The sequence below is a fragment of the Halomonas ventosae genome (assembly GCF_004363555.1).
GTDB lineage: Bacteria > Pseudomonadota > Gammaproteobacteria > Pseudomonadales > Halomonadaceae > Halomonas > Halomonas ventosae.
Map to the genome: position 1 here is coordinate 1 of NZ_SNZJ01000011.1, position 55,504 is coordinate 55,504.

General features: G+C 69.9%; 50 protein-coding genes (1 of these 50 cut by a window edge). 27 read left to right on the forward strand and 23 right to left on the reverse strand.

Annotated elements, in window-relative coordinates; genetic code table 11:
• Nucleotides 1-109 precede the first annotated feature (109 nt).
• The 3 genes from recO to acpS all read left to right on the forward strand — a co-directional run bounded on the left by recO (nt 110) and on the right by acpS (nt 2,111).
• Nucleotides 110-826, forward strand: coding sequence for a DNA repair protein RecO (gene recO / locus DFP85_RS10580; protein WP_133636254.1), 717 nt, complete (start codon nt 110-112; stop codon nt 824-826).
• A gap of 110 nt (nt 827-936) precedes the next feature.
• Nucleotides 937-1,737, forward strand: coding sequence for a pyridoxine 5'-phosphate synthase (gene pdxJ / locus DFP85_RS10585; RefSeq protein ID WP_133636255.1), 801 nt, complete (start codon nt 937-939; stop codon nt 1,735-1,737).
• Nucleotides 1,734-2,111 (forward strand): holo-ACP synthase, encoded by a 378-nt coding sequence (gene acpS / locus DFP85_RS10590; RefSeq protein ID WP_133636256.1) that lies wholly within the window; start codon nt 1,734-1,736, stop codon nt 2,109-2,111. Before pdxJ ends, acpS begins: the two co-directional genes overlap by 4 nt.
• Here acpS and DFP85_RS10595 read toward each other — a convergent pair.
• Nucleotides 2,051-4,786, reverse strand: coding sequence for an ATP-binding protein (locus tag DFP85_RS10595; protein ID WP_133636257.1), 2,736 nt, complete (start codon nt 4,784-4,786; stop codon nt 2,051-2,053). The genes acpS and DFP85_RS10595 overlap by 61 nt on opposite strands.
• A gap of 118 nt (nt 4,787-4,904) precedes the next feature.
• Here DFP85_RS10595 and cysM point away from each other — a divergent pair, with 118 nt between their 5' ends.
• From cysM to ppc, 5 genes are read left to right on the forward strand one after another with little or no spacing between them, the layout of a single operon-like run.
• A complete protein-coding gene (gene cysM, locus DFP85_RS10600; RefSeq protein WP_133636258.1) occupies nt 4,905-5,801 on the forward strand; it encodes a cysteine synthase CysM in 897 nt (298 codons plus the stop codon).
• Between the two features lie 2 nt (nt 5,802-5,803).
• Nucleotides 5,804-7,243: a TRAM domain-containing protein gene (locus DFP85_RS10605; RefSeq protein ID WP_133636259.1), complete on the forward strand. Its 1,440-nt coding sequence runs from the start codon at nt 5,804-5,806 to the stop codon at nt 7,241-7,243.
• Complete coding sequence (relA, locus tag DFP85_RS10610; protein WP_133636260.1) at nt 7,236-9,521, forward strand: GTP diphosphokinase; 2,286 nt, start codon at nt 7,236-7,238, stop codon at nt 9,519-9,521. The genes DFP85_RS10605 and relA overlap by 8 nt, the downstream gene beginning before the upstream one ends.
• On the forward strand, nt 9,518-10,417 hold the full coding sequence (gene mazG, locus DFP85_RS10615) for a nucleoside triphosphate pyrophosphohydrolase (RefSeq protein WP_133636261.1): 900 nt from the start codon (nt 9,518-9,520) through the stop codon (nt 10,415-10,417). The genes relA and mazG overlap by 4 nt, the downstream gene beginning before the upstream one ends.
• The gene (ppc, locus tag DFP85_RS10620; protein ID WP_133636262.1) at nt 10,414-13,062 is read left to right on the forward strand and encodes a phosphoenolpyruvate carboxylase; all 2,649 of its coding nucleotides are present in this window, start codon (nt 10,414-10,416) and stop codon (nt 13,060-13,062) included. The genes mazG and ppc overlap by 4 nt, the downstream gene beginning before the upstream one ends.
• A 100-nt stretch (nt 13,063-13,162) precedes the next feature.
• Here ppc and DFP85_RS10625 read toward each other — a convergent pair whose 3' ends face one another.
• From DFP85_RS10625 to DFP85_RS10635, 3 genes are all read right to left on the reverse strand, one after another.
• A complete protein-coding gene (locus DFP85_RS10625) occupies nt 13,163-13,735 on the reverse strand; it encodes a hypothetical protein (RefSeq protein WP_133636263.1) in 573 nt (190 codons plus the stop codon).
• Between the two features lie 62 nt (nt 13,736-13,797).
• The gene (locus DFP85_RS10630) at nt 13,798-14,733 is read right to left on the reverse strand and encodes a ketopantoate reductase family protein (RefSeq protein ID WP_133636264.1); all 936 of its coding nucleotides are present in this window, start codon (nt 14,731-14,733) and stop codon (nt 13,798-13,800) included.
• A 16-nt stretch (nt 14,734-14,749) separates the two neighbouring features.
• Nucleotides 14,750-16,669, reverse strand: coding sequence for a DNA topoisomerase III (locus DFP85_RS10635; protein WP_133636265.1), 1,920 nt, complete (start codon nt 16,667-16,669; stop codon nt 14,750-14,752).
• 119 nt (nt 16,670-16,788) lie between these two features.
• On the opposite strand from DFP85_RS10635, the gene DFP85_RS10640 reads away from it, so the two are divergent.
• Both DFP85_RS10640 and DFP85_RS10645 read left to right on the forward strand, forming a co-directional pair.
• Nucleotides 16,789-18,033: an ABC1 kinase family protein gene (locus DFP85_RS10640; RefSeq protein WP_133636266.1), complete on the forward strand. Its 1,245-nt coding sequence runs from the start codon at nt 16,789-16,791 to the stop codon at nt 18,031-18,033.
• Between the two features lie 85 nt (nt 18,034-18,118).
• Nucleotides 18,119-19,945: an SEC-C domain-containing protein gene (locus tag DFP85_RS10645; protein ID WP_133636267.1), complete on the forward strand. Its 1,827-nt coding sequence runs from the start codon at nt 18,119-18,121 to the stop codon at nt 19,943-19,945.
• 7 nt (nt 19,946-19,952) lie between these two features.
• Here DFP85_RS10645 and DFP85_RS10650 read toward each other — a convergent pair whose 3' ends face one another.
• On the reverse strand, nt 19,953-21,314 hold the full coding sequence (locus tag DFP85_RS10650) for an AmpG family muropeptide MFS transporter (RefSeq protein ID WP_133636268.1): 1,362 nt from the start codon (nt 21,312-21,314) through the stop codon (nt 19,953-19,955).
• A 361-nt stretch (nt 21,315-21,675) separates the two neighbouring features.
• Here DFP85_RS10650 and rfaH point away from each other — a divergent pair, with 361 nt between their 5' ends.
• The 5 genes from rfaH to DFP85_RS10675 all read left to right on the forward strand — a co-directional run bounded on the left by rfaH (nt 21,676) and on the right by DFP85_RS10675 (nt 24,717).
• Nucleotides 21,676-22,218 carry a transcription/translation regulatory transformer protein RfaH gene (gene rfaH / locus DFP85_RS10655; RefSeq protein ID WP_133636269.1) on the forward strand — a complete coding sequence of 181 codons (543 nt, stop codon included), beginning with the start codon at nt 21,676-21,678 and terminating at the stop codon, nt 22,216-22,218.
• Between the two features lie 42 nt (nt 22,219-22,260).
• Nucleotides 22,261-22,767 (forward strand): FKBP-type peptidyl-prolyl cis-trans isomerase, encoded by a 507-nt coding sequence (locus DFP85_RS10660; RefSeq protein WP_133636270.1) that lies wholly within the window; start codon nt 22,261-22,263, stop codon nt 22,765-22,767.
• Nucleotides 22,764-23,012 (forward strand): cytochrome c oxidase subunit CcoM, encoded by a 249-nt coding sequence (gene ccoM / locus DFP85_RS10665; RefSeq protein WP_133636271.1) that lies wholly within the window; start codon nt 22,764-22,766, stop codon nt 23,010-23,012. The genes DFP85_RS10660 and ccoM overlap by 4 nt, the downstream gene beginning before the upstream one ends.
• Nucleotides 23,013-23,212: 200 nt before the next feature.
• Complete coding sequence (locus DFP85_RS10670) at nt 23,213-23,527, forward strand: hypothetical protein (RefSeq protein ID WP_133636272.1); 315 nt, start codon at nt 23,213-23,215, stop codon at nt 23,525-23,527.
• A gap of 95 nt (nt 23,528-23,622) precedes the next feature.
• Nucleotides 23,623-24,717: a PqqD family protein gene (locus DFP85_RS10675; RefSeq protein WP_166644634.1), complete on the forward strand. Its 1,095-nt coding sequence runs from the start codon at nt 23,623-23,625 to the stop codon at nt 24,715-24,717.
• Nucleotides 24,718-24,719: 2 nt separating this feature from the next.
• On the opposite strand, the gene DFP85_RS10680 is transcribed toward DFP85_RS10675, so the two are convergent.
• The 8 genes from DFP85_RS10680 to DFP85_RS10715 form a co-directional block, all read right to left on the reverse strand.
• Complete coding sequence (locus DFP85_RS10680; RefSeq protein ID WP_424955091.1) at nt 24,720-25,457, reverse strand: lytic transglycosylase domain-containing protein; 738 nt, start codon at nt 25,455-25,457, stop codon at nt 24,720-24,722.
• Nucleotides 25,393-27,114 (reverse strand): proline--tRNA ligase, encoded by a 1,722-nt coding sequence (locus DFP85_RS10685; RefSeq protein ID WP_133636274.1) that lies wholly within the window; start codon nt 27,112-27,114, stop codon nt 25,393-25,395. Before DFP85_RS10685 ends, DFP85_RS10680 begins: the two co-directional genes overlap by 65 nt.
• Before the next feature lie 150 nt (nt 27,115-27,264).
• On the reverse strand, nt 27,265-28,020 hold the full coding sequence (locus DFP85_RS10690; protein WP_133636275.1) for a DUF3307 domain-containing protein: 756 nt from the start codon (nt 28,018-28,020) through the stop codon (nt 27,265-27,267).
• Nucleotides 28,017-28,652, reverse strand: a complete 636-nt coding sequence (locus tag DFP85_RS10695; RefSeq protein WP_133636276.1) for a hypothetical protein — start codon at nt 28,650-28,652, stop codon at nt 28,017-28,019. Before DFP85_RS10695 ends, DFP85_RS10690 begins: the two co-directional genes overlap by 4 nt.
• A gap of 117 nt (nt 28,653-28,769) precedes the next feature.
• Nucleotides 28,770-29,960 carry a vWA domain-containing protein gene (locus DFP85_RS10700; RefSeq protein ID WP_133636277.1) on the reverse strand — a complete coding sequence of 397 codons (1,191 nt, stop codon included), beginning with the start codon at nt 29,958-29,960 and terminating at the stop codon, nt 28,770-28,772.
• 3 nt (nt 29,961-29,963) lie between these two features.
• The gene (locus DFP85_RS10705) at nt 29,964-30,818 is read right to left on the reverse strand and encodes an AAA family ATPase (RefSeq protein WP_133636278.1); all 855 of its coding nucleotides are present in this window, start codon (nt 30,816-30,818) and stop codon (nt 29,964-29,966) included.
• An 84-nt stretch (nt 30,819-30,902) separates the two neighbouring features.
• Complete coding sequence (locus DFP85_RS10710) at nt 30,903-31,667, reverse strand: SDR family oxidoreductase (protein WP_133636279.1); 765 nt, start codon at nt 31,665-31,667, stop codon at nt 30,903-30,905.
• Nucleotides 31,664-32,560, reverse strand: a complete 897-nt coding sequence (locus DFP85_RS10715) for an NAD(P)-dependent oxidoreductase (RefSeq protein WP_133636280.1) — start codon at nt 32,558-32,560, stop codon at nt 31,664-31,666. Before DFP85_RS10715 ends, DFP85_RS10710 begins: the two co-directional genes overlap by 4 nt.
• A 226-nt stretch (nt 32,561-32,786) precedes the next feature.
• Here DFP85_RS10715 and DFP85_RS10720 point away from each other — a divergent pair, with 226 nt between their 5' ends.
• The 6 genes from DFP85_RS10720 to DFP85_RS10745 all read left to right on the forward strand — a co-directional run bounded on the left by DFP85_RS10720 (nt 32,787) and on the right by DFP85_RS10745 (nt 41,600).
• The gene (locus DFP85_RS10720; protein WP_133636281.1) at nt 32,787-35,504 is read left to right on the forward strand and encodes a cation-transporting P-type ATPase; all 2,718 of its coding nucleotides are present in this window, start codon (nt 32,787-32,789) and stop codon (nt 35,502-35,504) included.
• A gap of 311 nt (nt 35,505-35,815) precedes the next feature.
• Nucleotides 35,816-37,192 carry a metal-dependent hydrolase family protein gene (locus DFP85_RS10725; protein WP_243737274.1) on the forward strand — a complete coding sequence of 459 codons (1,377 nt, stop codon included), beginning with the start codon at nt 35,816-35,818 and terminating at the stop codon, nt 37,190-37,192.
• A 468-nt stretch (nt 37,193-37,660) separates the two neighbouring features.
• Complete coding sequence (locus DFP85_RS10730) at nt 37,661-37,975, forward strand: cupin domain-containing protein (RefSeq protein WP_133636283.1); 315 nt, start codon at nt 37,661-37,663, stop codon at nt 37,973-37,975.
• Between the two features lie 144 nt (nt 37,976-38,119).
• Nucleotides 38,120-38,890 carry a metallophosphoesterase gene (locus DFP85_RS10735; RefSeq protein ID WP_133636284.1) on the forward strand — a complete coding sequence of 257 codons (771 nt, stop codon included), beginning with the start codon at nt 38,120-38,122 and terminating at the stop codon, nt 38,888-38,890.
• Nucleotides 38,887-39,189, forward strand: a complete 303-nt coding sequence (locus DFP85_RS10740) for a DUF1294 domain-containing protein (RefSeq protein WP_133636285.1) — start codon at nt 38,887-38,889, stop codon at nt 39,187-39,189. The genes DFP85_RS10735 and DFP85_RS10740 overlap by 4 nt, the downstream gene beginning before the upstream one ends.
• Nucleotides 39,190-39,194: 5 nt before the next feature.
• Nucleotides 39,195-41,600 carry a DNA polymerase II gene (locus tag DFP85_RS10745; RefSeq protein WP_133636286.1) on the forward strand — a complete coding sequence of 802 codons (2,406 nt, stop codon included), beginning with the start codon at nt 39,195-39,197 and terminating at the stop codon, nt 41,598-41,600.
• A 14-nt stretch (nt 41,601-41,614) separates the two neighbouring features.
• Here the strand turns inward: DFP85_RS10745 and DFP85_RS10750 are convergent, their stop codons facing one another.
• On the reverse strand, nt 41,615-43,414 hold the full coding sequence (locus DFP85_RS10750; RefSeq protein ID WP_133636287.1) for an ABC transporter transmembrane domain-containing protein: 1,800 nt from the start codon (nt 43,412-43,414) through the stop codon (nt 41,615-41,617).
• 158 nt (nt 43,415-43,572) lie between these two features.
• On the opposite strand from DFP85_RS10750, the gene trxC reads away from it, so the two are divergent.
• On the forward strand, nt 43,573-44,010 hold the full coding sequence (trxC, locus tag DFP85_RS10755; protein WP_133636288.1) for a thioredoxin TrxC: 438 nt from the start codon (nt 43,573-43,575) through the stop codon (nt 44,008-44,010).
• Here trxC and DFP85_RS10760 read toward each other — a convergent pair.
• The 3 genes from DFP85_RS10760 to yejK form a co-directional block, all read right to left on the reverse strand.
• Complete coding sequence (locus DFP85_RS10760) at nt 43,925-45,238, reverse strand: GGDEF domain-containing protein (protein WP_133636289.1); 1,314 nt, start codon at nt 45,236-45,238, stop codon at nt 43,925-43,927. The two genes, trxC and DFP85_RS10760, sit on opposite strands and share 86 nt — an antisense overlap.
• A gap of 243 nt (nt 45,239-45,481) precedes the next feature.
• Nucleotides 45,482-46,066, reverse strand: a complete 585-nt coding sequence (locus DFP85_RS10765) for an NAD(P)H-dependent oxidoreductase (RefSeq protein ID WP_133636290.1) — start codon at nt 46,064-46,066, stop codon at nt 45,482-45,484.
• A gap of 94 nt (nt 46,067-46,160) precedes the next feature.
• On the reverse strand, nt 46,161-47,168 hold the full coding sequence (gene yejK, locus DFP85_RS10770; protein WP_133636291.1) for a nucleoid-associated protein YejK: 1,008 nt from the start codon (nt 47,166-47,168) through the stop codon (nt 46,161-46,163).
• A 217-nt stretch (nt 47,169-47,385) separates the two neighbouring features.
• Between yejK and DFP85_RS10775 the strand changes: the two genes are divergently transcribed.
• Nucleotides 47,386-48,294 (forward strand): carbamate kinase, encoded by a 909-nt coding sequence (locus tag DFP85_RS10775; RefSeq protein ID WP_133636292.1) that lies wholly within the window; start codon nt 47,386-47,388, stop codon nt 48,292-48,294.
• A gap of 4 nt (nt 48,295-48,298) precedes the next feature.
• On the opposite strand, the gene DFP85_RS10780 is transcribed toward DFP85_RS10775, so the two are convergent.
• The 4 genes from DFP85_RS10780 to DFP85_RS10795 all read right to left on the reverse strand — a co-directional run bounded on the left by DFP85_RS10780 (nt 48,299) and on the right by DFP85_RS10795 (nt 50,618).
• On the reverse strand, nt 48,299-49,069 hold the full coding sequence (locus DFP85_RS10780) for an ABC transporter permease (RefSeq protein ID WP_106229282.1): 771 nt from the start codon (nt 49,067-49,069) through the stop codon (nt 48,299-48,301).
• A 2-nt stretch (nt 49,070-49,071) separates the two neighbouring features.
• Nucleotides 49,072-49,995 carry an ABC transporter ATP-binding protein gene (locus DFP85_RS10785; RefSeq protein WP_133636357.1) on the reverse strand — a complete coding sequence of 308 codons (924 nt, stop codon included), beginning with the start codon at nt 49,993-49,995 and terminating at the stop codon, nt 49,072-49,074.
• 7 nt (nt 49,996-50,002) lie between these two features.
• Nucleotides 50,003-50,209: a DUF6494 family protein gene (locus DFP85_RS10790; RefSeq protein WP_106229284.1), complete on the reverse strand. Its 207-nt coding sequence runs from the start codon at nt 50,207-50,209 to the stop codon at nt 50,003-50,005.
• A gap of 130 nt (nt 50,210-50,339) precedes the next feature.
• Nucleotides 50,340-50,618, reverse strand: coding sequence for a peptidylprolyl isomerase (locus tag DFP85_RS10795; RefSeq protein WP_106229285.1), 279 nt, complete (start codon nt 50,616-50,618; stop codon nt 50,340-50,342).
• 471 nt (nt 50,619-51,089) lie between these two features.
• On the opposite strand from DFP85_RS10795, the gene DFP85_RS10805 reads away from it, so the two are divergent.
• The 4 genes from DFP85_RS10805 (at nt 51,090) to DFP85_RS10820 (ending at nt 53,955) form a co-directional block, all read left to right on the forward strand.
• On the forward strand, nt 51,090-51,656 hold the full coding sequence (locus DFP85_RS10805) for a virulence RhuM family protein (protein ID WP_133636293.1): 567 nt from the start codon (nt 51,090-51,092) through the stop codon (nt 51,654-51,656).
• Nucleotides 51,657-51,689: 33 nt separating this feature from the next.
• Entirely contained in the window at nt 51,690-52,043 is a 354-nt protein-coding gene (locus DFP85_RS10810; protein ID WP_133636294.1) for a hypothetical protein, read from the forward strand.
• A gap of 12 nt (nt 52,044-52,055) precedes the next feature.
• Nucleotides 52,056-52,520, forward strand: a complete 465-nt coding sequence (locus DFP85_RS10815; protein WP_133636295.1) for a hypothetical protein — start codon at nt 52,056-52,058, stop codon at nt 52,518-52,520.
• Nucleotides 52,521-52,641: 121 nt separating this feature from the next.
• On the forward strand, nt 52,642-53,955 hold the full coding sequence (locus tag DFP85_RS10820) for a hypothetical protein (RefSeq protein ID WP_133636296.1): 1,314 nt from the start codon (nt 52,642-52,644) through the stop codon (nt 53,953-53,955).
• Here DFP85_RS10820 and DFP85_RS10825 read toward each other — a convergent pair.
• Nucleotides 53,929-55,209, reverse strand: coding sequence for a sensor domain-containing diguanylate cyclase (locus tag DFP85_RS10825; protein WP_133636297.1), 1,281 nt, complete (start codon nt 55,207-55,209; stop codon nt 53,929-53,931). The genes DFP85_RS10820 and DFP85_RS10825 overlap by 27 nt on opposite strands.
• A 57-nt stretch (nt 55,210-55,266) precedes the next feature.
• Nucleotides 55,267-55,504, reverse strand: the 3' portion of a protein-coding gene (locus tag DFP85_RS10830; protein ID WP_133636298.1) for a hypothetical protein. 86 nt of this gene lie beyond the right edge of the window; the window shows 238 of its 324 coding nt (coding positions 87-324); the start codon falls outside the window, past its right edge; it ends in the stop codon at nt 55,267-55,269.

Consider the following 55,504-nt stretch of genomic DNA (forward strand, 5'->3'; position numbering starts at 1 on the left):
CGCTTGGCCGCTTGGCCGCTTGGCCGCTTGGCCGCTTGGCCGCTTGGCCGCTTGGCCGCTTGGCCGCTTGGCCGCTTGGCCGCTTGGCCGCTTGGCAGAAGGATCGATCATGCAACCCCAGCCAGCTTACCTGTTGCACAAGCGCCCCTACCGCGAGACCAGCGCCCTGGTCGACCTGCTGACCCTGCACCACGGGCGCGTCAGGGCCGTGGCCCAGGGCGTCCAGCGCCCCGGGTCGCGTTCGCGAGGCCGGCTGCAGCCCTTCGCCCCGCTGCATGTCACCTGGGTCGGCGAGGGCGAGCTCAAGCGCCTGCGGCTGATGGAGGGGCGCGGCAGTGCGGCGCTGCTCGCCGGCGAGGGACTCCTCTGTGGCCTCTATGCCAACGAGCTGCTGGCGCGGGTACTGCCGGTGGAGTTGCCGGTCCCCGAGGTCTTCGCCTTCTACACCGCCATGCTCGAGGTGCTGCCGAGGCCCGAGGGGCGCGCCGGTGCGCTGCGTCGGCTCGAGGCGGCGGTACTCGAGGCGCTGGACGCCTGGCCGCGCTTCACCGACCCCGAGGGGGGGGAGCTCGACCCCCAGCGTCGCTACGTGCTCGATCCGGCCTCACGGGCCTTCGTGGCCGGCGAGGGCGGCATCGACGGGCGCACCCTGCGCCTGCTGGCCAGCGGTGACTGGGCCGAGCCGGGGCTCGCCGGTCCCGCCAAGGCGGTCACCCGGGCGGCGCTGGCCCCGCTGCTCGGCAGCCGTCCGCTGCGCTCCCGCGAGCTGATGCGCCAGCTTGCCCAGCGCCGCCGAGACCACACGGAAGCCAGGCAGCAGCCCTGAGAGCCTGACGTGGCGTTTGGCCGCTTGGCTGCTTGGCGCTTACCCTTCTTCCTTGATTCCTTGATTCCTTGATTCCTTGGTTCCTTGACCCTCGACTCCCGGAGACCCCCATGCACCCCCCGCGTATCCTGCTCGGCGTCAACATCGACCATATCGCCACCCTGCGCCAGGCCCGTGGTACCCGCTACCCGGACCCGGTCCAGGCAGCCCTGCTTGCCGAGGAGGCCGGCGCCGACGGCATCACCGTGCATCTGCGCGAGGACCGTCGCCATATCCAGGATCGCGACGTGCGCCTGCTGGTTGATGTGCTCAATACTCGCATGAACCTGGAGATGGCGGTCACCGAGGAGATGATCGCCCTGGCCGAGGAGCTGCGCCCGGCCCATGTCTGTCTGGTGCCCGAGAAGCGTGAGGAGCTGACCACCGAGGGCGGCCTCGACGTGGTGGGGGGCTTCGCGGCCATCGCCGCGGCCTGCCGGCGCCTCGCCGCGGCCGGTTGCGAGGTCTCGCTGTTCATCGATCCCGAGCCTGCCCAGATCGAGGCCGCCGCCAGGGCCGGCGCGCCGGTGATCGAATTGCATACCGGTGCCTATGCCGAGGTCTCGGGCGAGGCCGCCCGCCGTGAGCATGCCCGGCTCGCCGCCGCTGCCGAGATGGCCCATGAGCTGGGCCTCACCGTGAACGCGGGCCACGGCCTCAACTACCACAACGTCGAGGCGATCGCCGCGCTGCCCGGGCTCCACGAGCTCAACATCGGCCATGCGATCATCGCCCGGGCGCTCTTCGTCGGCTTCAAGGAGGCCGTGGCCGAGATGAAGCGGCTGGCCATCGCCGGCCAGGAGGCGGGCTTCGTGGCCGCCCTCGAGGCGCACGACCACGATCATGACGAGGAGGCGGACGGCTTCCGATGATCATCGGGATCGGTACCGACATCGCCCGGGTGGCCCGTTTCGAGCGGGCCATGGCGCGGCATGGCGAGCGCTTCGCGCAGCGCCTGCTCGGTGAGCGGGAGCGAGAGCGGTTCCGTGACCATCTGCTGCCCGCGGCCTTCCTGGCCAAGCGGTTCGCTGCCAAGGAGGCCTTCGTCAAGGCGCTGGGCACCGGCCTGCGCCGAGGCATGTGCTGGACCGAGATCCAGGTGGTCAACGATGCACTGGGGCGCCCGTCACTGGTGCTTTCCGGCAAGGCCCATGAGCTGGCCGAGGCGGCCGGAGTCCGGTCGCTTCACCTGTCGCTCTCCGACGAGGAGGCGCTGGCGATGGCCTTCGTGGTGCTCGAGGGCTGAGCCGCCTGCCAGGCCCGCAACTCGCCCATGGCGGCATAGAGGTCGGGCAGCAGCGGCACCACGGCGGTCAGGCCCCGTGAGCGCAGGCGGGTCTCCAGGGTCTCCGCCAGCAGCCCCAGGCGAGGCGTGCCGCAATAGCGGCAGGCGCCGTTGAGCGCATGCAGGGCGTCGAGCAGGCCCACCTCGTCGTCGCGGGCGACGGCGTCGCGGATGGCCTGCTCGCTGTGCGCCAGGGAGTCGACCAGCGTCTCCAGCAGTTCCCGGGCGAGGCGCTCGCGTCCCCCGGCCAGGCGGGCGCCCAGCTCCAGGTCTACCACCGCCAGCTCCTGGTCTTCTTCTCCCTCCGCCAGGGTGGGGGCGTGTGCCGATGACCCACTCTCCGCCTGCGGCGGCGGCATCACGATGCCCAGGTGCTCCTCCAGCAGGCGGGCGAGGCGCTGCGGCTGCAGCGGCTTGATCAGCACGTCATCGAGCCCGCCCTCGCGAAGCACCCGGTGTTGCTCACTCTGCACATGGGCAGTGACGGCGATGATCGGTACCCGCCGCCAGGCGCCGCCGAGTCGCCTCAGGGCCCGGGTCGTCTCCACGCCGTCCATGCCCGCCATGCGGATGTCCATCAACACCATGTCGAAGTCCCGGTCATGCGCCAGGGCCAGGGCTTCCTCCCCACTTGCCGCCTGGGTCACCGTGAGGCCGGGGCCGGCCAGCAGCTCGCTCAGCAGCAGCCGGTTGGACTCGGTATCATCGACGACCAGCAGCCGGATCGGCGACGCCGACGGCCGGCGCGGCGCGGGGACGGGCAGGGCCGGCGGCCTTCCCGCCAGCTGTCGGATCACCGCATCGGCCAGGGCCGTGCGGGAGACCGGCTTGCCCAGCACCTCGCCGCCATGTGGCAGGGGCAGGGCCGGCAGGTCGGGGGGGCTGGCATTGACCAGCAGCAGGGCGGGGCAACCCAGCCCATCCAGCCGGCGCCGCCAACCCGCCAGGCGTGCCTCGTCGAGGTCCTCGTGGCCCAGCCCCGCCACGACCAGCGAGGCTGCGGGGCCACTCCCGGCGGTTGCCGGTGAGGTGACCCGGGCCCCCCAGCGCGCCAGCAGGTGCGCGAGGGCACGGTGCGTGGGCGGGTGGGGCTCCTCGATGACGATGACTTCCCCGTCCAGGCTGAGCTCCGGGGCGCGCTCGCTCTCCGAGCTGCCCAAGAGTGGCAGGGTGAAGGAGAAGGTCGAGCCCTTGCCGGGCAGGCTCTCGGCGTTGATCTCCCCGCCCATCTGCTCGACCAGCTGCCGGCAGATGGCCAGCCCCAGGCCGGTGCCGCCGAATTGCCTCGGGTGGCTGATGTCGGCCTGGTGGAAGGCCTGGAACAGGCGTCGGCGGGCCTCGTCGGTCAGGCCCATGCCGGTGTCGCAGACGCTGACGCGCAGGACCACCTGGCTCGCCTCGGCTTGCTCCAGCATGACCCGCACGATCACCTCACCCTGGTCGGTGAACTTGAGGGCGTTGTTGACCAGGTTGGTGAGCACCTGGCGAATCCTCAGCGGGTCGCCCTCGAGGCCGGCCGGCACGTCATCGTAGACCAGCCCGAGCAGCTGCAATCCCTTCTGCTGGGCCAGCGGGGCCTGCAGGCCGAGCACCTCGTCGACCAGGCCAACCATGTCCAGCGGCAGCGTCTCGAGCTCCACCCGGCCGGCCTCCAGCTTGGAGAAATCCAGGACATCATTGACCAGCATCAGCAGGTTGTCGCAGGCCCGCTGCACGTGGTCCAGCCATTCCCGCTGGCGCGGTTCCAGCCGCGAGCGGCCCAGCAGCCGACAGAAGCCGACGATGCCGTTGAGGGGGGTGCGGATCTCGTGGCTCATGTTGGCCAGGAACTCCGACTTGACGCGGTTGGCCTCCAGGGCCCGGCGGTGGGCGAAATCGAGCTCGATGTTCTGGACCTCGATGGTTTCCATGGATTCCTGGAGCTCACCGGTGGCCTGCTCGATCTGGGCCTGCATCTCCTCTCGGGCCGTCTCGAGGTGGTCGGCCAGGTCGTTGACGCGTCGGGCCAGCTCGGCCAGTTCCGGTGCCGGGGGAATGACCAGCTGCTCGGGCACCACCCCGAGGGCCAGCCGGTCCAGGGCGCGGCCGGCATCCTCCAGCGGCTGGCTCAGCCGTCGCGTGGTGGCATAGGCCGCCAGGAACAGCAGCAGGCCAGCGAGCATCAGGGCCAGGCCGGCGCTGGCCAGGTGGCGATAGTGGGTCAGCAGCAGGGGAGTGGTGTCGATGTCCAGCACCAGCCAGGCCGGCATCGGCGAGCCGTCGGGCAGGGGGGCCTGCAGCAGCCAGCGGCGGTCGCGTTCCAGCAGGCGCGAGGCGTCGAGATCGGTCGGCGCCGGCAGGTCGCGGAGCCTGCCGCGCTCCAGCAGGCGGGCGCCCTGGCCATCCCACAGGCTCAGCCCCTGAACGTGGGGCAGCGCCAGCAGTCCGTCGGTCAGGCGCGTCAGCGCCTGCTCGTCCTCTCTCGCCAGGGCCTCGCCCAGGGCCGGCGCGACCAGCTCGGCGCCGTGGGTCAGCTGGTCACGCAGCGCCGCGTGGCGCTGGCGATCCTCCAGGGCCAGGGCCGCACCGACCACCAGGGCCAGCAGCAGCAGGGGGAGGCCGAGGATCATCAGCATCAGTCGGGTCTTGAGGGACATCGGCAGGCTCGTCGGGCGGTGAATCGGCATCCAGTATGCCACAGGCCGGGCAGATGCCTGTCCAGTGTGCAGCCGCAGGGATATAATGCCGAAAAGGCGTTTCCATCAGGAAGGTTACATGCATTTCCCCACTCTCGAGGAGACCGTCGGCCACACGCCGCTGGTCCGTCTCAAGCGCATCACCGCCGGGCGCGGCAATACCCTGCTGGCCAAGCTGGAGGGCAACAATCCCGCCGGGTCGGTCAAGGACCGGCCGGCCCTTTCCATGCTCCAGGAGGCCGAGGCGCGTGGCGAGATCTCGCCCGGCGACACCCTGGTCGAGGCGACCTCCGGCAACACCGGGATCGCCCTGGCCATGGCGGCCGCCATCATGGGCTATCGCATGGTGCTGATCATGCCCGAGAGTGCTTCCGCCGAGCGCAAGCAGGCGATGGCCGCCTACGGCGCCGAGCTGATCGAGGTCAGCAAGGCAGGGGGCATGGAGGAGGCCCGCGACCTGGCCGAGGCGATGGTCGCCCGTGGGGAGGGCAAGCCGCTGAACCAGTTCGCCAACCCGGACAACCCCCTGGCGCACTACCGCACCACCGGCCCGGAACTCTGGGAGCAGACCGGCGGCACCATCACCCACTTCATCAGCTCCATGGGCACCACCGGCACCATCATGGGCGTGTCGCGCTACCTCAAGGAGCGCAACCCCGAGGTGCAGATCATCGGCCTGCAGCCCGAGGATGGTGCCAGCATCGCCGGCATCCGCCGCTGGCCGCCGGAGTACCTGCCGAGCATCTTCGATGCCAGCCGCGTCGACCGGGTGCTGGATATCGGCCAGCAGGAGGCCGAGGAGCACATGCGTCGCCTGGCCCGTGAGGAGGGCATCCTGTCCGGCGTGTCGTCCGGCGGGGCGCTCGCCGGGGCACTGCGGGTCGCTGCCGAGGTCGAGAACGCGGTGATCGTCTTCATCGTCTGCGATCGCGGCGACCGCTATCTCTCCACCGGCCTGTTCGCCCCGGAGCGCTGAGCATGGCCATGCTGGGCAAGCGTCGCCCCGGGCGTGCCTCGTCGGGGGGCTCGGGGCTTGAGGGTCGCCAGGCAGAGCCGCGCGAGGCCACCGGGGCGCAGGACGCCCTGGAGATCCGTGGACTGGCCCATGACGGGCGCGGGGTGGCGCGCACCGCGCGAGGCAAGACGGTGTTCGTCGAGGGCGCCCTCCCGGGCGAGCGGGTGAGGGTCGCCGTCCATCGTACCCGCAAGCGCTTCGACGAGGCTCATGTGCGGGAACTGCTGGTGGCCTCGGCGGAGCGCGTCGCGCCCCCCTGTCCCCACTTCGGGCGCTGCGGCGGCTGCGACCTGCAGCACCTCGCCCTGCCGGCGCAGCGCCGCCACAAGCAGGCGGTACTGGAGGAGTTGCTGGGGCGCCAGGGCATCGCCCTGGCCGCGTCGCCCGAGCTGCTTGCCGGCGCGGGGGAGGGCTACCGGCGCCGCGCCCGCCTGGGCGTCAAGGTGGATGCCGACGGCGGCGTCCATCTGGGCTTTCGCGCCCGCCATAGCCACCGCCTGGTCGACATCGACGCCTGCACCGTGCTGGTGCCAGCCCTGGACGCCCTGCTGGTGCCGCTGCACCAGTTGCTGGCAGACCTCGAGGCACCGCGCCAGGTGGGACACCTCGAGCTGCTCGAGAGCGACCAGGGCGCAGTGGTGGTCGTGCGCCAGCTGCGTGACCATCCCGGGGACGCCCGGCGCTGGCAGGCCTTCGCCAGGGCCCATGGCGTTCACCTGGCCCGCTGGCTGGGTCGCGAGGCGACCGAGCTCGACTGGCTGACCCCCGTACCGGCGCTCAGCTGCCCGGTGCCGGGGCCTGACGGGGCGCTCACCCTGGGCATCGCCCCCGGAGACTTCCTGCAGGCCAATGCCGAGGTCAATGACCTGATGGTGAGCACGGCGCTCTCCTGGCTCTCCCCGTTGGCCGCCGGCGAGCGGGTGCTGGACCTGTTCGCCGGCGTGGGCAACTTCAGCCTGCCGCTGGCCACCGCCGGTGCTCGGGTGACGGCGGTGGAGGGCAGCCCGGCGATGGTCGCGCGGCTCGGCGACAATGCCCGCGCCAATTCCCCGGGGCGTAGCCTGGTCCTCGAGGCGCGCCAGGCGGACCTCGCCGAACCGACGGCCGTGCGCGAGCTGCTCCAGGAGGTCGGCCCCGAGGTGGTGGTGCTGGACCCGCCCCGAGAAGGGGCCGAGGCGGCGAGCCGGGTACTGATGGAACATCCGGTGCCGCGGCTGCTCTACATCTCCTGTGACCCGGCCACCCTGGCCCGGGATGCGGCACACCTTGTGCATGGTGGCTATCGCATCCGGCATGCGGCCGTGGCCGACATGTTCGTGCACACCTCACACCTGGAATCCATGCTGCTGTTCGAGTATCCCGGCTCGGGGCGGCAGGCCCAAGGAGCGACAAGCGATGGTTAAAGTGCGTGAAGAGCAGCCGCTGACCCGGGACGGGAGGGTCGATATCGACCAGTGGCTCACGCGCCTGCAGGATGACGTCAAGCTGCGTGACGTCGACGAGATGCGCCGTACCTGTGAGCTGGCCCAGCAGCTGGAGCTGGCCTCCGACCGCCCCCACAAGGCCTGGCTGAAGGATGGCTCGAGCTTTCGCATGGGCCTGGAGATGGCCGATATCCTGGGCGAGCTCAAGCTCGACCAGCCGGCGCTGGAGGCCGCGGTGCTCTATCGGGCCGTCCGCGAGAAGCTGATCGGCCTCGAGGAGGTCGACAAGCGCTTCGGCCACGAGGTCGCCGGCCTTATCGACGGCGTGCTGCAGATGGCCGCCATCAGCACCTTCCAGGCCCCCAGCCAGGGCCTGAGCCAGCATGACCAGCAGGACAACCTGCGCAAGATGCTGGTCAACCTGATCGACGACGTCCGCGTCGCCCTGATCAAGATCGCTGAGCGCACCTGCGCCCTGCGCCAGGTGCGCGATGCCCCGCGCGAGAAGCGCCTGCAGGTGGCCCGGGAGGTGTTCGACATCTACGCGCCCCTGGCCCACCGCCTTGGCATCGGACAGCTCAAGTGGGAGCTCGAGGACCTCTCCTTCCGCTACCTGCACGAGGCGGAGTACAAGGCGATCGCCCGCCAGCTCGCGGAGAAGCGCCTGGACCGTGACCGCTACATCAGCGAGGTGGTGGAGACCCTCAAGTCGCTGATGACGGCCCAGGGGATCAGCCGCTACCAGGTCGACGGGCGCGCCAAGCACATCTACTCGATCTGGCGGAAAATGAAGCGCAAGCGCATCGACTTCTCGCAGGTCCACGACATCCGGGCGGTGCGCATCCTGGTGCCCGAGGTGACCGACTGCTACACGGTGCTGGGCATCGTCCACTCGCGCTGGCACCACGTCCCCAACGAGTTCGACGACTACATCGCCAACCCCAAGAAGAACGGCTACCAGTCGCTGCACACCGCGGTACTCGGGCCCGAGAACAAGGTCCTCGAGATCCAGATCCGCACCTTCGCCATGCACGAGGAGGCCGAGCTCGGGGTCTGCGCCCACTGGCGCTACAAGGGACACGACACCAGCGCACGCAGCGCCAGCTACGAGGAGAAGATCGCCTGGCTGCGCCAGGTGCTGGAGTGGCACGAGGAGGTGGGCGACTTCGGCGACCTGCGCGAGGGGCTGACCAGCGACGTGGCCCCGGACCGCATCTACGTCTTCACCCCGGATGGCCACGTCATTGACCTGCCCCGGGTCGCCACGCCGATCGACTTCGCCTACCGGGTGCACACCGAGGTGGGCCATCGCTGCCGGGGGGCCAAGGTCAACGGCCGCATCGTGCCGCTCACCTACCGGCTCAAGACCGGCCAGCAGGTGGAGATCCTTACCGCCAGCAAGGGCGGGCCGAGCCGCGACTGGCTCAACCCCAACCTGGGCTATGTGCGCACCTCCCGGGCGCGGGCCAAGATCCAGGCCTGGTTCAAGCTGCAGGCCCGCGACCGTAACCTCGAGGAGGGCCGGGCGCTGTTCGAGCGCGAGATGAAGCGCCTCGACGTCGAGGACATGGACCTGACCCGCCTGGCCAACAAGGTCAACTACCCCAGCCCGGACGACATGTATGCCGCCCTGGGTGCCGGGGACCTGCGCATCGGCCAGGTGCTCCACCAGGCCCAGCAGCTGTTCGGCGAGAGCGATGACCAGGAACAGCTCGACCGCCTGCTGGCCAAGCCCCGCAAGGCCCCGGGCAAGGGCAGCGGCAGCGATATCACCGTGCTCGGGGTGGGCAACCTCAAGACCAGCATGGCCAACTGCTGCCACCCGGTGCCCGGCGACGCCATCGTCGGCTTCATCACCCAGGGGCGCGGCGTCACCGTGCACCGCCAGGACTGCCCCAACATCCTGCAGCTGCGCCTGGACGAGCCCCAGCGCATCATCGAGGTGGAGTGGGGCGAGCGTGCCCGTACCCAGTACCCGGTGGACATCGAGATCCAGGCCTGGGACCGCTCCGGCCTGCTGCGAGACGTCACCGGCGTGCTCAGCAACGACCGCGTCAACGTGCTGTCGGTGAACACCCTCACCGATACCGAAGACGGCATCGCGCGGATGTCCATCACCGTCGAGGTCGACGGCCTGGAGACCCTGGGGCGCCTCTTCTCGCGCATCCAGCAGCTGCCCAACGTCATCGAAGTGCGACGGCTGCGCAGCGGGGGCGGTCAGGGCAAGTCGGGCAAGCGCAGGAGGAGGATGACATGAGCAAGCCCCGCCATGACCTGGACGACCTGCTCACGCTGATGGCCGTGCTGCGCGACCCCGAGCAGGGCTGCCCGTGGGACGTGAAGCAGGACTGGGACTCCATCGTGCCCCATACCCTGGAGGAGGCCTACGAGGTCGCCGACGCCATCGAGCGACGCGCCTGGGACGAGCTGCCCGGCGAGCTCGGCGACCTGCTCTTCCAGGTGGTCTACTACAGCCAGTTCGGGGCCGAGGAGGGACGCTTCGACTTTCATGAGGTGGTGCATGTCCTCACCGCCAAGATGCTGCGCCGCCATCCCCACGTCTTCCCCGACGGCACCCTGGCCTCGCGGCGCCCGCCCGGGGTCAGCGCCGAGGAAATCGAGACACGGCAGGTGCATTCACGCTGGGAATCGTTGAAGGCCGAGGAGCGTGCCGAGCGGGCAAGCGACACACCCCCGGGTGACTCGGGCGACAGCACCGCGGCCTCGGTGCTGGATGACGTCCCCCGGACCCTGCCGGCCCTCTCCCGGGCCGCCAAGCTCTCCAAGCGCGCCGCCCGGGTGGGCTTCGACTGGCCCGATGCCCGCGGCGTGCTGGCCAAGATCCGCGAGGAGCTCGACGAGGTGGAGCAGGCCCTGGCCGAGGGGGACCGCGCGCATGCCGCCGAGGAGGTGGGCGACCTGCTGTTCGCGGTGACCAACCTGGCGCGCACGCTCAAGGCCGATCCCGAGCAGTGCCTGCGCGCCACCAATGCCAAGTTCGAGCGGCGCTTCCGCCACGTCGAAGCGGCCCTGGCCAGCGCCCGGGTACCGCTGGAGGAGGCCGGCCTGGCGGCCATGGAGCTTCACTGGCAGGCCGCCAAGCAGCTCGACCCCCCCGTTCAGGAACCGCCGCAAGGAGAGTCCCGGCCATGAGCCACGACCTGCACGAATCGCTGCGCGACAATGTCCGTATCCTGGGTGACAGCCTGGGCCGTACCATCGCCGATGACCTGGGCCCGGGCTTTGTCGACCGCATCGAGACCATCCGCAGCTTCGCCAAGCGCGGGCGCCAGGGCGAGGAGGGTAGCCAGCGCGCGCTGATCGAGTACCTGCGCAAGCTGCCCGACCGCGACCTGCTGCCGGTGACCCGGGCCTTCAACCAGTTTCTCAACCTGGCCAACATCGCCGAGCAGCACTATCGGGCGCGCTTCCGCCGGGTCGAGGACTACAAGCCCGGCTCCCAGCCGGTGCTCTCCGAGCTGCTCGAGCGCGCCCGGGGCGAGGGCCACTCGCCGCGCAAGCTGGTGGAGACCCTCTCCGGCATGCGCGTCGAGCTGGTGCTCACCGCGCACCCCACCGAGGTCATCCGCCGCACCCTGATACAGAAGTATGACGCCATCGACGACTGCCTCACGGCCATCGAGTCCTCCGGGGACTACCCGGAGCGCGGGGCGCGTGCTCAGGGCCGCCTGGAGGAGCTGATCAGCCAGGCCTGGCACACCGACGAGATCCGCCACGAGCGACCGACCCCGGTGGACGAGGCCAAGTGGGGCTTCGCGGTGATCGAGAACTCCCTGTGGCAGGCGGTGCCCGATTTCCACCGCGATCTGGACAACCTGCTGCTGGAGACCGCCGGCGAGCGCCTGCCGCTGGATTCCGCGCCGATCCGCTTCGCCTCCTGGATGGGCGGCGATCGTGACGGCAATCCCAACGTCACCGCGAAGGTGACCCGGGAGGTGCTGCTGCTGGGCCGCTGGATGGCGGCGGACCTCTACCTGCGCGACCTGGAGCAGCTCAAGGCCGAGCTCTCCATGTGGAAGGCCAACAGCGCGCTCAAGGCCGAGGTGGGGGATGTCGCCGAACCCTACCGCGAACTGATCAAGCGCCTGCTGGCGAGGGTCGAGGCGACCCGCGACTGGGCCAAGGCCGAGCTCGACGGGCGCAGCTACGAGGGCGGCCCCATCATCGAGACCCGCGACCAGCTCTATGCCCCCCTGCTGGCCTGCTATCGCTCGCTGTGTGACGTGGGCCTCGACACCATCGCCAACGGCGTGCTGCTCGACACCCTGCGCCGCGTGGCGGTGTTCGGGGTGACCCTGACCAAGCTTGACCTGCGCCAGGAGGCCAGTCGCCACGCGCAGGTGATGGAGGAACTCACCCATGGTCTGGGGTTCGGCCACTACCGCGACTGGAGTGAGGCCGAGCGCCAGGAGTTCCTGCTCGCCGAGCTCGCCTCGCGCCGGCCGCTGATCCCGCGGCGCTGGGAGTGTTCCGCCGAGTCCCGCGAGGTCATCGATACCTTCCGGGTGATCGCCTCCGAGCACCGTGAGGCGCTGGGGACCTACATCATCTCCATGGCCGGCGAGCCTTCCGACGTACTCGCGGTGGCGCTGCTGATGAAGGAGGTGGGCGGCACGGTCAGCCTGCCCATCGCTCCGCTGTTCGAGACCCTCGACGACCTCGACCACGCCGGCGAGGTCATCGACCACCTGCTGGCGCTGCCGGGGTATCGTGCCCTGGCCGGCGACAGCCAGGAAGTGATGATCGGCTATTCGGACTCCGCCAAGGACGCCGGCCAGCTGGCCGCCGCCTGGGCCCAGTACCGGGCCCAGGAGACGCTGGTAGAGGTGTGCGATCGCCACGGGGTCGATCTCACGCTTTTCCATGGCCGCGGTGGCACCGTGGGCCGGGGCGGCGGGCCCGCCCACGCGGCTATCCTCTCCCAGCCGCCGGGCTCGGTGAACGGCAGCCTGCGGGTGACCGAGCAGGGCGAGATGATCCGCTTCAAGTTCGGCCAGCCGGAGATCGCCCTGCGTTCCATGGAGATCTACGCCTGTGCGGTCCTCGAGGCGAGCCTGCTGCCGCCGCCGGCACCCAGGCCGGAATGGCGTGAGGAGATGGACCGCCTCGCCGAGGTGGCGCACGGCGCCTATGTGGGGGTGGTGCGCGAGGATCCCGATTTCGTCCCCTACTTCCGCGCGGTAACCCCGGAAGGCGCGCTCGGGCGGCTGCCGCTGGGCTCGCGCCCCACCAAGCGCCGCCAGGACGGTGGCGTGGAGACACTGAGGGCGATCCCCTGGATCTTCGCCTGGACCCAGATCCGCCTCATGCTGCCAGCCTGGCTGGGCAGCGGCGAAGCCTTCAGCCAGCGGCTGGAGGAGGAGGGCGGTCTCGAGGTGCTGCGCGAGATGCGCGACCAGTGGCCCTTCTTCGGGACCTACCTGGACATGCTGGAGATGCTGCTGGCCAAGGCTGACGTGGGCATCGCCGCCTACTACGAGCACCGGCTGGTCGACGAGCCGGCCCTCAAGGCCCTCGGGGAGCGGCTGCGCTCCCGCTTCGGCCGCCTCCACGAGGCGCTGCTGGAAGTACTCGACCAGCAGGAACTGCTGGAGAAGACGCCGCTGATCCGCCAGGCCATCGAGGTGCGCAACCCCTACATCGACCCGCTGCACGGCCTGCAGGCGGAGCTGTTGCAGCGTAACCGCGATGCCGACGGGGCGATCAGCGCCGACCTCTCCCGCGCGCTGATGGTGACCATGGCGGGGATCGCCGCCGGGTTACGCAATACGGGGTAGGCCGTCGGCCAGCGACAAGCTTGCGAGGGGCAAGCTTCAAGGACAACCGTTGCAGCCTGCCATAGGGCTACCGTACTTCCTTGCTCCTTGCTCCTTGCTCCTAGAAGGGAAAATGCAGCGAGGCGGTCATCAGGTTGAGGTGGTCCATGGCCGGGGCATCGATCTCCTCGAACTCCAGGCGGCTCACCAGGTGGCGCAGCTGCAGGCGGGCCCCGAAGCCCTGCACCCTGGCCGTGCCGCCGCCCTCGCGCAGCTGGTCGCCGCCGCCGACGGGGTCGCCCTGCCACTCCGCCAGGCCCGACTTGGCGTAGAGCCCGAGTGGCCCCAGGCGGATGCCGGCCACCAGGCTGCCGCCCAGGCTGGTGGTGTCGAGGAGCTGCTGGCCGTCGGTGAGGGATACCGGCACGTCATCGCTCTCGCGATAGCTGAACTCGGCGCCGAGGTCGAGGCGGGGCAGGTGCTGTGGCGTGAAGCCGGCGGTGAGGCGGAAGCCTGAGGTATAGCCGTCGGGCGTCTCGACGTCGCTTCCCTGGACGATCATGCCGTTGTCGAGATGCATGAGATCCTGCGCCATGCCGCCGTAGGCGGGCATGACCGAGTCGGCCTGCGCGGGCAGCGCCACCAGTGCCAGGACGCTGGCCAGTGCGATGGCAAGGCGTGAATCCGGATGCATGTTCCCCGACCTTGGTCGGCAGCACGCGGGGGCTGCCGGCCCGGAATCATTGTCATTCTAGCCTAGCAAGCCGCCGGAGGTTCCGCCAATGCCGCCGCCCGGCGGCGCAGGGCCTGGAGATGCCCGTCGAGGCAGGGGACCGGCAGCCGGTGCCGTGAGGCGGCATCGCGCAGCGGGGCGAGGATTGCCTCGTGCTCGGTGAGGCGGCCGGCCCGCACGTCCTGCAGCATGGAGGCCCGGTTGCTCGCCGTGGCCTCGACGACCTCCCAGACCAGCTGCCGCCACGCCGCAAGGCCGTCCCCGCCGGGCGGGGGCACGCCCTCTGCCTCGAGGATCGCCGCGACCTCGGCGATCAGCCTCTCGACCATGGGCCGGAAGGGACGGTCGCGCAGCTGGCCGTTGCGGATCATGAAGCGGGCGACCAGGGGGTTGATGGCGGCATTGACGGCGAGCTTGCGCCATAGCCGCACGCGGATGTCGGCGACCGCCTCGGCCCGCAGCCCGGCGTCGGTCAGGGTCCGCGCCAGCGCGCCGGCCAGCTCCGCATGGCGCCCGTCCAGGGCGCCGAGGTAGGTGTGGCCATGGCCGGCATGGATCACCCGATCGTCGCCCTGCACATGGGCGCCCTCGGTGGTGGTGGCGCAGAGCACCGGCCCGTGATGGCGCGCGGTGAGCCGAGGCTGACAGGCGAAGCCGTTCTGCCACAGTACCAGCGGTACCCCGGCGGGCAGCCGGGCGGCCAGGGCGGCGTGGGCCGCCTCGGCGCCGTGGGCCTTGGTGGTGAGGTGCACCACGGCCGGCGTCTCCGGTGGTAGGGCATCGATCCTTGACATGGCAAGTACCTGGACCCGGGTGTCGCCCTCCGGGGTGACCAGGGTCTGGCGGTCGGGAAGCCGGCGGCGGCCGACCAGCCTCACCGGGACCCGGCCGGCCAGCCGCAGGGCGATCAGTCGCCCCAGAGCGCCGGGGCCGACGATCCAGTGCGTTTCTCGGGTCATGGGGCAACTCCCGGGGTCATGATCGTCGAGGGCGCCGAGCCGTGGCCGCCTTGCGGCGCGAGCTGCCGCGCCGGGTCCCGCGGGGCGAGCGCGCCGCCGGGGCCTGCTCGCCCCGGGCGCTGTGCAGCGCCTCGCGCATCCGCCCCGCATCGGCGGCAGCGAGCAGGCCATGCAGGTCCTCGACCAGGGCCGCGAGGAAGGGCGCCGGGGCCTCGGCCTGCTCGGCGATGGCGCCCAGGCGCTGCTCCCAGAGGGCGGTACGCTCGGGGCGGCCCACCGCCTCGGGCAGCGAGGCGATCAGCGCGCTGCCGAGCCGCGTGGCACGCAGCGCCTTGGCCTGGCGCACCAGGTAGCCGCGCTCCACCAGCGTCTCGATGATCCCGGCGCGGGTCGCCTCGGTGCCCAGGCCGTCGTGCTCGCGCAGGGTGCGCCGCACGGCCGGGTCCTCGACATAGCGGGCAATGTTCATCATCGCCTTGATCAGGCTGGCGTCGGTGAAGGGCTCCGGCGGGCGGGTCTCGCGGTCCTCGACGCCGGCCTCCTGGACCCGGCACGCCTCGCCCTCGGTGAGCGGCGGCAGCGGTGGCGCCTCGTCACGGGTGGTGAACAGCGGCTTCCAGCCGGGGTCGAGGAGCTCCTGGCCCCGGGCGCGGAAGCCTTCGCCGACGATGGTGAATTCCGCCTTCACTTCGCGGGTGGAAAGCGCGGGATAGAACTGCGCCAGGACGTTGCGGGCAATCAGCCGGAAGACATCGGCCTCGGCCTTCTCGAGTCGCGCGAGGTCGGCGGGCTTGCCGGTGGGCGCCAGGGCGTGGTGGGCGCCAACCTTGCGGTCGTCCCAGGCCCGGGAGCGCCGCGAGAAATCCGCCCCGGCAAGCCACTGGCGCAGGGTCTCGTCCTGGCGGCAGGCGCCCTCCAGGGTGGCCCGCGCCGCGGCGAAATGCTCCTCGGGGAGGTAGCGGCAGTCCGAGCGCGGGTAGGTGATCAGCTGGTGGCGCTCGTAGAGGCGCTGGCAGATGTCCAGGGTCGCCTTGGCGGAGAGGCCATGGCGGCGTGCCACGTCCACCTGCAGCGCCGAGAGCGAGTAGGGCAGGGGGGCGGCCTGGCGCCTGTCGCGGCGCTCGAGTGCCGTGAGCCGACCCTCGGCACCGGGCAGCCGCTCGGCCAGGGCGGCGGCCGGCTCCCGGGCCAGCAGGCGTCCCTGGTCGTCGAGGGGGTGGGCCTCCCCGGGTACCCACCAGGCGCGCAGCCGGCCCTGCGCGACGGCGAGATCGGCCCACAGCACGAAGAAGGGCTTGGCGACGAAGTCGCGGATCTCGGCGTCGCGACGCACCACCAGCCCGAGCACCGGGGTCTGGACACGGCCTACCGAGAGCACGCCGTCGTGGCCGGCCTGGCGGCCGGTGAGCGTCCAGGCGCGGGTCAGGTTGATGCCGTAGAGCCAGTCGGCCCGGGCACGGCACTGGGCCGCCCGATAGAGCGGCTCGAAACGGCCATTGTCCTCGAGCCGGGCGAGCGCGCGCTGCACCGCCGGGCGGTTGAGGTCGCTGACCAGCAGCCGGGACACCGGGCCCTTCCAGCCCAGGTGCTCGATCACCTCCTGCACCAGCAGCTGCCCCTCGCGGTCGGGGTCGCCGGCATGCACCACCTCGCGGGCGGACTTCAGCAGCCGACGGATCACCGCCAGCTGGCCGCGGGCCTTGGGGCGAGGCATCAGCTTCCAGCGACTCGGCAGGATCGGCAGCTGGTCGAGGCGCCACTGCTTCAGGGCGGGGTCATAGGCATCGGGCGGCGCCTGTTCCAGCAGGTGGCCCAGGCACCAGGTGACCGTGGTCTCACCCACCGCCAGCGCGCCCTCCTGCTTGCGGGGCGAGCCGGGCAGGGCCTTGGCGATGGCCCGGGCCAGGCTGGGTTTCTCGGCGATGATCAGTCGCATGATGACTCGTCGCGGTGAATGACATGGACATTCTTCCAGTATTCGCCACGCCATGCCAAGTGTAAGCTGCACCAGGATGTGTACAATGCTTGTACAATAGTGATCACGGGAGAGAGCGCATGCGCGAACGTGGCCGTACCCGGCGCCTGCTGGGACTCGGGGCCCGCACCGGCGGGGCGCTGATCCGCACCCGGATGGGCGGGCAGGCCGACTGGCGGGCCCTGGGCGAGGCCCTCTTCGAGGGGCTCTCCGAGCTGAAAGGGCCGGCGATGAAGCTGGCCCAGATCATGTCGCAGTGGGACGACCTGCTGCCGCCGGACCTCGCCGAGGAGCTCGCCCGCCTGCAGCGCCAGGCGGAGCCGATGCCCTGGGCGGGTATCCGCCGTACCCTGGTCGCGCAGTACGGCGACCTGGAGGCGGTGTTTGCCGGCATCGAGGAGACCCCCTTCGCCAGCGCCTCCATGGGCCAGGTGCACCGCGCCACGACCCGGGACGGCGAGACCCTGGTGCTCAAGGTGCAGTATCCCGGCCTCGCCGAGGTGCTGGAGAGCGACCTGGCGCAGGTGCGTCGCCTGATGCGCCTGGGGCGCTGGTTCAAGGTTCCCCAGGCACGCCTGGATGCGCTCTTCGAAGAGCTGGCGGCGAGCCTGCGCGGCGAGCTGGACTACCACGCCGAGGCCGAGGCGCTGGCCCGCTACCGGGCGCGCTACGCCCATCTCGACAGCCTGGTGATCCCCGAGCCGCTGGTGGAGCTCTCCGGTGAGCGGGTGCTTGCCATGCGCTACGAGCCCGGTACACCGCTACGTGAGCTGGAGGCCGGCAATGACGCCCTGCGTCAACGCGTGGCCCAGACCCTGGCGGACTGGATCACCGAGGAGCTTTTCACCCATGGCGAACTGCATGCCGACCCCCATGCCGGCAACTTTGCCGTCAACGACCGGGGGCAGCTGGTCGTCTACGACCTGGGCGCGGTGATCCCGGTACCCGAGGCACGCCTGGCCGCGATGATGCAGCTGCTGGAGGCCACCCTGGCGAAGGACCCCATGGCCATGGACGAGGCGCTGCTCAAGATGGGCGGCCGCCAGGGACAGGGTGCGCCCCTGGCCCTCTACCGCGAGGCGGCCGAGGCGGTGGAGCCGCTCTTCCGCCCCGGCGAGCAGGACTTCGGCGACGTGCGGGTGCACCGTCGCCTGCGCGAGCTCTCGCCGAAGGTCTGGGCGGCCATGGACCGCCTCCAGCCCCCGGCGGACACGCTGCTGCTGTCGCGCACCCTCAACGGCCACTACTGGAACCTGGTGCGCCTCGGCGCGCGACTCGACATGGCCGGGCGCACCCGGCCGCTGTTTGCCAGGGGGCACGTCTGACCCTCCCGGACAGGCGCCCGACCCACCTGCCCAGCCTGGCGCCGGACTGGTAGACTATGCCGTTTTCCAAAGGTTGGAGTGCGCGATGCTGGCAGTATGGGTAGAACAGCTGCTGGGCTTTGCCTCGGGTGCCCTGGCGGCCATTCGCCAGGACGAGCGCTACCCCACGCTGATGGCCTGGGCCCGCGACGAGGGACCGGCCCTGGTCGGCGGTAACCTGGCGCTGGCCCAGGCGCTGGCCCCGGAGCTGTGGTCGCAGACCCCGCTGGCGCGACTCGACTTCGCCGCCGAGCCGCTGGCCCGGCCCGGGCGCAACGAGCCCTGCTGGTGCGATTCCGGGCGCAAGACCAAGCACTGCTGCGGGGCGGTCAGCCTGCCCGGCCACGTGCCGCCGCACCTGATGTGGATGCTCTCGCTGCGCGACTGGAAGGGCGAGACCCTCAAGGCCGCCCTGGCCAGCGGCCGGGCTCCGGCCCAGGCGCTGCTGGAGGCCGGCCTGATCGCCGCCGAGTCCGGCCAGCGCGGGCGGGCCCAGCAGATCCTCGAGTCGCTGTTCGAGCGTGCCGACTGGTTGACCCTCCCCGAGCAGGCCGAGCCCGCCTTCGAGATCCTCATCGACCTCTACCAGGAGCGCGGTTTCCACCGCAAGCGCGAGGCGCTGCTCGACGCGGTGCTCGACCGCGGGCCGCTGTTCCTGCGCGGCGTGGCCCTGGAACGGCTCTGCCTGATGCACCTGGACAACGACGACCTGGACAGCGCCCGGGCGGCCTTCGTGCGCGCTCAGCAGGCCCTGCCCGACTCGCCGACCCTGGCCTACATCGAGGCCATGCTTCTGCTCCACGAGGGTCATGAGCAGGAGGCCGCCGAGCGCTCGCGCTTCTGGTTTCGGCGCCTGGCCCGCCAGGGCGACCTGGACCCCGACCAGCTGCAGTTCCTGGCCGACCTGGCCGAGAACCCCGGGGCGACCCTCGCCGACCAGCTGCTCAGTGCCGAGGAGGACCTGGCCGAGCCGCTGGTGGCCCTGCAGGCGCTGCTGGAGTCGCTGCCCGTGGCCCCGCGCCTGGAGATCCACCGCGCTGACGACGGCGGCCTCGAATACCATACCACCGCCCGCGAGGACACCCTGTTCGCCGCCTGGCAGAAGGTCTTCCGGGCGCAGGTCGAGAGCGACGCCCCGATGGGCTTCGACGATGACCCCTGGCCGCATGCCGGGGAGTGGCTGCCGGCGCTCTGCGCCCATCCCGAGTGGCTGGACGCCCCCGCCGTGGTGCAATCCCTGGCGCTGGCACTGGCCAGTCGCTTCGGTAGCCTGCCGTGGATGGCGCCGAGCCTGTTCGAGCCCCTGGCGAGCCGCCTGGAGCGCTGGCTCGAGCAGGTGCGCGCCGAGGGCGAGGGGGCCTTCCTGTGGGACAGCGCCGACAACGCCGTGCTGCTGCGTACCGGCCTGGCGCTGGTGGTGGGCATGGAGCGCGGCGCCCGGGCGCGCTCCCGTGAGCTCGCCGAACGGCTGCTTACCCTGGACGACCAGGACAGCCTGGGCCTGCGCGAGCTGGTCCTCGACCAGCTGCTTCGGGAGGGCCGCGACCGTGCGGCCCTGGCCCTGAGCGAACGCGAGCTCGAAGGCGACGACGACGAGACCCCGCCGCTGGGGCTGCTGATGGGGCGGGTGCTGGCGCTCTATCGCCTGGAGCGCCGCGACGAGGCCGCCGAGGCGCTGGGCGAGGTGGCCCGCCACAACCCCCACGCCATGGCCATGCTGTGCGCCGAGAACCCGCGTCCGGTCGGCGGCGGCGAGGGCGTCGCCGACCCCGGCTCCCGTGCTGAGGCGTGGCAGTATCGCACCCTGATGCGCGACCAGTGGCGGACCACGCCGGGGGCGCTTGACTGGCTGCAGGCGCGGCTGGACGGCTGAGCGGCGATCAGGCGACCTCGGGCGCCGGCACCAGCTCGCGGTCGCGGCTGATCCAGATCGCCAGCAGTACGGCCGGCAGCCCCAGCAGCGTCGAGATCAGGAAGAAGGTGGCATAGCCCTCGCCGCTGACCACCAGGCCGCCGAAGCCGCTGAGGAACTTGCCCGGCAGGGTCATCAGCGACGAGAAGAGGGCGTACTGGGTGGCCGTGTAGGCACGCGAGGTGAGGCTCGAGAGGAAGGCGATGAAGACGGCGCTGGCCAGACCATTGGCCAGGTTGTCGCCGATGATCGCCATCACCAGCATCGGCAGGCTCTGGCCGGCCAGCGCCAGGGCCGCGAACAGCAGGTTGGTCAGCGCCGCGGCCACCGCCCCCAGCACCAGGATCGGCCCGATGCCGTAGCGGGCCACCAGCAGCCCCCCCAGGATCCCGCCACCGATACTCATGGCGATGCCGAAGACGTTGGTGACATTGGCGATGGTGGCCAGCGTGAAGCCGAGGTCGATATAGAGCGGGTTGGCCATGGAGGCCATGGCCAGGTCGCTGATCCGGAACACCGCCACGAACAGCAGCAGCCACAGCGCCTTGCGGCGGTGGCGGGTGAAGAAGTCGGTGAAGGGACAGACGATCGCCCCGGTCACCCAGGCGCCCAGCCGCCGCAGCGGCTTCGCCCGTCCGCGGGAGGCGCGCAGGAAGGCGCGCACCCGCGGCTCGTGGATCAGCTGGGTGGTCAGCGAGAGTCGCTCGGGTTCCGGACGCAGCAGCACCGTGATCACGCCGATGCCCACCAGCGCCGCCATGGTCAGGTAGGCCGCCTCCCAGGAGGCCAGCGAGGCCACGTAGAGGGCGCCCGCCCCGGCCGCCAGCAACCCGCCGCGATAGCCGATGATGTAGGTCGAGGCCATGGCGGCCTGGACATCGTCCGGGGCGGACTCGATGCGGAAGGCATCGATGGCGATGTCCTGGGTCGCGCTGCCGAAGGCCACCAGCAGGGCGAAGGCGGCCACCAGGGGCAGGTGGCCCACCGGGTCGACCCCGGCCAGTCCCACCAGGCCGGCGGCGATCATGCCCTGGGCCAGCAGCATCCAGCCGCGGCGCTGGCCGAGGGTGCGGGTCAGCAGCGGCAGCGCCAGCCGGTCCACCACCGGGGCCCAGAAGAACTTGATCGAGTAGAGCATGCCGATCCAGGCGAAGAAGCCGATGGCCGCCACCTCGACCCCGCTGCTGCGCAGCCAGGCCGAGAGGGTCGAGAAGACCAGCAGGAAGGGCAGGCCGGCGGAGAAGCCCAGGAACAGCATGGTGATGACCGGCGCACGCAGGTAGATGGCCAGGGCCTCGCGCCAGCTGCGTCGGGCGGTGGGGGACGGCATGTAGGGCAGCACTCCTTGCGTTGGACGCGACTGAGGCCACGCAGGCCTCGATCATCGGTGGTAAAATCCCGGGTCGGCAGCCGGGCCGGGCAGCGTCCGACCCATGTCATCCGTGCGATCTCCTCCCGGCGGGCACGCGGTGGGATTGTTGCAGAGCCCCGGCAGTGATACTAGGAGCCTGTCGAACTTAACGCTGATCTACTGCGAGATCCGGTCTTTCGGCCAATTTCATTCGATCTGATTCGTTAAATAGCGCGCTATTCGCCTCACCAGATCGATAAACTTGTCCCGAAATCCGGCTCTCTCGTGACGATCGGTCAAATCCGACAGGCCCCTTGCAGGAACCCTTATCAGGAGCGACATGAGCGATTCCGAGATTCGCCAGGCCGAGGCCGATGATGCCGTGCCCCGCTGGTACGTGATCCAGTGCAAGGGCGGAGAGTCCTTCCGCGCGGCCGAGCACCTGGCCAACCAGGGCTACGAGATCTTCCACCCCGTGCTCCAGGTCCAGAAGAAGCGCCGCGGCAAGCTCGAGTGGGTCAGCGAGCCGCTGTTCCCCTACTACCTGTTCATCCGGCTCGATCGCCTGGCCAGCAACTGGCGGCCCATCCGCTCGACCCGCGGCGTGCTGAAGATCGTCACCTTCGGCCTGGACATGCCGGTGCCGGTCAGCGACGAGCTGGTCGAGACGCTGCTCACCCACGGCAGCGGGGAGGAGGACGCGACCTCGAACGTCTACTTCCGCGCCGGCGAGGCGGTGGAGATCACCGAGGGTCCCTTCAAGGACCTCCAGGCCGTGTTCGCCAGCCACAAGGGCGAGGAACGCGCCATCGTGCTGCTCAACATGCTGCACAAGCAGCAGCGCCTGGAGATGCCCGTCGGCCAGCTGCGTCGCCGCGACTAGGCAGTCGCCTCCTTCATACCGCCACTCGCCTCAGGAGACCCCATGACCATCGCCCCGCAACGGGTCGTGACCCTGCACTATGTGCTCAGCGACCGGGACGGCAGTGTCCTCGATGACTCCCGTGCCCGCCGGCAGCCCCTCGAGTACCTTCATGGTCACGGCAACATCATGGCCGGCCTGGAGAACGCCCTGGCAGGCCAGGACGCCGGCGCCCAGCTCTCCGTCACCCTGATGCCGGCCGAGGCCTACGGCCTGCGCGACGAGGCGCTGGTGCGCGAGGTCGGCCGCCATGCCTTCCCGGTGGAAGAGGTCGCGCCGGGCATGCGCTTCCAGACCCCGGGTGACGACGGCCCCGAGATCGTCACCGTACTCGAGGTCCGCGATGACGCCGTGGTCATCGACACCAACCACCCGCTGGCCGGGCAGGTCCTGCGCTACCGCCTCGAGGTGCTGGAGGTCCGCGACGCCACCCGTGCCGAACTCGCCAAGGGCCATCCGCTGCCCCCGGGTACCGATCCCGGCGAGGTCGAGGACAAGAAGATGCCGTGAAAACTGACCTGGATCAACGGATTTCCCGCGACCCGGCGAGGGCGCGGAGAAACTTGATGCAGGTCAGCTTTCTTCCCCACCTGACGGGCTACAGTTCACCCATCACATCGGGACGGGAGGACACCACCATGTATCTGGATGACGCCGTAATCTTCGGGCTCGTAACCGTCGCGATGATGGTCGCTTTCATGGGGGGCTGGGTCGCGTTCATCGTCCGCGACCACCATCGCAAGAACAAGCACTGATCCAGCCGCTTCAAGAGTCGTCAGGGGAGGGGGGAGCTTTCCCCCCAGTAGCCGACCCGCTTGGGTCGGCTTTTTTTCGTCTGCATTGTGCACCTTCCGTGAAAGAAGGCGGGAACGACGCTCGAGGAAGGGGCTGAGGCTGGAGGCGAGGGGGGTGTCATGCCTATCATGAACGGTGTTCGATAACTGGAGGACCCGTCATGAACGATTCCCTGTCAGACGCGACACGCCGCCGCAGGCGTCGTCTGCTCGCCACCCTGGGCGCAGGCCTCGCCGGGGCCTATGTGGCCCCGACCCTGTTCAGCCTGGGCCAGGCCCAGGCCGGGTCACGCCCGAGTTATTCGCGTCCGAGCCATTCCCGCCCGAGCTATTCCCGGCCCAGTGGCAGGGAACGCCACCCATATCGTGACTACCACAGCCGTCGTGACCGCTACCCCCATCGTGATGACCGTCGTCACGACGCGCATCGTGACGGCATTCGGCTGGTCATCTCCCTGCGGCCCAGTCGCTGGTGATGCCGGGTCTGTCGTGGGACCTCTGCCTGCCAGGCCTCGGCCGAGCGCTGCGGCTGACGGGGTGTCCGGACGTGCAGGAGGCCCTGACGTCGGCCATGCCGGGCTGGCCAGTCACGGCCGTGGATGCCACCGGGCCCGCCCCTTCGCTCCGCCTGTGTCACGATGAGGCGGGGTATCGCCAGCACTCGCCGGTCCTCGACGAGGCACTGTTCCTGTCGACCTCCGTCTCTGCGGCAAGCAGCCTGGTCGCCGACCTGGTCGAGGGCTTCTTCTCCCGCCACCGGCAGCTCGTCGGCCTGCACTGCGGTGCGGTGGAGATTGCCGGGCAATTGGTGTTGTTCCCCGAGTCTCATCGGGCCGGCAAGAGCACCCTGACCGCGGCGCTGGCGGCTGCCGGCCAGCGGGTCTTCGGCGATGACGTCCTGGCCCTCACCCCGGCGGGTGAGGGGATGGCGCTGGGCATCGCGCCTCGCCTGCGCCTGCCGTTGCCGGCAAGCCTGGCCCCCGAACTGCATGCCTTTGCCGCGCGACATGCCGGGCCGGAGGATGACCGCTATCGCTTCCTGGCCCTGCCCGACGGGCAACTGGCGCGCCACGGCGAGTGCCTCCCCCTGGGGGCACTGGTGCTGCTGGAACGTGACGACGCCGTGCGTGAGCCTGAGCTGATTGACCTGGCGCCGGGCGAGGGACTGCTGCAGCTGCTGTGTCAGAACTTTGCCCATGACCGGCCCAGCGAGGCGCTGATGGCGCGCTTCCTGCCGCTGATGGAGTCGCTGCCCTGCCGGTTGCTGCGCTATGGGGAGCCGCTGGCGGCGGCGCGCCGGCTGCTGGCCGAGTCGCAGGTGTCCGGCGGGGGGCCGGCAGCATCCCTGACAGTCCATCGGGCCGTGAGCCGAGGGGTGTCGCCGCCGGTGGCGGCCGGCCTCCCCTGGCGGGCGAGCGCCTCGGTGCATGACTATCCCCTGGACGACGAGCTCTTCCTGATCCAGCTGCCGGACGGGGCCATCCACCGGCTGAACGCCACCGGACGGCTGGTCTGGGGCCTGCTCTGCGAGGAGGCGATGTCGGCGGAGGAGCTGGCCGGCCTGCTGGCCGAGCACTACACCATGGCGTCCCGTGAGACGATCGAGAAGGACCTTCGGGCCCTGCTGGGAGAGATGGCCGAGGCCGAGCTGGTCGCCCCGGCCTGAGCTCAGCGCTCGGCGGTGGTGCGCAGCGGGGCGGGACTCGCCGGCGACCAGTGGCGGGCCAGGGCCCGCATCACCCGCTCCGGGTACCAGGTCTTGCCCAGGCTGCCATTGTAGCGGGCCAGCGCCCGGGTCAGGTCACCGTCCTCCACGGCCAGGTAGTGGGCGAGGATCGTGCAGCCATAGCGCAGGTTGCGCCGTGGGTCCTTGAGGTCGTCGGCAGGCAGGCCCAGCTCGCGGATCCAGAACGGCATGATCTGCATCAGGCCCACGGCGCCTGCCGAGGAGACGGCCTCGGCCTGGAAGGCGCTCTCCACCTGGATCACCGCCAGCACCAGCTCTGGTGCCAGGCCGGCCAGCCGTGCCTCATGGTGAATGCGTCCCAGCAGGTCGCGACGCCGTGCCGGGTCCGGCAGGTAGCGGGCGAGGCGCGGCTCCATGTCGTTGAGCCACTGGCGGGCGGCCCAGATCTCGGCGGGCGCAACGGGGGCTCCGCGGATGCTGTCGAGGGTGCCGCGCAGGCTGGCGGGGGCCTCCGGCAGGGCCCGCACGACGGGTGCAGGCGTCTCGGGCGCGAGCGAGGCGGGCAGGGCGGCGATGAAGTCCCCGTCACCCTGGGCCAGCGCGGTGGTGGTGAAGAGGGAGCAGGCCGCCGCCAGGGCGGCGGCCCGGCCGCCCTCAGCGAGCGACCTTCTCGCCCAGGAAGTCGAGGATCTTCTCGGCCGGTACCATGGTTGCGTCACTGTCACGGCGTCCCTTGTACTCCAGTTCCCCCTTGTCCAGGCCGCGGTCGCCGACCACCAGGCGGTGGGGAATGCCCATCAGCTCGTGGTCGGCGAACCGCACGCCGGGGCGCAGGTCGCGGTCATCCAGCAGCACCTCGAAGCCGGCGGCGGTGAGGGCCTGATAGAGCCGCTCGGACTCCTCGCGCACCCGCTGCGACTTGTGGGCGTTCATCGGTACCATCGCGATCTGGAAGGGGGCGATGGCATCCGGCCAGATGATGCCGGCGTCGTCGTGGTTCTGCTCGATGGCGGCGGCCACCACGCGCGTCACCCCGATACCATAGCAGCCCATCCAGGGATGCACGGCACGACCTTCGTCGCCGAGCACGGTGGCGTTCATCGCCTCGCTGTACTTGCGTCCCAGCTGGAAGACGTGGCCCACCTCGATGCCGCGCTTGATGGAAAGCGTGCCCTTGCCGTCCGGCGAGGGGTCGCCCTCGACCACGTTGCGGATGTCATAGGCCGGGGGCAGCGCCACGTCGCGCTCCCAGTTGATCCCGAAGTAGTGCTTGCCGTCGACGTTGGCGCCGGCGCCGAAGTCGCTCATCAGGGCGACCGAGCGGTCGATGATGATCGGCATGTCCAGGTTCACCGGGCCGAGCGAACCGGGGCCGGCACCCACCGCGGCGCGGATCTCCTCTTCGCTGGCCATGGTCAGCGGGGTAGCCACCTCGGGGAGGTTCTCGGCCTTGACCTCGTTGAGCTCGTGGTCACCGCGCACCAGCAGGGCGATCAGGCCGCCCTCGGCGGCGTGGACCATCAGCGTCTTGAGGGTCTTCTCGATGGGCAGGCCATGCTGCTCCACCAGGGCGGCGATGGTGCGGGCATTCGGAGTGTCGACCAGCCGCAGCGCCTCGCCGGGGGCCGGGCGCTGGAGGTCGCTGCCCAGCGGCGCGGGCAGCGCATCGGCCTTCTCCATGTTGGCGGCGTAGTCGGACTCGGTGGAGAAGACGATATCGTCCTCGCCGGAGTCGGCCAGCACGTGGAACTCGTGGGAGCCGGTGCCGCCGATGGCGCCGTTGTCGGCGATCACCGGGCGGAAGTCCAGGCCCAGGCGGGTGAAGATGCGCACATAGGCGTCATACATCACCTGGTAGGTCTCCATCAGCGAGGCCTCGTCCACATGGAAGGAGTAGGCGTCCTTCATGATGAACTCGCGGGAGCGCATCACCCCGAAGCGCGGCCGGATCTCGTCGCGGAACTTGGTCTGGATCTGGTAGAAGTTGGCCGGCAGCTGCTTGTAGCTGGCGATCTCCTTTCGCACCAGGTCGGTGATCACCTCCTCGTGGGTGGGGCCGACGCAGTAGTCGCGCTCGTGACGGTCCTTGAGGCGCAGCAGCTCCGGGCCATACTGCTCCCAGCGGCCCGACTCCTGCCACAGCTCGGCGGGTTGCACCGCCGGCATCAGCACCTCCTGGGCGCCGGCGCGATCCATCTCCTCGCGCACGATGCGCTCCACCTTGCGCAGGGTCTTGAGGCCCAGCGGCAGCCAGGTGTAGAGACCGGAGGTGAGGCGGCGGATCATTCCCGAACGCAGCATCAGCTGATGGCTGACGACCTCGGCGTCGGCAGGGGTTTCCTTCAGGGTGGCGATCAACAGTTGGCTAGCGCGCATGGGTCCGGCGGTTCCTCGAGCGTGTTCGTGCGGGTGACGGAAGCGGGGCCGCAAAGGGCGGCGGCAATGACCGAGCATTGTACGGCCCGCCGTCCGGGGCGGCAAAAGCTTGTGTCTTCCCGGTTCGGCGGGCCGGGGCCGTCGGCCCGGTCAGCCCTCGAGCAGCAGCAGGCGCACCAGCATGCCCAGCACAAGGGTGGTGGAGACGCTGAGCAGGGTGCCGAGCAGCACGTACTCGGTGAGCTTGCGGTCGCGGGAGTCGCGTAGGTCGCCGAAGCGCAGCACCGACTTCGCGGCGAGCAGGAAGCCGACCGCGGTGAGCTGGTCCAGCAGCACCAGGGTCAGCACCAGCAGCCGTTCCAGCACGCCGATGCGCGCCCCGGCGCTGGCCAGGGTACCGGTCTCCTCGAGCTGCTCGCTCCAGCGCTGCATGACCAGGGCGATGGCGATCGAGAGCGGTCGCGTGACCAGCAGGTAGGCGGCCGCCATCCCCAGCACCGTCGGCGAGGTGAGCCAGGCGGCGAGCTCGCGCAGCGGGGCCAGGCTGGCGAGCCAGGCCAGCCAGAGCCCCAGCAGCACCAGCAGATGGGCGGCCTGGTCGAGCAGGAACCAGCGCACTTCGCCGGCCGGCAACCGGGCCTTGGCCAGGTCGATCAACCAGTGGCTGGCGGCCACCGTCAGGGCGCCGAGCAGCACCCCGGCCAGGCCCCGGGGCATGGCCGCACTCGCCACCAGCAGCACGCCCCCGGCGAGCAGGCCGTGCAGGCCGGCATGCTGGAGCAGGTGCTTCGAGCGGTGGCGCAGCCGGTAGCGCTCCTCCACCCAGGGCCGGGGCTGCAGCAGGAAGTCGCCGACCAGGTGGGCCAGTACCAGGCCCATGAGCAGCGACAGGGCATCGGCGCTCATGGCGTTCCCTCCTCGTCGGCGAGGCGCTGTCGCAGGTAGTCGAGGGTGTCGGAGAGCAGGGCCCAGCGGGCGGCGCGCAGGCGCTTGTGCACGCTGGGCTGGCGGATGCCGAGGCGCTCGGCCAGGGCCTGCTGGGAGGCGTCATGGCGCAGGCTCAGCCCGACGACCTCGGCGGAGAAGGATGACCAGCCGTCGAGCAGGTCGTCGATGAAGCGGATAAGCAGGGCGAGGCCGGGGTCCTCGGGTGCCTCGAGCCGGGTCAGCGACAGGTGGGCGCTGGTATCGGCCAGGGCATCCAGGGCGCGCCCCGAGGCGACGAAGGTGGCGCCGTCGGCCGCCGCGACGCCGCGCTCCGCCGGCCCGACCGCCACGGCGATACGGGCATCCCAGCGCTGGTCGGGCTCGGAGTGCTCGATCAGCGCCGCCCGCAAGGCCACGGCCGCCTCCATGGCCGGCGCCGCCCGGGGCAGGGCGAGCTGGAAGCCGTCGCCCCGGAAGCGTTCGCCGTGGCCGCCATGCCGGGAGGCCAGCTCGGCCAGGCTCTCATCCAGCAGCCGGTAGAGGCGAGGTCGGTCCTCGACCTTGCGCGAGTCGATCACGTCGCCGGTCAGCACCGCGATGTGCTGTGGCATGGGTTTCCTCCCTCCTTCGGGACGTGTCTCTAGTATAGCCCTTCAGGGCTATTTGTCACCCTGATAGCCCTTAATGGCTATATTCTTTATATAAAGCCTCTAAGGGCTATATAGGGCCTACCGGGCCAGCTCCCGCATGGCGCTCTCGAGTCCCTCGAGGGTCATGGGGTACATGCGGTCGTCGATCAGCTCACGGATCAGCCGGGTGGAGTGGGTGAACTCCCAGGCGCGGCGCGGCATGGGGTTGAGCCAGGCCAGGCGTGGGAACTTGTCCGTCAGGCGTTGTAGCCACACCGCGCCGGCCTCGTCGTTGAAGTGCTCGACGCTGCCGCCGGGGTGGGTGATCTCGTAGGGCGACATGGCGGCGTCGCCGACGATCACCACCTGGTAGTCATCGCCATAGGTATGCAGCACGTCCATCGTCGGGATGCGCTCATTGAGGCGCCTGGCCTGGTCTTGGGAATTGCTGCGCCATAGCCCCTCGTAGAGGCAGTTGTGGAAGTAGTAGGCCTCCAGGTGCTTGAACTCCGAGCGCGCCGCCGAGAAGAGCTCCTCGCAGGTGCGGATGTGGTCGTCCATGGAGCCGCCCACGTCGAGCAGCAGCAGCACCTTCACCGCGTTATGGCGCTCCGGGCGCATCTGGACGTTGAGCAGGCCGGCATCGCGAGCGGTCTCGCGGATGGTGGCGTCGACGTCGAACTCCTCCGCCGCCCCCTGGCGGGCGAACTTCCTCAGCCGGCGCAGCGCCATCTTGATGTTGCGGGTGCCCAGTTCCAGGGAGTCGTCATAGTCGCGGAAGCGCCGCTCGTCCCAGACCTTCACCGCCCGGCGATGGCGCGAGCCCTCCTGGCCGATGCGGATGCCCTCGGGGTTGTAGCCGTAGGCGCCGAAGGGACTGGTGCCGCCGGTGCCGATCCACTTGTTGCCGCCGGCGTGGCGCTCCTTCTGCTCCTCGAGGCGCTGCTTGAAGGTCTCGATCAGTTTCTCCAGCCCGCCCAGGGATTCGATCTGCGCCTTCTCCTCCTCGGAGAGCTGCTTCTCGAACTCGCGGCGCAGCCAGTCGTCGGGGATCAGCGCCTCGATGGCGGCATCCATGTCCTCCAGCCCCTCGAACCAGGCGGCGAAGGCGCGATCGAAGCGGTCGAAGTGGCGCTCATCCTTGACCATCACGGTGCGGGCGATGCGGTAGAAGGCCTCCATGTCGGCGAATACCACGCCACGCGCCACCACCGCATGGAGGTCGAGCAGCTCGCGCAGCGATACCGGCACCCCGGCACGCTTCAGGGTCTCGAACAGGCCGATAAACATGGGTCAGCGCCTCGGGTTGCCCTGGCGGCGCATCATGAAGGCCAGCCGCTCCAGTAACTGGGTATCCTGCTCGTTCTTGACGAGGGCGCCGGCCAGCGGCGGGATCGCCTTCACCGGGTCGCGCTGGTAGAGCGCCTCCCGGGCCAGGTCGTCGGCCATCAACAGTTTCAGCCAATCCACCAGCTCCGAGGTCGAGGGCTTCTTCTTCAGGCCCGGCGCCTGGCGCAGCTCGAAGAACACCTCCAGTGCCTCGCCGACCAGCGTCGGGGCGATCTCGGGGAAGTGCACGTCGATGATCGCCTGCATGGTCTCGCGGTCGGGAAACTCGATGTAGTGGAAGAAGCAGCGGCGCAGGAAGGCGTCGGGCAGCTCCTTCTCGTTGTTGGAGGTGATGACGATGATCGGGCGGTGTTTCGCCCGGATTGTCTCGCCGGTCTCGTAGACATGGAACTCCATGCGATCCAGCTCCTGGAGCAGGTCGTTGGGGAATTCGATGTCCGCCTTGTCGATCTCGTCGATCAGCAGCACCACCCGCTCGTCCGCGCTGAAGGCCTCCCACAGCTTGCCGGGCTTGATGTAGTTGGCGACGTTCTCCACGCCCTCGACGCACAGTTGGGAATCGCGCAGGCGGCTCACCGCGTCGTACTCGTAGAGCCCCTGGGCGGCCTTGGTGGAGGACTTGATATGCCAGGTGTGCAGCTCGGTGCCTAATGATGCCGCAAGCTCCTCGGCGAGCAGGGTCTTGCCGGTGCCCGGCTCGCCCTTGATCAGCAGCGGGCGCTCCAGGGTCACGGCGGCGTTGACCGCCTGCTTGAGGGCCTCGGTGGCCACGTAGGTGGAAGTGGAATCAAACGCCATGGGTGATGCCTCGGCAGATCGCAGATGGGGAAAGTCAAACGAGTGTACGGAAGGGGGCAGGAGGCGACAAATCCTGCCGGCGCATCACTCCGCGTAGATCATCCGGCGGGTCATGCCGCCGTCCACCACCAGGTTCTGGCCGGTGATGAAGCCCGCCTCGTCGGAGAGCAGGAAGGCCGCCATGGCGGCGATATCCTCGGGGCGGCCGACGCGCCCGACCGGGTGCTGGTCGCGATCGATGTCGCGATGCTCGACAGGCACGCGGTTGGCGGCCTTCTGCCAGTCGCCGACCTCGATCCACCCCGGGCTGATGGCGTTGACGCGGATCGCGGGGCCCAGGCTCACCGCCAGGGCATGGGTGAGCGCCACCACGCCGCCCTTGCTGGCGGCATAGGCCTCGGTATCGGGCTCCGACTGCAGTGCCCGGGTGGAGGCCATCAGCACCATGGCGCCACGGCTCTCGCGCAGGTGGGGGGCGGCATGCTTGGCGCAGAGCATCGCCCCGGTGAGGTTGGTGTCGAGGTAGGCCTGCCAGGTCTCGAGCGGCAGCGACTCCAGCGGGCCCTGGAAGGGGTCGGCCAGGCCGGCATTGTGGATCACCCCGTCGATCCGGCCGAAGCGTGCCACCGTCGCCTCGAGGCTCTCCGCGACCCGGGTCTCGTCGCGCACGTCCGCGACCATGGCCAGCAGGCGGTCGGCCTGGCCGAGGCGCTCGCGGCACTCGGCCAGCGCCTCGGCGTCGATGTCGGTCAGCGCCACGCAGTCGCCGCGGGCCAGCAGGTGCTCGGCGATGCCCAGGCCGATCCCCTGGGCGCCGCCGGTGAGGTAGACCACCCTGGGCGCGCTCATGCCTCATCTCCCTCGCCGAGGAGGCGGTAGGCCTCCACCAGGATCGCCGGGTCGTGCCCGGCGTGGCCGCGGCTGGCGTGGGCACGCATCAGCTGGGCGGCCAGGCCGCTCATGGGGGTGGCGCTGTTGCTGCGCTGGCTCTGGGCCACCGCCATGTCCAGATCCTTGAGCAGGGTACGCAGGTGCCAGGGCGGGTCGGCGAAGTCGCTCGTCGCCATGCGCGGGGTGAGGATCTGGAAGGGCTTGGAATCGGCGAAGCCGCCGGAGAGCGCCTCGACGAGCCGGGTGGCGTCCACGCCGCTCGCCTCGGCGAGCGCCACCATCTCGGCCAGCACCGCCGCCTGGCAGCCGACCACCATCTGGTTGCAGACCTTGGTCACCTGGCCGCTGCCCACGGGGCCCATGTGGGTCACCCGGGCGGAGAGGGGCGCGAGCAGCGGCCGGAGCGCCTCGATATCCTCGGCGTCGCCGCCGCACATGATGGCCAGGCTGCCTGCCTCGGCGCCGGCGACGCCACCGGAGACCGGCGCATCCACCCAGCGCATGCCGCATTCGCTCTCGAGCCAGTCGGCGAAGTCACGCGTCGAGGCGGGGTCGCTGCTGGAGAGGTCGACCAGCCGCTGTCCGGCACGGCCATGCTGGGCCACGCCTCCGTCGCCGAACACCACGTCCTCGACCACGGCGGTGTTGGCCAGGCACAGCAGTACCACGTCGACTCCCTCCACCAGTTCGGCGATGGAGCCGGCCACCCGGGCGCCGGCCTCGCCCAGGGGGGCGGCCTTGGCGGGGGTGCGGTTCCATACGGTCACGTCGAATCCCGCGGCCAGCAGTCGGCGCGTCATGGGGGTGCCCATCAGGCCGATGCCGATGAAGCCGAGGCGAGGCTGGGTCATGGAGGGTCTCCTGGCGAAGTGGACGGGAGAGGCAGCATGCGTGATGGACGGGTTTTTCGGCAACTCGGCTTGTCGGGCGCGGCGGGAATGTGCGAGAAGCGAAGGAGGGCGGGGCCGGCGCCAGGGCCGGGGAAGGCAAGATCTCGACAGGGAGAGGTGCCATGCAGCGACAGCAGCGCCAGAGGCCATCGGAGAAGCGCGCCAACCCGCGCCTGGAGCCCTCGCCATGAGCGGGGAAGCTCGCCGCGAGCCCGCCTGGCACAGCCAGGCGCCCGACGCGGTCCTCGCCGGGCTCGAGGCCTCTGAACGGGGCCTGACCGCCGAACAGGCAGCGGATCGGCTGGCGCGCCATGGCCACAACCGCCTGCCGGCACCGCACCGCAGCGGCCCGCTGCGTCGCTTTCTGCGCCAGTTCCATAACGTGCTGATCTATGTGCTGCTGGCCGCCGCGCTGGGCACGGCTGTGTTGCAGCACTGGGTCGATACCGGCGTGATCCTGGGGGTGGTGCTGATCAACGCCATCGTCGGCTTCCTCCAGGAGGGCAAGGCAGAGCAGGCCCTGGAGGCGATCCGCGGCATGCTCTCGCCCCGGGCCCAGGTGCTGCGCGACGGGAAACGGCGCACGGTCCCCGCCGAGGAGCTGGTACCCGGCGACCTGGTGTTCCTCCAGGCCGGGGACCGGGTGCCTGCCGACCTGCGCCTGCTGCAAAGCCACAACTTGCGCATCGACGAGGCGATGCTCACCGGCGAGTCGGTGGCCGTGGACAAGCAGACCGCGGCCGTGGACGCGAATGCCGACCTGGGCGACCGACGCTGCATGGCCTTCTCCGGCACCCTGGTGGCCTTCGGCCAGGGACGAGGCATGGTGGTGGAGACCGGCGCGAACACCGAGATCGGACATATCTCGACGCTGCTCGGCGAGGTGGAGACCCTGACCACGCCGCTGCTGCGCGATATCGCCACCTTCGGGCGCTGGCTGTCGGGCGCCATCGTGGTGCTGGCCGTCATCACCTTCGCTATCGGCTACGGGGTGCGCGACTACGACCTCGTGGAGACCTTCCTGGCCGCCGTCAGCCTGGCAGTGGCGGCCATCCCCGAGGGCCTGCCGGCGATCATGACCATCACCCTGGCCATCGGCGTGCAGCGCATGGCGGTGCGCAACGCCATCATCCGCCGCCTGCCGGCGGTGGAGACCCTGGGCTCGGTCACCACCATCTGCACCGACAAGACCGGCACCCTGACCCGCAACGAGATGACCATGAAGACCCTGCTCACCGCCGAGGAGCATTTCGAGGTCAGCGGAGTCGGCTACGAGCCCCGGGGTGGCTTCAGTCGCGCCGGCGAGGCGGTGGAGGTCGCGCACTACCCGGTGCTGGCCGAGGCGCTTGAGGGCATCCTGCTGTGCAACGATGCCGAGCTCCAGCAGCGGGACGGTGGCTGGCAGCTGGAGGGCGATCCCACGGAAGGCGCGCTGGTGGTCGCCGGGCTCAAGGCGGGGCTGGATGTCCGGGAGGTCACCAGGCGCTATCCCCGTGCCGACGTGATCCCCTTCGAGTCCCTCTACAAGTTCATGGTCACCCTCCACCAGCACCACCAGGGGGATCATGGCCTGCTCTACCTCAAGGGGGCGCCCGAGCGCGTGCTGGCCGTCTGCGACCATGAACGCACCGGGGAGGGCGACCGCCCGCTCGACCGGCCCTCCTGGGAGAGGCGCATGGAGGCGGTCGCCGCCCGCGGGCAGCGGCTGCTGGCGGTGGCGGTCAAGCGGGTGGACGCGAACCAGCGCACCCTGACCTTTCCCGACGTCGAGCAGGGGGGCCTGACCCTGGTGGCGGTGTGCGGCCTTATCGACCCGCCCCGTGAGGAGGCGATCGCCGCGGTCAAGCAGTGCCAGCAGGCCGGCATAGTGGTGAAGATGATCACCGGTGACCACGCGGTCACCGCCCGGGCCATCGCCGACGAGCTCGGCATTGCCACCGCGGGCGGGGTGATCCCGGGGCACGCTCTGGAGCAGGCCTCCGATGCGGACCTCGAGCGCCTGGTGTGCGAGGTGGATGTCTTCGCGCGCGCCACGCCGGAGCACAAGCTGCGCCTGGTGCGCGCTCTCCAGGCGAGCGGCCAGGTGGTGGCCATGACCGGCGACGGCGTCAACGACGCACCGGCCCTCAAGCGCGCCGACGTGGGGGTCGCCATGGGCATCAAGGGCTCGGAGGCCGCCCGGGAAGCGGCCGCCATGGTGCTGGCCGACGACAACTTCGCCTCCATCGCCCACGCCGTCGAGGAGGGGCGTACGGTCTACGACAACCTGCGCAAGGCCATTCTCTACATCCTGCCCACCAGCGGCGGCGAGGCGCTGACGATCCTGGCCGCCGTGCTGCTGGGCATGACCCTGCCGCTGCTGCCGGCCCAGGTGCTGTGGGTGAACATGGTCACCGCCGTGACCCTGAGCCTGGCCCTGGCCTTCGAACCCGCCGAGCCCGGCGTCATGCGCCGCCGCCCAAGGGATCCCGGCACGCCGATCCTCTCGGGCTTCCTGATCTGGCGCGTGGGCTTCGTCTCCCTGCTGCTGCTGGCGGGGACTTTCGGCCACTTCCTGTGGATGGAACAGCAGGGCGTCGAGATCGAGCTCGCCCGGACCGTGGCCATCAATGCCCTGGTGATGGGGGAGGTCGCCTACCTCTTCAACAGCCGCTATATCCTCGAGCCGGCCTGCAACCGCGCCGGCCTGCTGGGCAACCGTGCGGTGCTACTCGCCGTGGGCGTGCTGGTCATCCTGCAGGCGCTCTTCACCTATGCGCCACCGCTGCAGTTCCTGTTCGGCACCGCACCTCTGGGTGCGATGGAATGGGCCGGCATCCTGGCCTTCGGCGTGGTGCTCTTCGCCCTGGTGGAACTGGAAAAGGCCCTCTTCAGGCGGCGTGAGCGAGGCGCTCCCGGGGCGTGAAGGGGCGAGGCCGGCGAGGGAGGCATTGCCCATGGCACCGGCCAGGATTCCGGGCTAATTTCATGAGAACTAGAGAAATACGTGGCAAGCCTTGATGCCTCTCAAGGTCTGCCGCCAACTCCATGGCGCGGCCACATCCCGCTGATACACCATGCCTGCCAGTCGAGGCGGCACCGACCGGCCACCCAGACAAGGAATTTCTCATGCCGCCTGACGCTCGCCCCTTGCCGCCACTTGCGCCTGTGATTCATCACGCCCACGGCCCCTGCTGCTGCGGCTCACCGCTTCTGCAGCGTTTCCATGAGCGCATGATGGCGGAGATCAGTCGCCGCCACTTCCTGGGCGGGACGGCCGCCGTCTTGGCGCTCTTCGCCGGCCTTCACGTCCCCTCCGCGGTGGGTGAGAAGCCACGGGAGCGCGAGGGACCGCTGCTGCTGACCCACCTGCGCCTGTTCGACGGCAGCGGTTCGCCGCCGCGAGATGACGTGGCGGTGCGGGTGGAGGAGGGACGCATCGCGGCCCTCCTGCCCGGTGATGCCGACGCCGAGGGGGCCGAGGTGATCGACTGCGGCGGGCGGGTGCTGATGCCGGGGCTGATCGATGCCCACTGGCACACCACCCTTGCCGCCATCACCCAGGTGGCGGCGATGACCGCCGATGTGGGCTACGTGCACCTGGTGGCGGCCCGGGAGGCGGAGCGCACCCTGATGCGCGGGGTGACCAGCGTGCGCGACGTTGGGGGCCCTTCCTTCGCGCTCAAGCGCGCCATCGACGAGGGCATCGTCGCCGGCCCGCGGATCTTTCCCGCCGGCGCCATGATCTCCCAGACGTCGGGCCATGGCGATTTTCGCCTGCGCCACGAGGTGCCCCGTGGCACCACGACGCCGCTCAGCGAGCAGGAGCGCCAGGGGGTGGCGGCGATCGCCGACGGCGAGGCCGAGGTGCTGAGGCGCACCCGGGAGCAGCTGATGCTCGGCGCCTCCCAGATCAAGCTGATGGCTGGCGGCGGGGTGGCTTCCTCCTACGATCCCCTGGACAGCACCCAGTTCACCGAGCGCGAGCTGCGCGCCGCGGTGGAAGCCGCCGAGGACTGGGGCACCTACGTGACGGTGCACGTCTATACGCCGCGGGGCATCCAGCGCGCCCTGCGCGCCGGGGCGCGCTCCATCGAGCATGGCCAGCTGGCCGACGAGGAGAGCGTGCGCATGATGGCCGGGCAGGGCGCCTGGTGGAGCCTGCAGCCCTTCCTGCAGGACGAGGATGCCAATGTCTATCCCGACGAGGCGCGTCGTGAGACCCAGCGCCAGGTCACCGAGGGCACGGTGCGCGCCTACGAGATGGCCCGGCGCTTCGACGTCAAGACGGCCTGGGGCACCGATATCCTCTTCAGCCCCCAGAACACGCCGAACCAGCTGCGCCACCTGGCCAAGCTCACCCGCTTCTACGACCCGCTGACCGTGCTGGCCATGGCCACCGGGGGCAACGGCGAGTTGCTCGCGCTCTCGGGCCCGCGCAATCCCTATCCCGGCACCCTGGGGCGCATCGCGCCCGGCGCCCTGGCCGACCTGCTGGTGGTGGACGGCGACCTGAGCCGTGACCTCGATTTCCTTCACGATCCGGAGCGCAACCTGCGGCTGATCATGAAGGGCGGCCGCATCCACAAGGACCGCCTGGGAGAAGGCTCATGAAGGCTCGGCGGCTTCCACTGGTCCTGGCCCTGGGGCTTGCCGCGCTGGGTCTGGCGTCCCAGGCCCATGCCGACGCGGAGGGCTGGCGCTTCTGACCCGGCCGCCCGCCTCGCCATGGCGCATTTCGCGCCTGGGGGGCGCCCGGATGGTGCAGTGCCGCATGGCGGCCGCCGGGTGGAGGAGAGGCTAAACACCTCGATAATTACATAACCATTTGTATTTTAAAAAACTTTAAAATTGTTGGCCCGATCTTCGCAAGTAGTCAGGCATGATCGCCGAGGCAGAGTGGCGATTCACCGAGTGAGCTGGCGTGCTCCAACTGGTCCCCTTCGGGGGGCCTTTTTTTTGCGTGCTTGAAAGGCGAGGGCGCACTCATGGCAGTCAGGCTGCTAGGGTCATGGTAATGGTGCCAGTCATACTCCGGTCATGCGTTGGCGCATGATCGCCCATCTCCAGGAGCGGCAGTCGATGGCGAACCTGTTCGAGGCGATACCCGAAGGCCTTGCCGAGGAGCGGTACGATGAGGTCGTGAGCGGCCGCGGGGTGACGGTGGAGCGCATCGTGTCGCGCGGCCACACCTCGCCCGACACCGGCTGGTACGACCAGCCGCGCCACGAGTGGGTGCTGGTGCTCAAGGGCCAGGGCGTGGTGGCCTTCGAGAATGGCGAGTCGGTGACGCTCGGCCCGGGCGACCACCTGACGATTCCCGCCCACCGCCGGCATCGTGTCGCCTGGACCGCCCCGGACGAGGCAACCATCTGGCTGGCGGTTCACTACGACTGAGGCCGGCGTCGGCAAGGCCCGCGACCCTTGGCGACGTAGCCGGCGGGGCGCAAGGAGCGGCCGCCAGGTGCCGAGCGGACGCTAGTGTTCGTCCGGTCCGTGCCTCACACTGGCGCGGATGGCTCGCTGCACAGGGAACCGACGATGCGCCTGAGGCTTCTCTCCGACCTGCACCTGGAACACTTCGACAGCCCACCGGAACTGCCGGAGGCCAGCGCCGATGCGGTGATCCTCGCCGGCGACATCCACGCCGGCCTCCAGGGGCTCGGCTGGGCAGCGGAGCGCTTTGCCGGCACCCCGATCCTCTATGTCCCCGGCAACCACGAGTTCTACGGCACCGGCATGTCCGTGCTGCGACGGGAACTGGCCGCCGAGGCCGCACGGCTCGGCATCCACCTGCTGGACAACCGCTCGCTGACCCTGGACGGCGTGCGCTTTCACGGCACCACGCTATGGACCGACTTCGCTCTCTATGCCGGCCAGCCGGAACATGACCCGGCACTCACCGAGGCCAGGGCGCTGGCCCTGATGCCGGATTTCCGTATCATCGAGCAGCCGGAGGGGGCGGTGTTCACCCCGGCGGAGAGCCGCCGCCTGCATGCCGAGGCCCTGGCCTGGCTGGATGCCGAGCTGGCCCGGCCGTTCAGCGGCCCGAGGGTGGTGATCAGCCACCATGCGCCCCTGGCCGACTGCATCCCGGGGTGCTACCGCGGCGATGCGCTGTCGCCGGCCTTCGCCTCCCATCTGCCGCAGCTGATGGGCCGCATGGACCTCTGGCTCCATGGCCATGTCCACGAGCCGGTGGACCTCGCGTCCGGCGGCACCCGGGTCATCGCCAACCCCGGTGGCTACCCGGACGAGTTCGTCCCGCCTCTCTTCGCCCCCGACCTGATCATCGAGGTGAACGCCCCATGACGCTGCTCATCGGTACCTACCTGCTGGCGAGCCTGGCGGCGGTGATCCTCTACGGCGTCGACAAGGCCGCGGCCCGGCGAGGCGATCGGCGCATCCGCGAGTCGACCCTGCAGCTTGTCGCCCTCGTCGGCGGCTGGCCGGGCGCCCTGCTGGCCCGGCGCTGGTTTCGCCACAAGACCCGCAAGCAGCCCTTCGGCATCATCCTGTGGGGCTGTGCGGCCCTGAACCTCGGCCTGGTGGCGTGGCTTGCCACGGCGGATGCCGCTGCTGGCTTGCGCCAGCTGGCAAGCCTCGAGTAGCGCCCTTGTCGAGCGATCGCCGGACAGAACGGGACGGCACGGCGCGCCACGGTTTCATCCTCACCCGGCACTGGGAGGAGACGTCTCGGGGCACCGAGGTCACCCTGTGGCTGGCCACCGACGAGGGCCCGCTCAGGTTGCGCCTGCCGCCGCAACCTTCGGTGGCCTTCCTGCCGGCCGAGCAGCGCACCCGGGCCGAGTCGCTGCTGGCCGGCGAGCCGGGCGTCACGCTGCGCGAGCTGGCGCTGCGCGACTTCCATCACCGTCCGGTGCTCGGCCTCTACTGCCGGCAGCATCGCCAGCTGGTTGCCCTCGAGCGCCGCCTGCGTGAGGCCGGCCTGTCACTTTACGAGGCCGATATCCGGCCCCCGGAGCGCTACCTGATGGAGCGCTTCATCACCGCGCCCGTCACGGTGACCGGCACGCCGGACGGGGAGGGAGGCCTGGCAGAGGCGCGCCTGCGGCCGGCACCGGGCTATCGCCCGCGGCTGCGCACGGTGTCGCTGGATATCGAGACCAGCGCCCGGGGCGAGCTCTACTCGATTGCCCTGGAGGGCTGCGGGGCGCGCCGGGTCTACATGCTGGGGCCGCCGCGGGGAGAAGCGGAGGGGCTCGACTTCGCGCTGGAGTACTGCGACAGCCGGGCCGGGCTGCTCGCGCGGCTCAACGCCTGGTTCGCCGAGTTCGACCCCGACGCCATCATCGGCTGGAACCTGGTGCAGTTCGACCTGCGCATCCTGCACGAGCATGCCCGCGCGCATGGCGTGCCGTTGCGGCTGGGGCGCGGCGGCGCCGAGACGGAGTGGCGAGCCCACGGCCACCAACCCAACCACTTCTTCGCCTCGGCCGCCGGGCGGCTGATCATCGACGGCATCGAGGCGCTGCGCTCGGCGACCTGGCACTTCCCCTCCTTCAGCCTGGAGAACGTCGCCCGTACGCTGCTCGGCGAGGGCAAGGCGATCGACAACCCCTACCAGCGCCTCGACGGCATCCTGCGCATGTTCGCCGAGGACAAGCCGGCGCTGGCCCGCTACAACCTCAGGGATTGCGAGCTGGTGACGCGGATCTTCGCCAGAACCGAGCTGCTGGAATTCCTGCTGGAACGCGCCACGGTGACCGGCCTGCCCGTCGATCGCAGCGGCGGCTCGGTGGCGGCCTTCACCCACCTCTACTTGCCCCGGCTGCATCGGCTGGGGCTGGTGGCGCCCAACCTCGGCGAGGGGGAGAGGGCCGAGAGCCCCGGCGGCTTCGTCATGGACTCGCGCCCGGGCCTCTACGACTCGGTGCTGGTGCTCGACTTCAAGAGCCTCTACCCCTCGATCATCCGCAGCTTCCTGATCGACCCGGCGGGGCTGGTGGAAGGGCTCGCCGACCCCTCGGAGGCCGCCTCGGTGCCGGGCTTTCGCGGCGCGCGCTTCTCGCGCACTCGCCATGCGCTGCCAGCCATCGTCGAGCGGGTGTGGGAGGGGCGCGAGGCCGCCAAGCGTGCCGGCAATGCGCCGCTTTCCCAGGCATTGAAGATCATCATGAACAGCTTCTACGGGGTGCTCGGCTCCCGGGGCTGCCGCTTCTTCGACGCGCGTCTCGCCTCGTCGATCACCATGCGCGGCCACGCCATCATGCGGCGCACCCGCGAGCTGATCGAGGCCGAGGGGGTTACCGTGATCTACGGTGACACCGACTCCACCTTCGTCTGGCTGGGTCGTCCCTTTGACGAAGCGGAGGCCGAGGCGGTCGGCCGGCGGCTGGTGGCGCGGGTCAACGTCTGGTGGCGAGCGCAGCTGGCCGAGGAGTACGGCCTCGAGAGCGCCCTGGAGCTGCAGTTCGAGACCCACTACCGGCGCTTCCTGATGCCCACCATCCGTGGCGCCGAGGCGGGCAGCAAGAAGCGCTACGCGGGCCTGGTGCGGGACGCGGATGGCAGCGAGCGGCTGGTGTTCAAGGGGCTCGAGACGGTGCGCAGCGACTGGACGGAGCTCGCCAAGGAGTTCCAGCAGGTGCTCTACCGGCGGGTCTTCGTCGGCGAACCCTGGCGGGACTACGTGCGCGACTATGTACAGGCCTTCCTGCGGCGTGCCCGGGAGGGGGAGTTCGACGAGCGGCTGGTCTATCGCAAGCGGCTGCGGCGCCGCCTCGACGACTACCGCCGCAACGTGCCGCCCCACGTGCGGGCGGCAAGGCTCGCCGACGCGGAAAATGACCGGCTGGGCCGGCCGCGCCAGTACCAGAACGGCGGCTGGATCCGCTACGTGATGACGGTAGCCGGCCCCGAACCCCTGGAGGCTCACTCCTCGCCCATTGATACCGACCACTACCTGACCCGGCAGCTGCAGCCGGTGGCCGACGCCATCCTGCCCTTCGTCGGCGACGACTTCGAGAGCCTGATCGATCGCCAGCTGGGGCTGTTCTGAGCCGGCAGGTCGGCTCAGGAGGGCGAAGGCGCGTCGGTCATGGCTGCCGCGGGGTGGCGCCCGAACTGCAGCTCGGCCAGGTGGCGGTAGAGCGGGCTCGCTTCGAGCAGCGCCTCATGGCGGCCGCTGGCCACCAGCCGGCCCTGGTCCAGCACCAGCAGGCGGTCGGCGGCAACCACGGTGGCCAGGCGATGGGCGATCACCAGGCTGGTGCGGCCCACCATCAGCCGGTCCAGGGCCTGCTGCACCAGCCGCTCGCTCTCCGCGTCCAGGGCACTGGTGGCCTCGTCGAGGAGCAGCACCCGGGGCGCCTTGAGCAGCGCCCGGGCAATGGCCAGGCGCTGGCGCTGGCCGCCGGAGAGCTGCACGCCGCCGGGGCCGAGCGAGGTGTCGAACCCCTGGGGCAGGGCCTCGATGAAGCCCAGGGCATTGGCATCCCCGGCGGCCCGGCGCAGCTCCTCGAGGCTGGCCGTGGGTTGGCCGAAACGCAGGTTCTCGGCCACGCTGCCGGTGAAGAGCACCGGCTCCTGGGCCACCAGCCCCAGCGCATGGCGCAGCTCTCGCGGATCCAGGTCGCGAAGGTCGATGCCGTCCAGGCGCAGGGTGCCGGCGCCGGGATCATGGAAGCGCAGCAGCAGCGAGAGCAGGGTGCTCTTTCCGGCCCCGGAGGGGCCGACCAGCGCCACCCGCTCCCCCGGACGGATGGTGAGGTCCAGGGCATCCAGCGCCGGGGTCTCCCGGCCCGGGTAGGTGAAGCTCACCGCCTCCAGGCGGATCTCCCCGGAGAGCGGCTCGGGCAGGGGGCGCGGATGAGGGGGTGGCGTGATGCCCGGGCGAGTATCCAGCAGTTCCAGGAGGCGCTCCGCGGCGCCCGCCGCGCGCTGCACGTCGCCGGCCACCTCGGCCAGGGTCGCCACGGCCCCCGCCGCCAGCACCGCGTAGAAGACGAAGGCCGAGAGCTCCCCGGCGCTCAGGCTGCCGGCCAGGACTGCCTGGCCGCCCTGCCACAGCATCATGCCGACCGCGGCGAAGACCGCCAGCATGGCAATGCCCGTCAGCCAGGCGCGCTGGCGGGTACGGGCCACGGCGGTGGCGAAGGCCTCCTCGACCCGTGCCCCATAGGCCCGGCGATCCTGCGTCTCGTGGGTGAAGGCCTGGACGGTGCGGATCCCGGCCAGGGCCTCCCCGGCATAGCGGCCGAGCTCCGCCACCCGGTCCTGGCTGAAGCGCGAGAGGCGTCGCACCCGGCGCCCGAACCAGAGGATCGGCAGCACCGTGGCGGGGATGCCCAGCAGCACGATGGCCGAGAGCCATGGCTGGGTCACCAGCATCAGCGCCACCGACCCGACCAGCATCAGCAGGTTGCGAAGGGCCAGCGAGATCGACGAGCCGAACAGGCTCTGCAGCACGCTGGTGTCCGCCGTCAGTCGCGAGGCGATCTCCCCGGCGCCGCCGCTCTCCCCGGCACTGCCCTCGAAGACGCCGGGCTCGAGGTCGAGCAGGTGGTCGAAGACCCGGCGCCGCAGGTCGGCCGCCAGCCGCTCGCCGATCCAGGTGACCAGGTAGTAGCGCAGCGCCGAGGCCATCGCCAGCACCGCCACCACCGCGAGCATCAGGCCGAGGGCCTGGTCGAGTCGTGCGCGGTCCTCGGCCAGAAACCCCTGGTCGATGACCAGGCGCAGCCCCTGGCCGAGCAGCAGCACGCTGGCCGCGGCGGCGAGCAGCGCCAGGGCGGCCAGCACCAGGCGCCAGCGGTAGGGGCGCAGCAGGGTCAGCAGGCGCAGCAGCACGCGGGGGTCGGGTCGGGATGCCATGGAGGTCTCGGCGGCTTGGACGGGAGGTATTGCCGCGACGATAGCAGCCCGGGGAGGTCACTGCATGGCGGGGCGCGGCAGCCTGCGACGCGATGCCGCTTGAAGCGCCCGCCGGTCGCCAGCATAGTGCGGGAAACCCTTTCCGGATGGAGAGCGAGATGGCCGATTCCCTGACCCTGGGCTGCCCCCACTGCGGGGCCACCAATCGCGTCGCCCGGGCGCGCCTCGGCCACGGGCCGAAGTGCGGCAAGTGCAAGCAGGCGCTGTTCACCGGCGAGCCAGTGGCGCTCAACGCGGCCAACTTCCCTGCCCTGGTGGAGCGCAGCGAACTGCCGGTGGTCGTGGACTTCTGGGCCAGCTGGTGCGGGCCCTGCAAGATGATGGCGCCGATCTTCGCCGAGGCCGCCCGGGAGCTCGAGCCCCGCCTGCGCTTCGCCAAGCTCGATACCGAGGCCGAGCAGGCGCTGGCGGCGCGTTTCGGCATCCGCAGCATTCCCACCCTGATCGTGTTCAGGAACGGCCGGGAAGTCGCCCGCCAGCCGGGAGTGCTGCAGGGGCCGCAGCTGAGGCAGTGGCTCGAACCGCACCTGGCGTGACACCCGCCGGCACGCTCTCCAGCAGGGTCAGCTCGGGGCCCTGGGGCGTCACCACCACGCAGTTGCGCCCGCTCTCCTTGCCGGCATAGAGGGCCCGGTCGGCGCGCAGGAGACCCGGGTCGAGGCTGGTCTCGCCATCGTCGACCCGGCTGATGCCTACCGTGACCGTCAGCTCCAGCGCCACGCCCTTGACCTCCAGGGGACGGCGACATACGGCCTCACGCAGGCGTTCGGCAACCTCCCTGGCGGTGATCAGGTTGGCCAGGGGCAGGGCGATCACGAACTCCTCGCCGCCATAGCGGCCGATGATGTCGCTCTCGCGCAGGACGGACTGGCAGCGGGCGGCGACCACCGTCAGCGCCAGGTCGCCGATGGCATGGCCATGCACGTCGTTGATGGCCTTGAAGTAGTCGACATCCACCATGCACAGCGACAGGGGGGTGCCGTCGCGGTGGGCCCGGCGGCGCTCCTGCTCGGCCAGCTCGAAGAAGCGCCGGCGATTGGTGATCCCCGTCAGCTCATCGGTCCTGGCCATATGGCGCAGGCGCTGCTCCAGCTGGTTTCGCTCCCCGATCTCCTCCTTCAGCCGGCGGTTGACCGAGCGTTCCTCCAGCAGGCTGGCGAACTGGGCGCGCTGCAGCCGGTGGATGCGGGAGACGGTCAGCCAGCACAGCAGGTTGACGAAGCCCAGCAGCAGCAGGCTGTTCACCAGGACCCCGCCGGGCAGCGGTGACCACACGACCACCGAAGCGAGGAAGCCGCCGATCAGGTAGGCATTGCTGGCCAGCATCCAGGGCAGACGGTTCGGAATGAAGAGGTAGAGGGCCATGCTGGCGGCCACGATGGAGGCGAGGTTGGTCATGACGCCATCCGGCCGCAGGGGGATGGTGAGCAGCAGGCCGCTGACGGCCAGCAGGCAGACGAGGTTGATCGACAGTGGCGCCTGGGCCAGGGAGGGGCGCCGCCATACCGCCAGGGCCAGCAACAGGAAGCTCGTGGCGACGGTGGCGCGCATGGCCAGCAGCACCATGAAGGCGTCGCTGGTGCCCAGCAGGCTGAAGTCCGTCAGGCTGAAGGCGAGGAAGAGCCCGGCGGCCACCACCAGCGCATGACGCAGCTGGCAGGCGTCATGGGCCTGCATGGTGCGGCGGAACAGGGCCTCCCGGGCGGCGTCCCGGAACTCCCCACGCCAATCCAGCTCGTTGCCATCCCCTGCGTTGGTGGCCATTCGTACTTCCTTGAGGGACGGCGCCCGTCTTGATGACTACGGCCGTCCGCTTCCCTTGAGTGGGTGTTCTTATGGAAGTCCTGCCGTCGGTGCCTGCGCACACGGCAGCGATACCGGGGAAGCATGGCGACAAATTGCGCATCCCGCCAGCCACCTCATGCAAGTGTCACAGTTAGCTCACGGCTCTTGTAAGCGATCGCTTACAGAGCAAGTGTGAGTCACGTACTAGAGGGGGCTCAGCGGTTATTCTGCCTCGGCACCCAGCTTCTCCAGGCGGGTGAACCACTTGCGACAGTCATCCGCGTCGAGGCCCTCCACCGAACCGATCAGCGTCTCGCGCACCGGCTTGAAGCCCACGAACCCCAGGATATTGCGTTCCAGCGACCTGACGCTGTGGGCGCGATAGAGGTGGCGGTAGATCACGGCGGGCATGCCCATGGTCACCACGACGCGCGCCGAGCGTCCGGTCAGTCCCTTGTGGCCCAGGGGGTTGCCTTTTACGTACTCGAAGGCGAAGTGCGGTCGCATCACCTGCTCGAGGAACCCCTTCACCAGCGCCGGCATGTCGCCGAGCCACAGCGGGAAGAACAGCACCAGGTGCTCGCACCAGCGGATGGCGTCCGCTGCCTCGTCGAGCGAGGCGGGCATGCGCTCCTCCGTCCAGGTCTGCTGGCTGCGCAGCAGCGGGAAGTCCAGGTCGGCGACCCTCACCGTGCGCACCTCGTGCCCCGCCGTCTCCGCGCCCAGACGGTAGTGCTCGGCCAGGACATGCAGCAGGTGGGGGGCGGTGGCATCGGGGTGGCCCTGAAGGATCAGGATGCGGCGCATGGCGACTCTCCCTCCGCAATATGGGTCAGGGCTTCAGCATAGCGGGATCTGTGCCCTGCGTGACACGGCTCGGTGGCCGTGTGCCGGCCCGTGCTCAGCCCTGGCGCTTGAGCTGCTCGCGCAGCTGTTTGGGCACCTGCTTGATGATCAGCCGGTCCTGATCCTCGTCGTACTCCACGCCGGAGCCGAGCAGGTGGGAGTCGAAGCTGATCGACACCCCGCCGGCGCGGCCGGTGAAGCGTCGAAACTGGCTGAGGGTGCGCCGGTCCGGGGGGATCTCCGGGGAGAGGCCGTAATCGGCGTTTCTGATGTGGTCGTAGAAGGCCTTCGGCTGCTGCTCGTCGAGGACCTCAGAGAGCGCCTCCAGGGTCATCGGCTCGCCGCGGCGGGCCTGGTCGCTGGCGTAGTCGATCAGCGCGTCGGTCTTCTCGCGGCTGGCCTCCTCGGGCAGGTCCTCCTGCTCGACGTAGTCGCTGAAGGCCTTGAGCAGGGTGCGGGTCTCGCCGCTGGCGTCCACTCCCTCCTCGGCGCCGAGCAGGGCGGCGAAGCCCTCGGCGAGCTTCTTGCCGCCGCGGTCGCGGGTCCAGGCCAGGTACTGCCGCGAGTCGCCGGCCTGCCACTGGTTCAGGTTGAGGCGCGCCGCCAGGGTCATCTGCGCCAGGTTCAGCTGGCGCACCGGCACCACGGCAAGCTGGTCATCGATGCCGAAGCCCTCCCGGTGGTGCAGCAGCGCGAGGCTCAGGTAGCGGGTGTCGCCGAGCTGGTGGTGGAGCACCAGCAGGTCGCCGGAGAGCGAGAGGTGGGCGCCGACCAGCTCGGCGATGCGGCCCGCCAGGTCGCGGGAGAAGGCGACGAAGTCGCGGCCCCCGTCGAGGTAGTCGGAAAGCTCGCTGGCGAAGGGCGAGCTCACTTCGCCCTCGGGCGTCGTCTCGGCGAAGTGGCCCCAGGCCCTGGGCTTGGCATTGAAGGCATCGTTGAAGCCGGCCAGCAGGTCGTCCAGGGCCGGGGAGGGGGGCAGCTCCGCCGTGGCGGGCACCAGGCTCATCGGCGCCTCGCCGGCGGCCTTGTCGATGCGATGGATGATGCTGTGCAGGATCGGCATGGGAACTCCGCGGTGAGGTGGCGAGGAGGGCGATGATACCCGCCCGGGGCGCCCCTCGATAGCCGGCCCCGGGGCGCGGGGCCGGTCGAGGGTCGTGGCAGCGCAGCACCCGACTATGCTGATGAAAGGGGACGCACGCCTGCGCCTTGTCCGGGCCTCGTCCTGCCGCGTGACCCGATATCGAGGCCCGAACACACCCACGCCGGAGGCGGCTTGCATGCGAATCGTGGTAGCCCTGGGCGGCAATGCCCTGTTGCGGCGTGGCGAGCCCATGACCATCGACAACCAGCGCCATAACGTGCGGCGCGCGGCGGCCGCCCTGGCCGAGCTCGCCGGTCGCCACCAGCTGGTGGTGACCCATGGCAACGGCCCCCAGGTGGGCCTGCTGGCGCTCCAGGCGCAGGCCTACGCCGAGGTCGCCCCCTATCCGCTGGACGTGCTGGACGCCGCCACCGAGGGCATCATCGGCTACCTGATCGAGGCCGAGCTGCTCAACGAGATGCCGCCCGGTGCCAGCTGCGCCAGCCTGCTGACCCGGGTCGAGGTGGATGCCGACGACCCCGCCTTCCTGACCCCGTCGAAGGCCATCGGCCCCGGCTACGACCGCGACACCATGCAGCGGCTCAAGGCCGAGAAGGGCTGGGCCTTCGTCGAGGAAACCACCGGCCACTGGCGACGGGTGGTCGCCTCCCCCCTGCCGCGGCGCATCCTGCCCATCGACATCATCCGCCGCCTGATGGAGGCCGGGGTGGTGGTGATCTGCGCCGGGGGTGGCGGCATTCCCACGGTGCGCGGGGCCGGCGGGCGGCTGGAGGGCGTGGAGGCGGTCATCGACAAGGATCATGCCGCCGGGCTGCTGGCGGCGCGGCTGGACGCCGACGCCCTGCTGCTGCTGACCGACGTGGCGGCGGTCTACGACGGCTGGGGTGGCTCGGCGCCCCGGCCGCTGGGCCCGGTCACCCCGGGCGAACTGGCCAGCCGGACCTTCGAGCCGGGCTCCATGGCCCCCAAGGTGGCGGCCGCCTGCGAGTTCGTGCTCTCCCGGGGCGGCGTCGCCGGCATCGGGGCTTTGGAAGACGCCTGCCGGATCCTGGAGGGCCAGGCCGGCACCCTGGTCCGCGCGTGAGGGCTCAGGGCTTGAGGCGATAGCCGCTCTTGAAGATCCAGCCCACCACGGCGAGTGCGGCGGCCAGGAACAGCAGGATCATGCCCAGGCTGACCAGCGGGCTGACGTCGCTGATGCCGTAGAAGCTCCAGCGGAAGCCGCTGATCAGGTAGACCACCGGGTTGGCCAGGGTCACCGTCTGCCAGAAGGGCGGCAGCATGTCGATGGAGTAGAAGGTGCCGCCCAGGAAGGTCAGCGGGGTGATCACCAGCAGCGGCACCAGCTGCAGCTTCTCGAAGCCGTCGGCCCAGATGCCGATGATGAACCCCAGCAGGCTGAAGGTCACCGCGGTGAGCACCAGGAACACCACCATCATCAGCGGATGGTCGATGGAGTAGGGCACGAAGAGCCGCGCCGTGACCAGCACGATGGCGCCGAGGATCAGCGACTTGGTCGCCGCCGCGCCCACGTAGCCCAGTACCACCTCGACGTAGGACATCGGCGCCGAGAGGATCTCGTAGATCGACCCCGAGAAGCGCGGGAAGAAGATGCCGAAGGAGGCGTTGGAGACGCTCTGGGTGAGCAGCATCAGCATGATCAGGCCCGGCACGATGAAGGCGCCGTAGCTGATGCCGTCCACCTCGCTGATGCGGGTGCCGATGGCCGCGCCGAACACCACGAAGTAGAGCGAGGTGGAGATCACCGGCGAGACGATGCTCTGCAGCACGGTGCGCAGGCTGCGCGCCATCTCGGCCAGGTAGAGGGTCTTGACGGATTGCAGGTTGAAACGCTTCATGCTCAGTGACGCTCCTGGACCAGGCTGACGAAGATGTCCTCCAGCGAACTCTGGCGGGTGTGCAGGTCCTTGACCCGCAGCCCCACCGCCTCGAGGTCGGCCAGCAGCCCCGAGATCGTCGAGCCTCCCTCCTGGCGGGCGGCATCGTAGCTGTAGACCAGCGCATGGCCCTCGTCGGCAAGTGCCAGGCCGTGGCCCGCCAGCGACTCCGGCACCGCCGTGAGCGGCTCCTGCAGGTGCAGGGTCAGCTCCTTGCTGCCGAGCTTGCGCATCAGCGCATGGGTGTTCTCCACCAGCACGATCTCCCCGCGGCGGATCACCCCGATGCGGTCGGCCATCTCCTCGGCCTCCTCGATGTAGTGGGTGGTGAGGATGATGGTCACCCCCTGGTCGCGCAGCCCGCGCACCACCTCCCACATCTCGCGGCGCAGCTCCACGTCCACGCCGGCGGTGGGCTCGTCCAGGAACAGCACCTGGGGCTCGTGGGAGAGCGCCTTGGCGATCAGCACCCGGCGCTTCATGCCCCCGGAGAGCTCCAGCAGCCGGTTGTTGCGCTTCTCCCACAGCGTCAGCGAGCGCAGCACCTTCTCGATGTGCGCCGGGTCCTTGGGCTTGCCGAACAGCCCGCGGCTGAAGCTCACCGTGTCCCACACCGTGGTGAAGGCCTCGTTGGTCAGCTCCTGGGGCACCAGGCCGATCAGCGACCGCGCCGCGCGGTAGTCGCCGACGTTGTCGTGGCCATCCACCAGTACCCGGCCGCGGCTGGCGTTGACCAGCCCGCAGATCACGCTGATCAGGGTCGTCTTGCCTGCGCCGTTGGGGCCGAGCAGGGCGAATATCTCGCCCCGCTGGATGGTGAGGTCGACATCCACCAGCGCCTTGAAGCCATCGGCGAAGATCTTCGAGAGCCCCTCGACCTGGATCATCGGCGCGTCACTCAAGGGTGATGTCCCCGTCGAAGTCGAGCGCCAGGCTCAGGCCGTCCACTTCCACGGTCACCCGTGCCGGCAGGCGCTCGTTGCCCTCGAGGTGTCCCTCGGCGAGCGCGCGCTGCACGGCCTTCTCGATCTCCTGCTGGGTGGTGACGCCCACCGTCTTCAGCAGCTTGCGGATGCTCTGTTGAAAGGCCTCGTCGTTCATTGGCGGCTCCTCCTGTGGTGATCGCTGGTGCCTCCCATCCTAGCGCGACTGGCCGGATGATACAGGGGTTGTACAAGAAAAAGCCGTGCATGGCGGCCATGCACGGCGTCGATCGGCGCGAGGCGGGCGATCAGCTGCGCTCGGTGACCTCCAGCAGGTGGTAGCCGAACTGGGTCTTCACCGGGCCCTGCACCTTGCCCACTTCCCCCTCGAAGACCGCCTTGTCGAACTCCGGCACCATCTGGCCCGGGCCGAAGGTGCCGAGCTCGCCGCCCTGCTTGCCGGACGGGCAGGAGGAGTGCTCGCGGGCGACCTCGGCGAAGTCGCGACCGCCCTCGATCTCGGCCTTGAGTTCGTTACACTTCGCTTCGCTGTCCACCAGGATATGACGTGCGCTTGCCTGAGCCATGTTGCTCTCCTCGATGATCGGCAGGGATGCCGGTTGATGTGCCCCGAGCATATCACGCCACTTTCCGGTTTTCGTGGGAGCCCACACGCATGACACCCGACCGGTCTTGGAAAGAGTGCTCCTTGCAGCGTGATTCCCCGTCTCCGTCCTCACTTATGGCGGCCAGCAGGTCTTCGTAGGAGCGAAGCTTGCTTCGCGATTGGGGCCTTCCTGGCAGTCAAGCTTGCAGTGCGAATCACTCCGCCACGGGTGATTGGCGCAGGCTGATGCCGCGGCGTAGCATTGCGCCCACGATTCTCATCGCAAGGAACCGCGACCTCCCATGTTCTAACAGACCTTCAAGAACATCGACGATCTGCTGTGGAAAGAGGCCGGCTGCGCCACCGAGCTGAAGCAGTCCCTGCTGCAGAAAGCCTTCTCGGGTGGGCTGACGCCCGAGCGAGCCGGGGCGGCAGTGAAGGAGGGGACGGCATGAGCACCGAGAGCCAGACGCCCATCGTCATCTACCAGGAAGCCGGCCAGGCGGTCGAGGTGTGGTTGGATGCTGAATACGAGACCGTCTGGCTGAACCTGCAGCAGTTCTCCGAGGTCTTCGGTCGAGATAAGCCTTTGATTTATCATCACTTGCGTAATATCTACAAGGAAGGCGAGCTGGAGCGCCGGGCAAGAGTTGCAAAAAATGCAACAGTTCAAGACGAGAGTGCCAGGCAGGTTCGCCGCCAGATCGAGCTTTACAACCTCGATGCCATTATCTCGGTGGGCTATCGTGTCAACTCCCGACGCGCCGTGCAGTTCCGGCAGTGGGCCACCTGGGTGCTGCGCGAGCATCTTACACAGGGCTGGACGCTGAACCTCCAGCGCTTCGAGGAGAACTGGAGAGGCCACCACTGGCGCTGGACCTTAGAGGGCTACCATCAGGTAGAGCCTTGCGGTTCAAGTGTCGTGGTGGATGTGCTGACGCCGGAATCCACCGTGAGGGCCTTGCTGGCTTGCTTCAGGCCGGGCGTTCATCGTTCTATCTCCCCTTCTTCAACCTGAACGTCAGAGCCGCCTTCGATAGAGGAGTGCTCCATGCTCAACCGATCCGCCCTGCTGTTGCGCTACAAGACCCCGGCCGTGAAGTGGATCAACGACGCCGACCCCGCGCCGAGCGGCGGCAGCGTTACCCTGGAAGAGATCAACAGCGACCTGACCGTCTACCTGATCAGCGACGAGGTGGCGGAGTCGCCGGAGGAGGTCAGGCGGTGGGTCAAGGCCAACTGGTGCAGCCTGTTCGAGTCGGAGTTGGAGGGCTGGTACACCGACCCGACGCTGTGGCCGAAGCGCACCCTGAAGCGCTTCGACGAGTGGTTCGATGTCGAGTGCCACAGCATGCTGGTCGATACGATTGGGACGCCCATCGAGGACGATGAGGCGGAGGACTGACCGGGAGCCACCATGAAGCCCTTCTCTATCCTGCTGATCCGCCTGCTGGGTCTCTATCTCTTCCTGAAGACGCTGTTCGCGGTGGTGCCGGCGCTGGCGCTGCTCGGGCCCAATGCCGCCGAGCCCGGGGTCGGGAAGTTGCTGTTGATCTATGTGGCGACGGTGGGGGTGCCGATGCTCGGCGGTGTGCTGCTGTGGTGCTTCGCCGACCGGCTGGCGGAGAGGCTGCATGGCGGCGTCGAGGCCGATGCCGGCGCGCGAATCGCGGACGAGGACTTTGTTCGGGCCGGCACCTTCCTGATCGGCGTATATCTGGTGGTGCGTCACGTCGGCATGTTGGTGGCGGCCTACACGGGCGCGGGTGCCGTCGCCTATGACGCCCTGTTCGTGGTGGTGCTGGGCCTTGGCATGATGCTGGGCAGTGGCGCCATCGCCGCGCTCTACCGCCGAGTCAAGTATCTGGGGGTGGATCGGTAGGCTGCCCTTGCCCTCAGAACCGCCGCCCGCCGTCATTCCCGATCATCCCTTGTCGAGCGCAGCAGCATGTGCTTCATGCCACGGGTGCTACGCTGCCAATGGCGAGGAGCGGAGGGTAAGCATGAGCGAGAAACCCAGGCGTCGCTGGCGGTGGGTCGTGGTATCGGGTGCGGTGGCGTCGGGGCTTGTGCTGGCGGCGTGGCTGGTGCTGTGGTGGCTCACGCCGGCCCCCGTGTCGGGACAACTGGTCGAGTACCACAGTGATGCGCCGGTGGCCGGCGCCACCGTGACCCTGAGTCGCCACGGCTGGGGACTGAGCGGCCCGGATCGCCAACTGATCTGGGACAAGCGCTATTCGGCAACCGCTACAACCGACGACGACGGGCGCTTTCGGGTACCCATGCCCGGACCGGCATGGCTGCTTGCCAGCGGCTCTGGCCAGTTGCGGGTCGAGGCGGAGGGATTCCACTCCCTTGACGCCGGCTACGTGCCGCCCGGAGCGGAGTTGCGCCTGCAGACGGTGGCCAACCGCGACGAGCGCCTGCCCGGCGGCACAGCCTATCTGGGGTGGGACGAGGCGGGCGACCCCTTCGGCTGGTCCTTCATCGACCACGCCCCGGTTCGCGACACGGCACGGGCCGATCTCAATCCCGTGGCCATGCGGCGCGAGCCCTTCGCGGTCACCCTGGCCGTCGCCGAGGGTGGCGGGATGTCCTTCGTCTCGGCCGAGGCGCAGGGGATCGCCCACGCCTCCTGGGACTACCTGCTGCGCTATCTGGATGCTTCCCCCGAGCCGCCTGCCGCAGGCCGGCTGACGCTGGATGAGACTCCCGGCACGCTCTTCCTGCGCACCGCGCAGGATCGCCACGCCAAGCTCGCCTGGGAGCCGGGCGAGGTGACCGCGATGTCGGGCTCCGTGCCGGGGCTGGATGCCTCCAGCGAACGGCTGCTTTCGCTGCGCTTCGTCTACCGCCCCGGGCCGGGCCGAGACCTGCCGTTCCAGCCGCCTCTGGCCCGGGTCGAGCCGCTGCGCGCCTCGGTGCTGGCGCAGCTTCCCGAAGCTGGGGTGGCTGATCAGGGGCCGCGCCGTTATCGGCTGGTGGTTACGGATGCCGAGGGCCGGGAGCTGGAGCGGCAGCATTTCGAGCTCGCCCCGGGCGAGCCGCGGGACGTGGCGAGCTGCGCCGAGGAGGCGCCCCTGACGTGGCGCTTCAAGGACGTGCGACTGGACCATGACGACGAGGGCCTGCCGCGCCTTCAGCTGAGCGTGGATGGCAGGACCTTCGTCCACCACACGGGCCCCCGGCTGGTCGGCGTCGATCGGGATACCGTCTTCGTGGTGATGGCCTTCGATGCGGCCTATCGGCGCCATGATCTCGAGGTCAGGGTACGGGAGGTGAATGAGGCGTCAGCCGCGCTCGGCTGCGCCCCATGATTCGACCCGGTTCCGGCCCAGCGCCTTGGCCCGGTAGAGCGCCTCGTCCACCCGCTGCGCCAGCGACCGGGAATCCTCGCCGGACGCCAGTTGCGCCACGCCGAAGCTGGCGGTGACGCCGCCAAGCCCTTCGAAGCGGTGGTCGGCGATCGCTCGGCGCAGCTTCTCGGCCACCTTGCCGGCCGCCTCCAGGCCGGTCTCCGGCAGCAGCACCATGAACTCCTCGCCGCCCCAGCGGCCGTGGAGGTCGGTATCGCGAAGGCTGTCACCCACCAGGCCGGCGACTGTCTTCAGCACGTCGTCGCCGGCGTTATGGCCGAAGCGGTCGTTGATGCGCTTGAAGTGGTCGAGGTCGTACATGATCAGCGACAGCGGCGAGGCGTAGCGGCTGGCACGCGCCATTTCCTTCTCCAGCAGTCGGGCGAACTCCTGGCGGTTGAGGATGCCGGTGAGGCCGTCGGTGATGGCCATGGTGGTGACGCGCTCCTCGGCCCGCTTGCGCTGGGTGATGTCCAGCAGGATGCCGGTCCAGAGGATGCCGCCGTCGGGGTCCTGCTGGGGCGTCGAGCGGCATTCGATCCAGCGGATCGAGCCGTCGGCGTGGCGGGCGCGGAACTCCACATGGACGTTTTCCATGGTGGCGGCACTTTGCCGGGTCTGGGCTTCGACGAGATCGGCGTCCTCGGGCAGGAGCCGCGACATGACCGGATCCGTCCCCGGCCCGGAAAATACGTCGAGGGGCAGGCCGCCGAGTGCGACGATGCCCTCGCTGAAGTAAGGGAAGCTGCGCGAGCCATCCGGCGCCATACGGTACTGGTAGAGCGCGCCCGGGACCTGGGAGGCGATGTCACGCAGCAGCGCCTCGCTCCGGCGCAGCCGCTCCTCGGTCGCCTTGCGTGCCGTGATGTCGCGCACGATGCAGAAGATCAGCTTGATGCCCTGATAGGTGGCGCCGTTGTTGCTGAGCTCCACGTCGATGAGGCTGCCATCCTTGCGGCGCTGCTGGGTCTCGAAGTGGGCCCCGTCACCGTCGACGCTATGCAGCATCGCCTCGATCTCGGGCTGGCTGAAGCGGGTGTCGAGGTCCCAGACATGCATCGACTCCAGCTCCTCGCGCGTGTAGTCGAGCATCTCGGCATAGCGCTGGTTGACCCGGTAGAGGCGGCCGTCGCGCCTGAGCACCACCATGCCATCCCAGGACGCCTCGAAGAGGGCGTTCCAGAGGATGGTTTCGTTCTTCCGGGATGATGGCATGGGCGGGTTCCGGATCCGCGGGGTGAGGGGGGGTGTCCCCTATCGATCGGCGCTGGCTCAGCCGCCGGCGCCAAGGGTCAGCCGCAGGGCCTGCAGGCTGTCGAGTTCCAGTCGGGTCTCCTCGGAGAACACCGGATGACCGATGACGCGGATGTCGAGGCTCGCCTCGGCGCCGCCATAGGTCACCTCGGCGGTGACACGGGTGTCGCTGGCCAGGGGCGCCATGGGCGCGAAGTCGACGCGCCGGACCTCCACGGCGGTGAGGCCGAGGTCGTCGAGGCGCTGGTCGAGGGCG

Bases quoted from the DNA above. Each gene is read 5' to 3' on its own strand.
- pdxJ (WP_133636255.1), top strand. From the start codon at position 937: ATGCACCCCCCGCGTATCCTGCTCGGCGTCAACATCGACCATATCGCC.
- DFP85_RS10750 (WP_133636287.1), bottom strand. From the start codon at position 43,414: ATGGCATCCCGACCCGACCCCCGCGTGCTGCTGCGCCTGCTGACCCTG.
- DFP85_RS10725 (WP_243737274.1), top strand. From the start codon at position 35,816: ATGGCGGAGATCAGTCGCCGCCACTTCCTGGGCGGGACGGCCGCCGTC.
- DFP85_RS10785 (WP_133636357.1), bottom strand. From the start codon at position 49,995: ATGATCCAGGTCGAGGGGCTCTCGAAGATCTTCGCCGATGGCTTCAAG.
- DFP85_RS10740 (WP_133636285.1), top strand. From the start codon at position 38,887: ATGACGCTGCTCATCGGTACCTACCTGCTGGCGAGCCTGGCGGCGGTG.
- trxC (WP_133636288.1), top strand. From the start codon at position 43,573: ATGGCCGATTCCCTGACCCTGGGCTGCCCCCACTGCGGGGCCACCAAT.
- DFP85_RS10795 (WP_106229285.1), bottom strand. From the start codon at position 50,618: ATGGCTCAGGCAAGCGCACGTCATATCCTGGTGGACAGCGAAGCGAAG.
- DFP85_RS10675 (WP_166644634.1), top strand. From the start codon at position 23,623: ATGCCGGGCTGGCCAGTCACGGCCGTGGATGCCACCGGGCCCGCCCCT.
- DFP85_RS10765 (WP_133636290.1), bottom strand. From the start codon at position 46,066: ATGCGCCGCATCCTGATCCTTCAGGGCCACCCCGATGCCACCGCCCCC.
- DFP85_RS10670 (WP_133636272.1), top strand. From the start codon at position 23,213: ATGAACGATTCCCTGTCAGACGCGACACGCCGCCGCAGGCGTCGTCTG.
- relA (WP_133636260.1), top strand. From the start codon at position 7,236: ATGGTTAAAGTGCGTGAAGAGCAGCCGCTGACCCGGGACGGGAGGGTC.
- DFP85_RS10690 (WP_133636275.1), bottom strand. From the start codon at position 28,020: ATGAGCGCCGATGCCCTGTCGCTGCTCATGGGCCTGGTACTGGCCCAC.
- DFP85_RS10815 (WP_133636295.1), top strand. From the start codon at position 52,056: ATGAAGCCCTTCTCTATCCTGCTGATCCGCCTGCTGGGTCTCTATCTC.
- DFP85_RS10715 (WP_133636280.1), bottom strand. From the start codon at position 32,560: ATGACCCAGCCTCGCCTCGGCTTCATCGGCATCGGCCTGATGGGCACC.
- rfaH (WP_133636269.1), top strand. From the start codon at position 21,676: ATGAGCGATTCCGAGATTCGCCAGGCCGAGGCCGATGATGCCGTGCCC.
- yejK (WP_133636291.1), bottom strand. From the start codon at position 47,168: ATGCCGATCCTGCACAGCATCATCCATCGCATCGACAAGGCCGCCGGC.
- DFP85_RS10685 (WP_133636274.1), bottom strand. From the start codon at position 27,114: ATGCGCGCTAGCCAACTGTTGATCGCCACCCTGAAGGAAACCCCTGCC.
- DFP85_RS10640 (WP_133636266.1), top strand. From the start codon at position 16,789: ATGCGCGAACGTGGCCGTACCCGGCGCCTGCTGGGACTCGGGGCCCGC.
- DFP85_RS10645 (WP_133636267.1), top strand. From the start codon at position 18,119: ATGCTGGCAGTATGGGTAGAACAGCTGCTGGGCTTTGCCTCGGGTGCC.
- DFP85_RS10650 (WP_133636268.1), bottom strand. From the start codon at position 21,314: ATGCCGTCCCCCACCGCCCGACGCAGCTGGCGCGAGGCCCTGGCCATC.
- DFP85_RS10630 (WP_133636264.1), bottom strand. From the start codon at position 14,733: ATGACCCGAGAAACGCACTGGATCGTCGGCCCCGGCGCTCTGGGGCGA.
- DFP85_RS10695 (WP_133636276.1), bottom strand. From the start codon at position 28,652: ATGCCACAGCACATCGCGGTGCTGACCGGCGACGTGATCGACTCGCGC.
- DFP85_RS10720 (WP_133636281.1), top strand. From the start codon at position 32,787: ATGAGCGGGGAAGCTCGCCGCGAGCCCGCCTGGCACAGCCAGGCGCCC.
- DFP85_RS10810 (WP_133636294.1), top strand. From the start codon at position 51,690: ATGCTCAACCGATCCGCCCTGCTGTTGCGCTACAAGACCCCGGCCGTG.
- ppc (WP_133636262.1), top strand. From the start codon at position 10,414: ATGAGCCACGACCTGCACGAATCGCTGCGCGACAATGTCCGTATCCTG.
- DFP85_RS10625 (WP_133636263.1), bottom strand. From the start codon at position 13,735: ATGCATCCGGATTCACGCCTTGCCATCGCACTGGCCAGCGTCCTGGCA.
- DFP85_RS10760 (WP_133636289.1), bottom strand. From the start codon at position 45,238: ATGGCCACCAACGCAGGGGATGGCAACGAGCTGGATTGGCGTGGGGAG.
- DFP85_RS10825 (WP_133636297.1), bottom strand. From the start codon at position 55,209: ATGCCATCATCCCGGAAGAACGAAACCATCCTCTGGAACGCCCTCTTC.
- DFP85_RS10780 (WP_106229282.1), bottom strand. From the start codon at position 49,069: ATGAAGCGTTTCAACCTGCAATCCGTCAAGACCCTCTACCTGGCCGAG.
- acpS (WP_133636256.1), top strand. From the start codon at position 1,734: ATGATCATCGGGATCGGTACCGACATCGCCCGGGTGGCCCGTTTCGAG.
- DFP85_RS10605 (WP_133636259.1), top strand. From the start codon at position 5,804: ATGGCCATGCTGGGCAAGCGTCGCCCCGGGCGTGCCTCGTCGGGGGGC.
- DFP85_RS10775 (WP_133636292.1), top strand. From the start codon at position 47,386: ATGCGAATCGTGGTAGCCCTGGGCGGCAATGCCCTGTTGCGGCGTGGC.
- DFP85_RS10805 (WP_133636293.1), top strand. From the start codon at position 51,090: ATGAGCACCGAGAGCCAGACGCCCATCGTCATCTACCAGGAAGCCGGC.
- DFP85_RS10700 (WP_133636277.1), bottom strand. From the start codon at position 29,960: ATGTTTATCGGCCTGTTCGAGACCCTGAAGCGTGCCGGGGTGCCGGTA.
- DFP85_RS10660 (WP_133636270.1), top strand. From the start codon at position 22,261: ATGACCATCGCCCCGCAACGGGTCGTGACCCTGCACTATGTGCTCAGC.
- mazG (WP_133636261.1), top strand. From the start codon at position 9,518: ATGAGCAAGCCCCGCCATGACCTGGACGACCTGCTCACGCTGATGGCC.
- recO (WP_133636254.1), top strand. From the start codon at position 110: ATGCAACCCCAGCCAGCTTACCTGTTGCACAAGCGCCCCTACCGCGAG.
- DFP85_RS10705 (WP_133636278.1), bottom strand. From the start codon at position 30,818: ATGGCGTTTGATTCCACTTCCACCTACGTGGCCACCGAGGCCCTCAAG.
- DFP85_RS10730 (WP_133636283.1), top strand. From the start codon at position 37,661: ATGGCGAACCTGTTCGAGGCGATACCCGAAGGCCTTGCCGAGGAGCGG.
- DFP85_RS10790 (WP_106229284.1), bottom strand. From the start codon at position 50,209: ATGAACGACGAGGCCTTTCAACAGAGCATCCGCAAGCTGCTGAAGACG.
- DFP85_RS10595 (WP_133636257.1), bottom strand. From the start codon at position 4,786: ATGTCCCTCAAGACCCGACTGATGCTGATGATCCTCGGCCTCCCCCTG.
- DFP85_RS10735 (WP_133636284.1), top strand. From the start codon at position 38,120: ATGCGCCTGAGGCTTCTCTCCGACCTGCACCTGGAACACTTCGACAGC.
- DFP85_RS10635 (WP_133636265.1), bottom strand. From the start codon at position 16,669: ATGCGACTGATCATCGCCGAGAAACCCAGCCTGGCCCGGGCCATCGCC.
- DFP85_RS10710 (WP_133636279.1), bottom strand. From the start codon at position 31,667: ATGAGCGCGCCCAGGGTGGTCTACCTCACCGGCGGCGCCCAGGGGATC.
- cysM (WP_133636258.1), top strand. From the start codon at position 4,905: ATGCATTTCCCCACTCTCGAGGAGACCGTCGGCCACACGCCGCTGGTC.
- DFP85_RS10820 (WP_133636296.1), top strand. From the start codon at position 52,642: ATGAGCGAGAAACCCAGGCGTCGCTGGCGGTGGGTCGTGGTATCGGGT.